We start from the raw sequence: 44254 nt of genomic DNA, 5'->3' as shown, positions 1-44254 counted from the left end.
AAAAAGCCCGCTCAAGGCGGGCTTTTTCTTGATGTTCTGGCGGAGGAGGAGAGATTCGAACTCTCGAAGCCTTTCGACTTACTCGCTTTCCAGGCGAGCTCCTTCGACCACTCGGACACTCCTCCGCGATTTGTACGTTCTTCACGGTTTGGCAGGTGCCGTTTTCCGTGAGAACGGCGCGTATGATAACGGCTGACACGGTGAATGGCAAGAAGTTTTTGCCAGGCGCCCGTTTAGCTGTCTGCCGGGAGCACCACGTAGCGGCCGCTGGCTTCCAGGCAGCGGGTCTCGCCGCAGTGGAGGGTCTGATTCAGCGTAATCTGCCCCTTGCCGCGGGTATCCAGCGATGTTGCCAGCTGCCGGGTCGCGTCGTCGTCTGCCGGTGTGCAGGTCAGCCGGTAATCACCGGTCACGGGTGCGGTAAAACGCTGGCTGGATTCGGCGACGACAACGCTACGCACCAGTCCCCGGCGACGCAGCCAGAGCGTCAGCCAGCACCAGCCAGCCAGCGTCGTCTGGGCGGCCAGCGCCCCGCCGAACCCGGTGCCCTTGTCATTCAGGCTCGGCGCCAGCGCTAACGCCCATTCCAGCTGCTCATCCTGGTGGTGCATCGCCTTGATACCCAGCTCCCCGGCCATTGGGATCGCCTCTTCCAGCCAGGTTTGAAAGGCAGTCAGATCGTCGTCACCACCCGGTTCGGGCAGTGGCGGCGGCGGATAGGCGATGCCCGGCATGCGTTCCGCCATGCTTACCTCCAGCGCTCGACAAAGTCGTCGGTATCGTGGCGTGCCACCGGCTTGTTTCGCCCGCCCGGTGTGCCCAGGTAGAGAAAGCCGATCAGCTCGTCGTCGTCTTTCAGGCCCAGACCTTTATGCACTACCGGGTCGAAAGCGTATTTGCCGCTGCGCCACATGGCGCCAAAGCCCTGGGCATGCGCCGCGAGCAGAATACCGTGCCCGGCGCAGCCGGCGGAAAGCACCTGTTCCAGCCTGGGCACTCCAGGCACATCCGGCGTGACGCGGGCAATGACGGCGATGATCATCGGCGCGCGCAGAGGCTTTTTGCGCACGCTGGCAAGCACGGTGTCGCTGACGTCGGGGTCGGCCTGAAATTCGGCCTCGGCGTAGAGTTCGCCCAGACGTTCGCGGCCTTCGCCGGTGAACTCAACAAAGCGCCAGGGGCGCAGCTCCTTGTGATCGGGCGCGCGCAATGCCGCCTGGTAAATCGCCTCAAGCGACTCCCCGGCGGGGGCCGGCGCACCCAGCTTGCCCATTGAGCTGCGCTGGTGGAGAAGCGTCAATGCATCCATGAAAAGCTCCGTTGATACAGATCAGGGGATGATCTTGATACACATCAGAACATGACCTTGGCACAGCCTCTATTGCCGTGCCAGCCGCAGCGGCATGGGCGGTTTCAGCCCCGGGGTAGCGCGCCAGGGGCTGATATCCAGCCCGCCCCGGCGCACGTAGCGAGCCATGACCAGCAGCGCCTCGGCGCCGGTGGCGGCCATGATATCGGTAAATATCTGCTCGACGCAGTGCTCATGAAAGCCCTGGTGCTGACGAAAGCCCACGAGATAGCGCAGCAGCCCCTCGCGGTCGAGCACCGGCCCCTTGTAGCGCACCATCACGCTGCCCCAGTCGGGCTGGCCGGTAACCGGGCAGTTGGACTTCAACAGGTGCGAATGCAGGGTTTCCTCGACGATTCTGCCGCCTGAATTGCTTGCCACCTGCAAATGTTCGGCGCTGGGCGTGTAATCGTCGATGGCGATATCCAGGTCGTCGATGCACTCGCCGGGGAGGCGACGCGGGATCAGCGCCGGATCATCCACGCCCAGCAGCTCCACGTCGACACGCCCGCCGACGATGGCCGACAGGTCTCGTTCCAGGGTGGTGGCCACCTCATCATGGCCCTGAAAGCACGTCTGGTTGAAGCTGTTGAGATACAGCTTGAACGACTTGGATTCGACCAGGTTGGGTGCATCCGCCGGCAGGCGAAAGCGCCCTACCGCCACGACCGGCTTGCCCCGGGCGTTGAGCCAGGACAGCTCGTAGGCGTGCCATTCGTCCTCGCCGACAAACGGCAGCGCCGCGCCGTCGGCCAGGCCCAGGGCCACGCGGTTTTCCGCTCGATCGAGGGGGAACAGCAGCGTGGCGTCGTACTCGCCGGAGTACCGGGCGCTGCGCCCCAGCGGCGAATGGTCAAGACTCGCGGGCGTTTCGTTCATCAGCAGGTTCCTTGTTCGGGGAGCGGCATTATTGCGCTACGAATACCGTTAGCTACGAATGCCGTAGCCGCGTTCCAGCATGATCAGCGCAATGGTATACAGCACGGTGATAAACGCCAGCGAGGCCGTCAGCGCCCAGACGGCGGGAATATCCGACACGCCGAGAATACCGAAGCGGAAAGCGTTGACCATGTAGAGAATGGGGTTGAGCATCGACACGCCCTGCCAGAAGTCCGGCAGCAGCGAGATCGAGTAGAACACCCCGCCCAGGTAGGTCAGCGGCGTGAGCACGAACGTCGGCACGATGGAAACGTCATCAAACTTATTGGCCAGCAGCGCGTTGATAAAACCGCCCACGGAAAACAGCGCCGAGGTCAGGATGACCACCAGCAGCGTCAGCAGCGGATGCGCCACGGTAAGCTGGGTAAAGAACAGCGACACCACGGTGACAATCGCGCCCACGCCCAGCCCGCGGGCCATGCCGCCGAGCACAAAGCCGGAAAGAATCACCCAGCTGGGCATCGGCGAGACCATCATCTCTTCCACGCTGCGCTGGAACTTGTTGGAGAAAAAGCTCGACGCCACGTTGGAATAGCTGTTGGTGATCACCGCCATCATGATCAGCCCGGGGACGATAAAATCCATATAGCTGAAGTCGTCCATGGTGCCGATGCGCGAGCCGATCAGGTTGCCGAAGATGATGAAGTACATCGCCATGGTGATCGACGGCGGCAGCAGCGTCTGCGGCCAGATACGCGTAAAACGCTTGATTTCCTTGATCACCAGCGTCCACAGCGCGACCAGGGTTTGCGTAGCATTCATGCGCTTTCCTCCTGCTGGCGGCCCTGGGTCGGCGGGTCGTTGACCATGGAGACAAACATTTCTTCCAGCCGGTTGGCGCGGTTGCGCATCGACGTGACCTCGATGCCCTGCCGGCTCAGCGCCTCAAAGATGCTGTTGAGCCGCTGCCCCCGGCGGATGACCACCGCCAGCTGGGCCGGCTCGCTCTGATAGACCTCAAAGCCGTCGATGTGCGGTACGGCATCCAGCGGGCGCGTCAGGTCGAGCAGGAAGGTCTCCGCATCCAGCTCGGCCAGCAGGCTGCGCACGCTGGTATTACGGATAATATCGCCATGATTGATAATGGCGATGTTGCGGCACAGGCTTTCGGCTTCTTCCAGGTAGTGGGTGGTCAGAATAATGGTGGTGCCTTCCTCGCGGTTGATGCGGCGCATGTACTCCCACATGCTGCGCCTGAGCTCGATATCCACGCCGGCGGTGGGCTCGTCGAGAATCAGCAGTTTGGGCCGGTGCATCAGCGCCCGAGCGATCATCAGCCGGCGCTTCATGCCGCCGGAGAGCTTGCGCGCGCTGCCATAGCGCTTTTCCCAGAGGCCCAGATCGCTCAAAAGCTTCTCGGCCCGGGGCAGCGCTTCGCGCCTGGGCATGCCGTAATAGCCCGCCTGGGCGATAACGATATCGATGACTCGTTCGAACTGGTTGAAGTTGAACTCCTGAGGCACGACACCCAGCTGGTACTTGGCCCGGGCAAAATCGCGGTCGATATCGATACCGAACAGCGATACTTGCCCGGCGGTTTTCTGCACCAGCGAGCACACCACGCCCAGGGTGGTGGACTTGCCCGCGCCGTTGGGGCCGAGCAACGCAAAAAAGTCGCCCTGCTCGACGTCCAGGTCGACGCCCTTGAGGGCATGAAAGCCGTTGCCATACACCTTGGTCAGGCCACGGATCGAAAGTGCCGGTGAAGATTCCGGTGAAGGTGCCGGTTCGGCCATGAAACTGTCCTGTTGAATCAATGAACGCAGAAATGAAGCGGATAGCGGCAGCGTGAATAACCCTTGAACATTAGGGCATTCGCCGCGCTTTCAAGGCGCTGATAGGCGTGCAGACACGCAGAAATCGACGGCCGGCAGAACCCGTGGCGTCGTGATAAAAGCAGTCTGGAGATGTTTCACGATCACGGCAGGATCGTGGGAGGCGCCTGGAGCGGGAAAGGAGATTCGAACTCCCGACCCTCGCCTTGGCAAGGCGATGCTCTACCGCTGAGCTATTCCCGCAGCGCTGGATGTGACACGACGCGGCTGACGACGTGTAGCGAGATGGCGTCCCATAGGGGGTTCGAACCCCTGTTACCGCCGTGAAAGGGCGGTGTCCTGGGCCACTAGACGAATGGGACAGGCACTGGCCGACTGACTGGAGCGGGAAAGGAGATTCGAACTCCCGACCCTCGCCTTGGCAAGGCGATGCTCTACCGCTGAGCTATTCCCGCATTGTAGCCTGTTGTCAGACAGGTATCTCGCTGATCGGTTGGCGTCCCATAGGGGGTTCGAACCCCTGTTACCGCCGTGAAAGGGCGGTGTCCTGGACCACTAGACGAATGGGACGTTATTTAATCACCGGATTCAAGAACCCGTTGATAACAACCGATCTGGAGCGGGAAAGGAGATTCGAACTCCCGACCCTCGCCTTGGCAAGGCGATGCTCTACCGCTGAGCTATTCCCGCTAACCGATAACCCGACAGGTGGCGTCCCATAGGGGGTTCGAACCCCTGTTACCGCCGTGAAAGGGCGGTGTCCTGGACCACTAGACGAATGGGACACTGAGCCGCCTCGTCGAGGTGGCGCGTATAATACTCAGCGACCCAAAATCTGTCAAGACTTTATCCCGACCGGCCGAAGCGTCCAGGATATCCATTCAGGCACCCGACCCGGGAACCCCGACGTCGCGGCGGCGTCTCAGGCATAAACCACCTACAATCCAGTTAAAATCCCGGCATCACCACCGCCGTGAGAGCAACAACCCAGAGAACAGTCAGGAGGCACCCATGGCCAAACGGGACATCACGCCCGAGCAGTGGCGCGAAAAACTCACCGCCGAGCAGTACCGGGTAACCCGGGAGAAAGGCACCGAACGCCCTTTCACCAGCGACTGCGGCGTGGATGACAGCCAGGGCATCTATCACTGCATCTGCTGCGGGGCACCGCTGTTTGAAAACGAGCACAAGTTCGACGCCGGCTGCGGCTGGCCCAGCTTTGACCGTCCGCTCGGCCGGCAAAGCGTGGAAGAACACAGCGACACCAGCCACGGCATGACGCGCACCGAAGTGGTCTGCACCCAGTGCGATGCGCATCTGGGCCACGTTTTCCCCGACGGTCCGCCGGACACCACCGGCCAGCGCTACTGCATCAACGGCGTCGCGCTGGACTACCATCCCGACGAATAACAGCGCCCCTTGCCGACCAGTCGACGGCTCGCCCGAGTGAAAGGCTCACGCCAATCGCCATCACGCCAGCGAGGGCGCCTTCTGTTAGACTGGGCGCCCCTTTTTTGCCGCGCCGCCGGGCGGCGCCCAAAGCTGTCAGGAGAATGCCATGCTGGGCTGGTTTCCCGGTCACATGAACAAGGCGCGCCGCCAGATCAGCGAGGCGCTGCCCGAAATCGACGTGGTCATCGAAGTGCTCGATGCCCGCCTGCCCTATTCCAGCGCCAACCCCATGCTGGCCGAACTTACCCGCCACAAGCCGTCATTGAAGGTGCTGTCCCGGGCCGACCTGGCCGACCCCGACCTTACCCGGGAATGGGTTGCGGATTTCGAGTCTCGCGCCGATACGCGAGCGCTCGCCATCACCACAACCAACCCGCGGGAGCTCAAGCAGATTCCCGGGCTTTGCCACCACCTGGCTGGCCATGTGCGCGCCGACCGCGACGTTCGAGTGATGGTCATGGGAATTCCCAACGTGGGAAAATCCACCCTGATCAACGGCCTGGCCGGACGCAAAATCGCCGGCACCGGCAACGAGCCGGCGGTCACCAAACGCCAGCAAAAAGTACCCATCGGCGGGCGCGTCGCCTTGACCGATACCCCCGGGGTGCTCTGGCCGCGCATCGAGGACCAGGCCAGCGCCTACCGGCTGGCCGCCTCCGGCGCCATCCGCGACACGGCGATCGATTACACGGATGTAGCCATTGTCACCTGCGCCGAGCTGGCACGGCGCTACCCCGAGGCGCTGCGCGGCCGTTTCAAGCTCAAGGCATTGCCCGCGCTGGAAGCCGTGGCACACGCCGAGGTGGATAGCGACGGCCCCGAGATCCCGGATTTTCTGGCGCGCGCCGGCTTTGACGGCCACGCCATCCTGTCAGACATCGCGCGCAAACGCGGCGGCCTGCGTGCCGGCGGCGTGGTTGACCTGCACCGCGGCGCGGAAGTGCTGCTTCACGAACTGCGCGACGGCAAGCTGGGGCGGCTGACGCTGGAAACCCCGGCCGATATTCCCGCCGCTGACGAGGCGGCCGCCGACGCAACACCCAAGGCCTGACCCCGGCGTCTGCACCCCGAGAACCGTCGGGCCCGATGCGCCCGATCCCGACGCCCACGACCCTGTTTCTGGATACACATCATGGATACCCCCAAGCCCACCGAACCGCTTCCGCTGCACAAGTCGCACAAGCTGAGCAACGTCTGCTACGACATTCGCGGCCCCGTCATGGAAGATGCCCGGCGCCTGGAAGACGAAGGCCACCGCATCCTCAAGCTCAACATCGGCAACCCCGCGCCGTTCGGCTTCGAGGCGCCGGAAGAAATCCTCCAGGACGTCATGCGCAACCTGCCCACCGCCCAGGGCTATTGCGACTCGAAGGGGCTCTACTCGGCGCGCAAGGCAATCATGCAGGACTGCCAGCGCAAGGAAATTCCCGGCGTCGGCGTCGAGGATATCTACATCGGCAACGGCGTCTCCGAGCTCGTGACCATCGCCCTCCAGGCGCTGGTCAACGACGGTGACGAGGTGCTGATTCCCGCGCCGGACTACCCCCTCTGGACCGCCGCCACCCACCTGTCGGGCGGCCGTGCGGTGCATTACCTGTGCGACGAGCAGGCCGACTGGGCGCCGGACATGGACGATATCCGCCGCAAGGTCACCGCGCATACCCGGGCCATCGTGCTGATCAACCCCAACAACCCCACCGGCGCGGTGTATCCGCCCGAGGTGGTCCGCGAGCTGCTGGCTATTGCCCGGGAAAACGATCTGGTGGTCTTTTCCGACGAGATCTACGACCGGATTCTCTACGACGACGCCACCCACACCGCCACCGGCGCGCTGGCCGACGACGACCAGCTGGTGATCACCATGAACGGCCTGTCGAAAAGTTACCGCTGCGCCGGCTTCCGCTCGGGCTGGATGACGCTGTCCGGCACCCGGGCCAAGCAGCGCGCCGAGGATTTCATCCAGGGGCTGACCATGCTGGCCTCGATGCGCCTGTGCGCCAACGTGCCCGCCCAGCATGCGATTCAGACGGCGCTGGGCGGGTACCAGTCGATCAATGACCTGGTGCTGCCCGGCGGCCGGCTGCGGGCCCAGCGCGATATTACCCATGAAAAGCTCAACGCCATTCCCGGCGTCAGCTGCGTCAAACCCCGGGGCGCGCTCTACGCCTTCCCGCGTCTGGACCCCGACGTTTTCAACATCCGCGACGATGAACGCATGGTGCAGGATTTGCTGCGCCAGGAAAAAATCCTGCTGGTGCAGGGCACGGCGTTCAACTGGCCGGACCCGGACCATGTGCGCATTGTCACCCTGCCCTGGGCCGACCAGCTGGGCGACGCCCTGGATCGCTTCGCCAACTTTCTGTCGCGCTACCGGCAGTGACAAGGCGCTATGGGTAGCGCCCGGCGTCCCGCTCAGTCGCCCGGCGGGACGCTGACCCGGAACCCGGCTGCACGCAGGGGCGCGGCCAGGGTCTGCGCCTTGCTTTCCAGGCGAACGGTCAACGTGGCGAACTCGCGCCGCTGCGGGTAGTTTGCCCGGCAGGCATCAAAGCCCTGCGCCATGCCCTGGGCTGCGGCCCGACGGATTAGCGCCCCATGGTCCCGCCGAGGATCATACAGGGCACGGGCGCAGAGCCGCAGCGCCTCTTCCACCGGCAATGCCTGGCCCAGCGTCAGCCCCGCGACCGCCGGCGGCGGGCAGATAGCGTCCAGCTCAAGCGTGCTGTTGGAATCCAGCTGGCCGGCCAGCGCGCGACGGATCATCAGGCTGCCGCGCAGCTTGCCGTCCAGGCTATAGCCGGCAATATGCGGTGTGGCCAGCGCGGCCCGGGCGTGGAGCGCGGTATCGATGCCCGGCTCGTGCTCCCAGACGTCCAGCAGCGCGGTGATATCGTCCTGCCGGGCAAGCCGCCGGTACAGCGCGTCGCCGTCCAGGCAGTCGCCGCGGCCGGCGTTAAGCACCCAGGTACCCGGCCGGAGCGCGGCGATGCGGCGGGCGTCGAGCAGGTGGCGGGTGGCGTGCTCGCCCTCGCGGACCAGCGGCGTGTGCAGGCAGAGAACATCGCAACGCTCGATAAGCGCATCCAGGGAAACAAAGCCTGCGCTGCCTTCACGAGCGGCGCGGGGCGGGTCGCATACCGCGACGTCCATTCCCAGACCTTCCAGGCGCGCCTGTACCCGGCTGCCCACGTTGCCGGCCCCCACAATGCCGATGCGGCGTTCGAGCAGTGGCCGGCCTTCGCGTTCCGCCTGGTTCAGCAGGCCCGCAAGCACGTAGTCGGCCACGGCCTCGGCGTTGCAGCCCGGCGCGCTGGCGAAGCCGATGTCGTGCGCGGCGAGGTAGTCGCGGTCAATATGGTCCGTGCCGATGGTGCAGGTGCCGACGAAGCGCACCGGCGTATCCGCCAGCAGCGCCTCGTTAACCCGGGTGACCGAACGTACGATCAGGGCGTCGGCATCGCTCAGGTGGGCACGACGCAGTTCGCGCCCGGGCACCCGGGTCACCCGGCCGAAGGCGCCAAAACAGGCGTCCGCCGCAGGAATATTGGCATCCACAATCAGGTGCATGGCGTTTTTTATCCCGATCCTTACAATACGCGCGGTGGCGGCCGGATAAAGCACCGACGCGCCGCTGGCGTGATGAAAACAGGCGCAGCCCAAGGCCGCGCCCCACCGCAAGCGTCAACACCAAAAGCGTCAACCATGAGGATAGTTCGTGATAGTACGCTGGGAGACCGAGCATGACTATGTGCTGATTCATATCCATCAGGATATGTTCGGCGACTGGATTTTCAGCCGCGCCTGGGGGCAGATCGGCACCCAGTTCGGCGGGCTGGAGCATCGCCTGGCGGATACCCGCCCCCAGGCGCAGATGTGGCTGGACGATGAAGCCACCATCCAGCACTCGCGCGGCTTCCACAAGGTCCTTGACGTCGACGCCGACACCCCCGAAGGCCAGCAGGCCATGCGCCAGCTGTCGCTATTGGATACGCTTTAACGCTCTTTAACGCCCCTTCACGCGCGCCGATGCCGGGCCGAATACGCCTCGGGCCGGCAAAACCTGCACAATATCAAGGCGAGGATCGCAAAGTACGGCTAGCGTGTAGGATGAAGGGAGCCAAACAGGGTTTGGCTCCGGCTGTTCTTCCCGTTTTGATCTTTTCAGAGGCTGTCTTCATGCAAGCTGCAGATGTCATGACCCCCAGCGTCATCACCGTTCATCCCGATGACGACGTCAGCGAAATTGCCAATCTTCTGTTGACCCACGATATCAGCGCCGTACCGGTGGTCGACGCCAACGATGCCGTCGTCGGCATTGTCAGCGAAGCCGATCTGATGCGGCGTATCAAAAGCGAAGCCGCACCCAAACGCTCCTGGTGGCTGAACCTGCTGGGCAGCAGCGGTAACGCGGCGGACTACGTCAAGAGCCACGGCCACAAGGCCGGCGACGTCATGACCCGGCGCCCGATAACCGTGAGCGAAAATGAACCGCTCCACCGCATTGCCCGGCTGCTGGAAACCCACCACATCAAGCTGGTACCGGTGGTCAAAAACGGACGACTGACCGGCATCGTCAGCCGCGCCAACCTGCTGCGCGGCTTCTCGGCGCACCGTGTCGAAGCCGGTAGCGGCGGCGATCGCGAGATCCGCGATGCGATTCTCAAGGAGATCAAGAAAAGTGCCGGCATGATGGTCTATCGCCCCAACGTCATCGTCACCGACGGCAACGTCCAGCTCTGGGGGCTGGTCAGAAGCCAGGCCCAGCGTCAGGCCGCTCAGGTCGCCACGGAAAGCGTGAACGGGGTGCGCAAAATCGAGAACAACCTCGGCCTGATCCCCCAGGGCATGGGCGGCTAGCCGCGATGCTTCGGCCAATGGTGTAGGGCCGGCCGGCACTTGTCGGTCGGTCATCCAGAGGCCGGATGCCCGAAACCGGGCCAATGACATCCCGCCGCCCGCTATCCCAGGTAGCGGCGTCCGTTATGCTGCCGCGCGGCGGTAGCAGTCGGCGGCGTCGGCGCCTCGCCGAGACGCGCCAGGGCCGCCTCGTCCAGCCAGTGCCGGCGGCGTAGCCATTCGCCCAGGCGCTCCGGCTCCATGCCTCGATCCAGCTCATTGCCGTCAGCATCGACCAGCACCGGAATACGCACGCCGTAACGCTCGACGAGCGCATCGTCGTCGCCGATGTCGATGCGCTCCAGAACCACCCGATCGTTCGCCAGGGCGTGCAGCAGCTCCTCCAGCTGAGCGCAAAGGTGGCACCCCAGGGTGGTGTAGAGCCGCAGCTGGATCATGCCCCTTGCTCCCTGCCGCCCATCGCCTGGCTGTCTGCCGCCTGGCCGTCGCGTGTATCGCCGCCCGGTGCATGGCACAAACGATAGACGTGGTGCAGCCCCGGGCTGCGCTTGAAATCCGGGTCAAAGGTTGTCGCCGAGATATCTTCCACCGCGTAGCGTTCGGCGACCGCCTCGTCCAGCTTGAAGCGGCGCTGGTTGTTGGAAAATACCAGGGTGCCGCCGGGGGCCAGCCGGGCCATGGCCTGGTCGATAAGCCGGGCGTGGTCGCGCTGGACATCAAAGGTCGCGCGCATCTTTTTCGAGTTGGAAAACGTCGGCGGGTCCATGAAGATCAGGTCGAACTGGGTGCCTGCGGTCGCCAGCCATTCCAGGCAGTCGTCGCGCATGACGCGATGGCGTGTCGTATCCAGGCCGTTCAACGCCAGGTTGTCCCGCGCCCAATCCACGTAGGTGTTGGACATATCCACGCTGACGCTTTCACGCGCACCGCCCAGCGCCGCGTGCACCGTGGCGCTGCCGGTATAGCAGAACAGGTTCAGAAAGCGCGCGCCGTCGGCCTTCTCACCCAGCATCCGGCGTACCGGGCGATGGTCCAGAAACAGCCCGGTATCAAGGTAATCGCGCAGATTGACCCAGAGGCGCGCCTGCCCTTCCGTGACCTCGAAGCGTTCGCCGCTGGCGGCGCGCTTTTCATACTGGGCCTTGCCGGCCTGGCGCTCCCGACGCTTGACGTAGATATGCGCCGGGGTTACTTCCAGCACCCGTGGCAGGACTTCCAGCGCATCAAACAGGCGTTTCTGCGCCTGGGCCGCATTGACCGTGCGCGGCGCCGCATACTCCTGGACGTGAACCCGCTCACCGTAGATATCCACGGCCAGGGCGTATTCGGGCATATCGGCGTCGTACAGGCGATAGCAGCGCTCGCCGCTTTTCTTCAGCCACTTTTTCAGCCGTTTGCGGTTTTTCAGCAGCCGGTTGGCAAACATCTGCGCGTTTTCATTCACGACCGGGGCTTTTTCCGGGGCGTTTTTCACCTCGTCTGCCGGCGCCTTGCCGGATGCCTGGTCCGATGTTGTGGCCGGCGCGGCGTCGCTGTTCCCGGCAGTTCGATCCCTGGCCGCGCCGATATCCATCAGCAACAGTCTGGCGTCCAGCGGGCCGTTTTTCAGCGCGTACTGCTTGTGCGCGCGCATGCCCAGCCGGTGTCCGAGATCCGGATTGCCGGTAAACAGCGCCAGCGTCCAGCCGGGGAACAGCGCCTTGGCCTGCTCGCCGATGGTGGCATAAAGGGTCACCAGCTCAGGCAGCTCGCCCAGCCGTTCGCCGTAGGGCGGGTTGGTGATGATCAGGCCCGGGCCTTGCGCGGCCACGCTATCCTCGGTCAGCGCGGCCACGCCCTCTCCTTGCAGCTGGAGCAGGGCCGGAATACCCGCGCGCATGGCGTTGGCCTGGGCGGCTGCCAGTGCTGCTGGGCTTTGATCAAAACCGTAGAAGGCATTTTTGCAGCGCTTGCGACCGATCGAGGCGCGCGCTTTAGCCTCGCGCACCAGCTCCTGCCAGACCGCCGGCACAAACTGTGCCCAGCCGTGAAAACCAAAGCGCTGGCGATGCAGCCCCGGCGCCTGGTCGGCGGCCATCAGGGCGGCTTCAATCAGCAGGGTGCCGGCGCCGCACAGCGGGTCCACCAGCGGTTCGCCGGCCCTGGCGCGTTCGAGCCAGCCGGCGCGTATCAGCAGCGCAGCGGCCAGGTTTTCCTTGAGCGGCGCGTGGCCCACGTCCCGGCGATAACCTCGGCGATGCAGGCTTTCCCCGGCCAGATCAACGCCCAGCGTCAGCGTCTGGCGGTGCAGGTGGGCGTAGATAGAGACGTCCGGCGCCTTGTTGTCCACCGTCGGGCGCGGCTGACCGGCGCGGGCGAGCGTGGCAACCACGCCGTCCTTGACCGTCTGGGCACCAAACCGCGTGTGGCGTATATGCTCGCTTGTGCCGTGAAAATCCACCGCCAGGGTGGCGCCGGGGGCAAGGTGCTGCACCCAGCGTACCCGCGACGCCGCATCGCGAATCTGCTCGGGTGTCCTGATCAGGGTATCGCGCGAGAGCCGGACGATGACGCGGTTGGCCAGCCGTGACCAGAGGCACAGCCGGTAGGCGCCGGCGTGATCGGCCGTGGCCAGCACGGCGGCTACCGTGGTTTTTACCGGGTGTGCCCCCAGGCGCTGGATTTCATCGGCGAGCAGGGGCTCCAGGCCCTTGGGGCAGGTAACCAACAAGTCCAGCTCGCCGTTATCGGAGGCGTCGGAAAAATCGGAGGTATGGCGTGGCTCGGTCATGGTTATCGGGCGCCTTCAGCGCGGCATTCGGGTCAATGAGAGACGGATGAAAAATACAAGGCGAAGAAAAAGCAAACACACAGCGAAAAAAAGCAAAAACGGAGCAGAAAAGCGGCAAAACACCGGATACCGAATAAATCCTGCCCGTTGGCTCGACAGGCTCGATCTTCTGGGCTAATGGTTAAAGTGTCGTGACGCGGAAGGCTTTCACAGCGACTGCTTTCATCCCCACGGCTTTTCATCCCAAAGGGCTTTAATCGAAACAGCTTTGGTTAACACGGCTGTAGTTAAGATAGCTTTGATCAAGACAGCTTTCACCACCAAGAGGTAGCCAATGAAACGACAGAAGCGTGATCCCTTTCAGCGAGCTTATGTCCGCGGCTACAAGGCCGGCGTCAACGGTCGTTCCCGCGATGAGTGTCCCAGCGATAATGTCAACGTACGCGAATACTGGATGAGCGGCTGGCGAGAGGGCCGCGGCGACCAGTGGGATGGCATGACCGGCATTTCCGGTATCCATTGCAATCCCACGGTAACCGCCTGAGCGCCATGTAACCGATGTCGGCGGCTAAGGCCGGCCGACGCTTCATTGATGCCATAGCCTCTGAGTCCACAGGGCCCGTCTCACCGGCGGGCCTCTTGTGTGTCCGGTGACGGCGCATCTGCCGCCAGTGCGCGGGCACACTCGCCCACCAGCCCCGGGCCCTGAAACACCAGCCCCGAGTACAGCTGTATCAGATCCGCGCCGGCGGCGATTTTTTCTCGGGCGGCGGCAGCGCTGTCGATACCGCCCACGCCGATGATCACCATATCGGGCAGATGCCGGCGCAGTTCGCGGATGACACGGTTGGACGGCTCGAAGGCCGGCCGGCCGGACAGTCCGCCGGCTTCTTCGGCGTGCGCCGCGCCCTTGACCGCCTCGCGTGAAATCGTGGTATTGGTGGCGATCACGCCGTCAACGGCGTTGCGCTGGAGGCTGTTGGCCACCAGCTCGATTTCTGCCGGCTCCATGTCCGGCGCGATCTTCACCACCAGGGGCACACGCCGGCCGTGTTCGCGGTCGAGGCGGTGCGAACGCTCGCGCAGCGGCGCCAGCAGCGCATCCAGCTGTTCGCCGAACTGCAGGGTGCGCAGCCCCGGCGTATTGGGCGAGGAAACGTTCACGGTGATGTAGTCGGCGTGGGGATGCACCGCCTCCAGACAGGTCAGGTAATCGTCCAGGGCATGCTCCACATCGGTGGTCAGATTCTTGCCGATATTGATACCCAGCACGCCGGCAAAACGGCGCTTGCCGACCTGCTCGACCAGGTGCGCGACCCCGTGATTGTTGAACCCGAAGCGGTTGATGAGGGCACCGTGATCCGCCAGGCGAAACATCCTCGGCTTCGGGTTGCCCGGCTGCGCTTTCGGCGTCACCGTGCCAACCTCGACAAAACCGAAGCCCAGCGCCCCCAGCGCATCGATATGGTCGGCGTTCTTGTCCAGCCCCGCAGCCAGCCCCACGCGGTTGGGAAAGCGCAGCCCCAGCAGTTCCACCGGGTCTTCCACCCGCCGGCCGACCAGCCGGGTCACGCCGCCGGCGCCGTGCAGCCAGTCCAGCGATGTAAGCGTCACGTTGTGCGCCCTTTCGGGGTCCAGGCGGAAAAGCAGCGGGCGAACAAGGCGATACATGGCATCTCCGGGCGTCTGGGGCTACCGGCGCGCCAGACGCGGCAACGGCGCCCCCTGAAAGGCGGAAGCGAACAGTACAACGGCGGCGAGTATAGCGCAAAGCATCCCAGGACAAAAAAGCGCCCCGAACGGCGCTGTGCGTCATTCGGGGCGCTTGATGGTGCGCAGCTGTACCTCGGGGTTATGCGCTGCCGCTCTCGGCCAGGCCTACCAGCGCACGAACCGCCACGGCAAAGAGGGCAAAGCCGCTTTCGCTGCCGCTACGCACCTCGTCGATGAGGTGGCACCAGCGCGTGTGCAGCTCGACGTTTTGCTCCAGCCACTGGGCAACCTTGTCCTCGGCACTGCCGTCGCCGGCTTCCAGCGTCAGCACGCTGATGGTCAGCGCCAGCTGCTGGCGGTCGATGTCGTCGCGGAAGGTTTCCCGCGCCTGGGCCTGCCAGGCGTCCCGGGCTTCCAGACGGTTCACCTGTTGAATCATCCACGGCAGTTCCAGCTGGCCACCGATCTCATAGAACACCTCGGCTACGCGCTGGGGCGTCTCGTCGGTGTGGCGCGCCGCCTGGATAATGCCCAGGCCGGCGTACAGGCTCGGAGCTGCCGCGACCCGGTCGGCCAGGGTTTCCGGCACGCCGGCGTCGACCAGCTCGTCGCGGCGGGTCTGCCAGGCCTGGCGCTCTTCGCCGCTCAGCAGCTCGCCGATGTTGTCCTGCAGCGTTGCCAGGCGCGGGCCGAAGTAGTCGATGGTTTCCTCGATGGACAGCCCGGTATGCTGACGCAGGAACCAGCGTGTGGCGCGACGGATCATGCGCATCAGCTGCAGCATCATGGAATACTGCACCTGGCCGGATACCCGGTTGTCCAGCGCTTCGATGTCGTCCCACAGCGATGCCAGACCAAAGCTGTCACGCGCGACCACGTAGGCGCGGGCAATATCGGCCCCGCCCAGGCCGGTGGAGTCCATCAGCTGGCGGACAAAGACGATGCCCATGCGATCGACCAGATCGCTGGCCACCTGGGTTGCGACGATTTCACGCTTCAGGCGGTGGTCATACATCTCATCGCTGTAGCGCTCGACCAGCGGCTGCGGGAAGAGGCGCTCCAGGTGATGGCTGACGTAGTCATCGTCGGGCAGGCTGGAGCTGTTCAGATCGCCTTTCAGCGTACTCTTGGCATAGGAAATCAGCACCGAGAGCTCGGGCAGCAGCATGCTCTGAGCGTTGGCCGTGCGTTCCTTGAGTACATCGTCGGCGGGCAGGCATTCCAGCTCGCGGTCGATCTCGCCGGCGTCTTCCAGCTCGCTGATGAAGCGGCGATACGGCCCCATGCCCTGCCGGGAAATCAGCTCGGACAGGTCCAGCGCCTGGGTCTGGCGATAGTTGTCCTTGATGACCAGGTCGGCCACTTCATCGGTCATTTCCGCCAGCAGCGTATTACGCTGCTTCTCGGTCATGTCGCCGCGCTTGACCACTTCATTGATCAGGATCTTGATATTGACCTCGCGGTCGGAGCAGTTGACCCCGCCGGCGTTGTCAATAAAGTCGGCGTAAACGCGGATGCCCTCGGCCGCGGCTTCGGTCCGGCCCAGCTGGGTACAGCCCAGGTTGCCGCCCTCGCCGATCACGCGGCAGTTCAACTGATTGCCGTTGACGCGCAGCGCATCGTTGGCCTTGTCCCCCACCTCGGCGTGGGTTTCCTGCGAACCCTTGATGTAGGTGCCGATGCCGCCGTTCCAGACCAGATCGACCCGGGCGGTGAGCATGGCATGAATCAGCTCGTTGGGCGCCAGATGATCGGCGCTGATGTTGAACGCCTCCTGCATCTGCGGGGTGATGGCCACGGATTTGGCGCTGCGGCTGAAGATACCGCCGCCCTCGGATATCAGCGAGCGGTCGAAATCCTCCCAGGTCGAGCGCGGCATCTCGAAAAGCCGCTGGCGCTCGGCATAGGTGGTATCGGCGTCCGGCGTGGGGTCGACGAAGATATGCAGGTGGTTGAACGCGCCCTTGAGCTCGATCCGGTCGGACAGCAGCATGCCGTTGCCGAAGACGTCGCCGCCCATGTCGCCGACGCCAACGACGCTGAAGGTGTCGCGCTGGGTGTCCACGTCGAGCCCGCGGAAGTGGCGCTTGACCGACTCCCAGGCGCCGCGCGCGGTAATCGCCATGCCCTTGTGGTCATAGCCGTTGGCGCCGCCGGAGGCAAAGGCATCGCCCAGCCAGTGGCCGTATTCCAGCGAGATATCGTTGGCAATATTGGAGAAGGTGGCCGTGCCCTTGTCGGCCGCTACCACCATGTAGGCGTCGTCATCGTCGTGGCGCACCACGTCGACCGGCGGGATAACGTCGTTGCCGTCGCGGTTGTCGGTGACGTCGAGCAGCGCGCGGATAAACGTCTGATAGCAGGCGATACCCTCGTTCTGGCGGGTTTCGCGGTCGGGGTTATCCGGCATCTGCTTGCAGACAAAACCGCCCTTGGCGCCGACCGGGACAATTACCGCGTTTTTCACCTGCTGGGTCTTGACCAGCCCCAGCACCTCGGTGCGGAAATCTTCCAGGCGATCGGACCAGCGCAGCCCCCCGCGGGCGACCTTGCCGCCGCGCAGATGAACGCCTTCCACCCGCGGCGAGCAGATGAAAATTTCGTAGGCGGGGCGCGGCCGGGGCATACCGGTAACCTGCGACGGCGCCAGCTTGTAGGCAATATAATCCTTGTGCCTGCCCTGGGTATCGCGCTGGTAATAGTTGGTCCGTAGCGTGGCCTGAATCAGCTCCATGAACCGGCGCAGCAGCTGGTCATCGTTGAGGCTTGCGACGTCTGCCAGGTGTTCGTCGATTCGCGCCTGGGTCGCGTCGGCGTCCCGGGAGGTCAGCGTCGGGTCAAAGCGCTGCCGGAACAGCTCCACCAGCTCGCGGGTGATGGTCGCGTAGTGGTTGAGTGTTGTGGCGATATAGTCCTGCGACATGCTGAAGCGGATCTGCTTGAGATAGCGGGCATAGCCGCGCAGCATCGCCACTTCGCGCCAGTCAAGCCCGGCATTGATAATCAGCCGGTTGAACGGATCGTTGTCAGCCTCACCGGCCCAGATGCGCTTGAACGCCTGGCTGAAGTCGTCGCGCATGTCACTCGGGCTGACCTCGCGGCCGGTGTGCTCCAGGGTGAAGTCGTGGATCCAGTAGTGCTGCTCCGGCGCATGGATCTCGTAGGGCCGCTCGCTGACCACGCGCAGCCCGAGGTTTTCCATGATCGGCAGGACGTCGGACAGCGGGATCGGGGTTTCCTGGTGATACAACTTGAGCTTGATCCCGCCGTTGCGCTCTTCCAGCGGGCGATAATGCGACAGCGCCAGGGCGTCGTCGCTATTCAGATCCAGCAGGTGCTGCACGTCGTGGACCGCCGTGCGCGCGCTGAAGTCCTCCCGATAGCTGGCGGAAAAGGCCTCGTGAAAACGGTCCATCAGGTGATTGGCGTGCTCTTCGCCAAAGCCTTCGACCATCGCCGACTTCAGCTCGTCGCGCCAGCTGCGCGCCAGCCGGGCTACCTTCTGTTCCAGCCGCGCCAGGTCGAACTGGCCGGGGCGCTCGCCGTTGAAACGCATGATCAGCTGGATGCGCGCCAGCACCGACTCCGACAGGTAGGTATTGAAGTCACCGAAGTGGGCGTCCATTTCCTCGCACAGCAGCTGCTGGATATTTTCCCGCAGCCAGGTGGAAAACACGTCACGGGGCACAAAAATCAGGCACGAGTAGAATTTGCCGCTGAGATCCTCGCGGACAAACAGGCGAACCTGGCGACGCTCGCGGATGTTGAGAATGCCCTGCGCCGTGCTTGCCAGCGCCTCGGTGTCGATGTGGAAGAGGTCATCGCGCGGGTACACTTCGAGTACCTGCAGCAGCTGCTTGGCGTTGTGGCCGTTGGCGCCGAAGCCGGTCATGTCCATGACCGCCTGCAGCTTGCGGCGCAGCAGCGGAATGTTGCGCGGCGACTCGTTGTATACGGTGGCGGTAAAGAGGCCGAAAAAGCGCCGCTCGCCGATGACGTTGCCGTCGTCGTCGTAGCGGTCAACGGTAATATAGTCGGGATAGGTCGGCCGGTGAACACGCGAGTGGTGCGCGCTTTTGGCAAACGACAGCAGCTGGGGCACCAGCACGTAGCGGTTCTGGTCGTTGACTCCCTCGGCGGTGCGGATACGCTCGCCGTAGCGCGGCTTGTCGAGGCGGAAGACCCCTTCCAGACTGTCCGGATCGCGTTCCAGCCTGCCGTCTTCGAGCCGGTATTCGTCGTAGCCGAGGAAGGTGAAGTTGTCCTTGAGCAGCCACTCCAGAAAGGCGATGGCCTCTTCGTGATCGTCGGGATCGATCTGCGGCGGGCAGTTTTTCTCCAGCTCCTGAATGGCGTCGCGGATACGCTGGCAGATGTGATCGTAATCGTTCACCGCGGTGCGCACGTCCAGCAGCACGTCGTGGAGCTCGTGTTCAATGGCGGCCAGGGCATCCGGGTCGCTGTGGCGATCCACCTCGATGACAATCAGCGATTCAAGCTCTCCGGTGGCCGCCTCGTCCCCGGCGGACATCACGCTTTGCAGCGCGTGGTCGGCGTTGCGCCGGACGGCCAGCACGGCGTTCTGGATCGCATGGACGGTCAGCCCGCGGCGATTGAGTGCGATACGCACCGAGTCCACCAGAAACGGCATGTCGCGGTGAAGAACGGCGACAAACGTATGGGTCGACTGCCAGCCATGCTCTTCAAACTCGGGGTTGAACACCTCGACTCTGGGATTGGCCGGGTCGTGGTGCTGAAGCAACTGCCAGATGGACAACGTAGCCCCGTAGAAATCGTCTACCCGGCGGTCGACCAGGTCCTCCACCGGCGCCGTGGCGTAAAACTGCCGCGCAAAGGCATCAATGGCCGCCGCGCGCCGGGGCTCCAGTCGCGCCTTCAGGCGCTCCCCAAGCTGCTTGAGCAGGTCCTGCCGGCTTTCCTCAATCGCAACGTAATGCATCCATCACCTCGACTGCCAAGACCGCTATCCGGCCATAAAATGAAAAAGGACAGGCGGTTATCCTGTCTGTCCTTCAGCTTACGCCAGCCGGACAGGTGACCCAACCCCCCGAATAACAGGCTCATGGCACATACGGATTGCGCATGGGCCGGGCACTTAGCGTCTGGTCAGCCACACCCCGGATTCGACGTGCGGGGTAAACGGGAACTGGTCAAACAGCGCACAGCGCTCGATGCGATGGGTCGTCGTCAGCTGCGCCAGGTTGTCCGCCAGGGTTTCGGGATTGCAGGAAATGTACAGAATACGGTCATAGCCGCTGATCTGCGCGCAGCTGGCAGCGTCCAGTCCGGCCCGGGGCGGGTCCACCAGCACGGTGGAAAAATCGTGGTGTTCCAGGGCCATGTCAGCCACTCGGCGGCCGCCCTTTTCGCCTTTCAGCGCCAGCGCGAAGTCCTCGGCGGACATCCGCGCCACGTGGACGTTGTCCACGCCGTTGGCGTCCAGATTGACCCGGGCGCTGGCCACCGAGGTGCGGGAAATCTCGGTGGCCAGCACGCGGCGGAAATTCTCCGCCAGGGCGACGGTAAAGTTGCCGTTGCCGCAATAGAGCTCGACCAGATCCCGGGCCTGGCTGCCCGCGGTCACGTCCCGGGCCCAGGCGAGCATGGCCTCGCAGATTCGGGCGTTGGGCTGGGTAAAGCTGTTTTCTACCTGCTGGTAGATCAACGACCTGCCGTCAACGTCCAGCCGCTCCCAAACGTGATCCCGCGTCAGCACCAGGCGCTGCTTGCGCGAGCGGCCGATAATCATGATACCCAGCGCCTGCTCCAGCGCCCGGGCCTCGGCTTCCCAGGCCTCGTCCAGCGGACGGTGATACACCAGCGTAACCAGCGCCTCGCCGGACAGCGTGGTCAGGAATTCGATCTGAAAGAGCCTGTCGCGCAGCCTGTTGCTGGCCAGAAAGGCGTCGCGCAGCCGGGGCATCAGCGCGTTGATCGTGTCGCTGGCCACCGCATACTGATCCAGCCGCACCGTCGTCTTGTGCTTGTTGCCGTCAGCGTCGTGTTCGACTTCGAACATGGCGTAGTAGATATCGTCGCCGTCGTGCCAGAGGCGGAACTCGCAGCGCTGGCGGTAGTGGCTCGGCGGTGACGGGTAGACCTCCAGCGCCGGGGGATCAAAATCGGCCAGCAGCCGGCAGACGGTATCGCGTTTGGCCGCAAGCTGGGCATCGTAGCGCTGCGGCTCGACCCGGGGAATCGCCAAGGGCATCTCCTGTTATTGGTCAGGTCTGTCTGTTCGTCAGATCTGTGGGCTCGTCAGGTCTAGTGTTCATCGGACGCGGGAAGACGCCCCCGGGCCGGCTTGTCACGCCGGCCCCGCAGTGGATTTACGGGGCGGCAGCCGCGTCGGCGGCGGGCATCAGCGGTAACGGCGGCGGCATTCCGTAGGCCGCCAGCGCGCGCGTCAGCAGCGGTCCCGGCGCCGTGGCAAAGGTCTGATCACCAGCACGACAGCGGCTTGATTCGGGCCCCAGCAGCTGGCCCACGCGGCGGGCAATAGCCTCGCCGGAGTCCACCCAGGTCAACGGCACCGGCGCCAGCGCGGCAAGGCTCGGCGTCAGCAGCGGAAAGTGCGTGCAGCCCAGCACCACGGTATCCAGCGCCGGCTCTTCTTTTGTGGCTTGCCACAGCGGCGCCAGCGCCGCATCCAGGCGGGCGGCATCGGGGTCGGCGCCCCCCAGCCGGGCTTCCGCCTCGTGCACCAGCGCATCGGCGGCAATACCCGTCACCCGGCAGCCGGCGGCGAACCGCTCGATCAGGCGCTGGGTATAGGGCCGGCGCAGAGTGGCCGTGGTCGCCAGCAGGCCCAGGTGGCGCGTTCGGCTTAGCGCTGCGGCCGGCTTGATCGCCGGAACCGTGCCCACAACCGGAATCGCCAGCGTCCGGCGCAGCGGTTCCAGCGCCAGGGTGCTGGCCGTATTGCACGCCACCACCAGCACGGCCGGGCGAAAAGCGGCGACCGCTGCCTGGCACACCGCCACGATACGCCGGGTCAGCGACGCATCCGGGCGCAGGCCGTACGGCAGCCAGGCATTATCGCAGACGTACCCCAGCCCGATACCGGGAGCGTGCCGACGCAGCGCGGCTGCCACGGACAGCCCGCCAACGCCGGAATCAAAAATCAGCACGGGGCCGGTCATGGCAGAAACGCAAGCTCCTCGACGCGATGGCGCATAGCGCCGGCCAATGCGGCGCCCGCCAACCCGGTGTGGGAATGAAAAACGGGGCGGCTATCATAGCACGCCCCGGCGGCAGGATTGGTACGCTCGTTGGCCGTTATTCCAGCGGCGGTACGTCGGCCTCTTCCAGCTCGGCGCACAGCTCGGGGTAGGCTTCCTGCAGGCGCTCCACTACCTTGTCGGCGTTGTCCGGCATGGCCTGGGCAAACGCCTCGGTGTCCTTTTCGTCAAAGCGCTGTTCCAGCAGCGGGAAAAGCTCCCGACGCTCCTGCTGGAGATAACGGCGGTGCTCTTCGAGATACTCCTTGAGGTCGGCCGCAAAGCGATCCATGGGCAGCACGTTATCCATCAACACCCGGTCGATGTCATCGGACAGGTCTTCCAGCCGGGGCCGCAGCTTGCGGTAATCGGCGAGCATCTGGTCGGCCATGTCGGCCTGCTCGGGCAGGTACGTCTTGAGCCGCTCGACAAAGCCCTGCTCAAGGGACACGGCAAACTCTTCCATGTAGGCAAGAATGTAGTCCACTACCTCGCGCATCAGGTGGAAGTTGGGACGCTCGCCCTGCTGGAGAATCCGGTACTTCAGGTCCAGGACGTGAAGCATCCGCGCCATATTGGCGTGATCCAGGCTGAGTTGTTTAAGCATGATGCCGCCTCCTTACTTTCCGCACTTGTCGCGCATACCCAAAGGCTGCACGCCTGTCAGACTACGTGATAGCCGGCCGGTGCGTCAGCCCGCAGGCCGGAACAGCCGGTGCCCGGCACCCCGACCGGAGCGAGCGGGGACCTCGACTCGCCTGGCGCCGGCTGAAACAATTACGCCTTACCCTAGCTTGGCGACGAGCGGAATGCCACCGCCGCAGGCGCCGCCGGCCCGGCCATCCAGGCAGCCGGCAGGCGAGTATTGTTCAACGGAGTTTACATGGATCTTTTTTCTTCTTCGTCCGGCCAGGCACCGCTGGCATACCGCATGCGCCCTCGCCGGCTGGCCGACTATATCGGCCAGGCAGCGCTGGTGGGCGAAGGCAAGCCGCTCAGGCAAATGGCCGACACCGCGACGGTGCGCTCGATGATTCTCTGGGGACCGCCCGGCGTGGGCAAAACCACCCTGGCGGAACTGCTGGCGCATGCGTCGGGCGCCGAGCTGGCCTCGTTAAGCGCGGTGATGGCCGGGGTCAAGGATATACGCGCCGCGGTCGAGCGTGCCCGGGCGCTGGCGCCCACGCCGCTGGTCATGTTTCTGGATGAAATCCACCGCCTGAACAAGAGCCAGCAGGACGCCCTGCTGCCCCATGTGGAATCCGGGCTGGTCACACTGATCGGCGCAACCACGGAAAACCCGTCGTTTGAAGTCAACTCGGCGCTGCTGTCCCGGGCTCGGGTCTACGTCCTGACATTGCTCACCCATGAGCAGCTGGTAGCGGTCATGCAGCAGGCGCTCGCCGATACCCGGGACGGCCTGGGCGACCGCCACATCAGCGTGGCAGACGGCGTTCTCGACGCCCTGGCCCGGGCCAGCGGGGGCGATGCGCGACGCGCGCTGGGGCTGCTGGAAACCGCCTGCGACTTTACCACCGCCACGGCGGACGGCGGCGAACGCCTGACGCGGGACGTTCTCGATGACGTGATCGGCCATCAGGCCAGCGCGATGGACAAACAGGGGGACGGCTATTACGACCTGCTTTCGGCGATCCACAAGTCAATTCGCTCTTCACGCCCGGACGCCGCACTGCTCTACATCGCGCGTTTCACCCAGGGCGGCGGCGACCCGCTGGACGTGATTCGCCGGCTTACGGCGATTGCCTCGGAAGACGTGGGCAACGCCGACCCGCGGGGCCTGCCGCTGGCCATCGCCGCCTGGGACGCCTACCTGCGCCTGGGCGACCACGAGGGCCAGCGGGCCATGGCCCACGCCGCCATCCACCTGGCCGTGGCGCCCAAGAGCAACCGCATCGACCGCGCCTGGAAGGCCGCGCAGCAGTACGTGCGCGAACAGCCGCCGGTCGAGGTGCCGACCTACCTGCGCAACGCCCCGACACAGCTGATGCAGGAGCTGGGCCACGGCGAGGGCTACCGCTACGCCCATCACGAGCCCGACGGCTATCCGGCCGGCAGCGCGCACGATTGCTGGCCGGAAGCCCTGCCCCGGGCGCGTTTTTACCAGCCGCTCGAACAGGGGCACGAAAAGCGCTTTGCCGCCATCATGGCCTGGCGCGATGCGCGCGATGCCGAGGCTGACGGGGAGCAGTGACGCCGTGGTCAGGGCGCCTGTTCGCGGATGACGTCAACGCCATCGGGGATTGCGAAATCAAAGCGCGCGTCGTCGATTGGCGCATTCTGCCGAATGTCGGAAAAACTGATCGCGGTCCGCTGGCCGGTGCTGTCGGTCATCCACAGCTCGGTGAGGGTATCGTCGTCAAAGGTCATGCTCAGCGTTTCAAATAGCGTATCCGGCGAGTCGGGAATCAGGGTAAACACGTCGTCGCCGTTCTGCCGCTCGCTGGATACCTCGAAGTTGTCGGTCAGCTGGCCGGCGCTGCCGGACAGCAGCAGCGCCGGCGTATAGGTCACACGGCGGTCCAGCGACTGCACCGTGACCTGCTCCAGGTCCGGATCGAAGAGGTAGACGTCGTCGCCGTCGGACACCACCGTCTGGCTGTAAGGTGCCTCCACTTCCCAGCGCAGCAGGCCCGGGCGTGACAGCCACATCTCGCCCTGCGCCTGCTGCAGCCGCTCGCCGCTACTGTCGAGAATCTGCTGCTCAAAGCCGGCCTCGTAGGTTTCCAGCGGTTCAAGCCGCTCGGTCAGGCGCTCGGCCGCTTCATTGGCGAGCGCCTGGGGGGCCACTACCAGGCCCAGCGCGCTGGCCGCCAGCGCGAGGGAAAACGACCGCTGCGTGTCGAGTTGACGCATCTGTGTCTCCTTGAAACCTTGTTCATCCACACCCGAGAGGATTTTACCCCGAGGCGATACCTGTGACGCAAAAAACGCCGGCGGGTTTCCCTCGACCGGCGTTTTCCCGTTTTTTTACATGATTTTTCGCGCCCCGTTGTCCAAAGGCTTCGCCATCAATCGCTGACCGGCGGCGGCGCGAGGACTTCCCGAGCGCCGTTATTGCCCATGGGGCTGACCACGCCGGCGCTTTCCAGGGTGTCTACCAGCCGGGCGGCGCGGTTATAGCCGATCTTGAATTTGCGCTGCACCGACGAAATCGACGCTTTTTGTGTCTCGGTCACAAACTGCACCACCTCGTCGTAGAGTTCATCCTGCTCGGCATCGCCATCGCCGCCTTCGGCTTCCAGACCGGACAGCGCATCGGCCGACACGCCGCCGGTGAGAATTTCCTCGATATAGTCCGGCTCGCCCCGGCGGCGCAGGTCCTCCACCACGCGGTGCACTTCATCATCGTCGACAAAGGCGCCGTGCACACGGTTGGGCGGGCCGGAACCGGCGGGCAGGTAAAGCATATCGCCGTGTCCCAGCAGGCTTTCCGCGCCGCCCTGGTCGAGTATGGTGCGCGAGTCGATGCGCGACGACACCTGAAACGCCATCCTTGAGGGGATGTTGGCCTTGATCAGCCCGGTCACCACGTCCACCGACGGGCGCTGGGTCGCCAGAATCAGGTGGATACCGGCCGCCCGGGCTTTCTGCGCCAGCCGAGCAATCAGCTCCTCGACCTTTTTGCCCACGATCATGAACATATCGGCAAATTCGTCGATCACCACCACGATATAGGGCAGTTTTTCCAGCACCGGCGGGGTCTGGTGCATTTCCCAGGGCTGCGGTTCCCACAGCGGGTCGGCTACCCGGGCACCGGCGCGCTCGGCCTCGTCCAGCCGGTCGTTGAAACCGGCGATATTGCGCACGCCCATGGCCGCCATCAGCTTGTAGCGGCGTTCCATTTCCGCCACGCACCAGCGCAGGGCGTTGGCGGCCTCTTTCATATCGGTGACCACCGGCGCCAGCAGGTGCGGAATACCGTCGTAGACCGACAGCTCCAGCATCTTGGGGTCGACCATGATCATCTTGAGCTCGTCGGGCCGAGCCTTGAGCAGCATGGAAATCAGCATGGCGTTGACCCCCACCGACTTGCCCGAACCGGTGGTGCCGGCCACCAGCAGATGGGGCATCTTGCCCAGGTTGGCGACCACCGGGCCGCCGCCGATGTCCTGGCCCAGCGCCATGGTCAGCGGCGATTCCTTGTCCTGGTAGACGTCGGAGTCGATCACCTCGCGCAGGCGAATCATCGCCCGGCGCGGGTTGGGAATCTCGATGCCCACGGTGGGCCGGCCGGGAATCACCTCGACCACGCGCACGCTTTTGACCATGAGCGAACGCGCCAGATCCTTCGACAGATTGGTGATCTTGGACGCCTTGACCCCCGCCGCCGGGCGAATTTCAAAGCGCGTGATCACCGGCCCCGGCCAGGTTTCCACCACCTCGGCCTTGACACCGTATTCGCGCAGGCGCACCTCCAGCAGCTCGGCCATGTTGGCCAGCTCTTCGCTGGAATAGTTGGGCTGGTACGGCGCCGGCTGACTCAACAGGCGATAGCTGGGCAGATCGCCTTCGGGCTCGGGCATATCGTCGAGCACCGGGCGCTGATTTTGCAGATGCTCCACCGTCCACAGCGCCGGCGAATCCGTCGGCGCCGCTGTGTCCCTGCTGGCCGACGGCTCTTCCGGTTGGCTGTCCGGCTCAGGTGGACGCGGGACCGCGGGTGCGGGAGCGACCGGCTCCGGTACGTCTTCGTCCTCTTCCCATACCGGTTCGGGCACCACTTCAGGGCCGCGCGGCGGCGCATCGGGCGTTCGATCCGTTGCCGGCTGCGGTGCGGGCTCGGGAGCGGGCTCGGCCGGCGTGGCGTCCCGGTGTTCCGACTCGAGTTGAGGCTCGGAGTCGTCTTGAAAATCCGATTCGGGCTGAGGTTCCGGATCGCCCCGGGATTCCAGGTCGCTCCGAGAGTCAGGTGCAAAACGGAGCTCCGCAGCAGAGTCGCTGAAGGCGCTGGCCTCCGGCGCTTCTTCCGTTTCCGCCATGACCGTCTCGGATCGCGCATCCGGGATTTTGTCATCCTGCGGCTTGGGGGGCGGATCGCTTTCGGGCACCGGTGCCGGCTCGGGCTCGGGCTCCTGCGTTGGCTCCGTTGCCGGCGCCTTGGCGTCTGACGGCCACTCCAGAGTCGGCTCAAGACGCGTCGTGGCGACGTCATCGTCTTCCCGGGGCGGCGTCGGGGTATTCAGCTGGGGCTCGGCATCCCGGCGGGGCGATACCGCTTCCGGCTCGGCGTGGCGAGGCTGACCGGCCGCCGTTTTACCCGTGAAATACGCCGCGGCATCCCAGGGAATATCGGTGCTGTCGTCGCTTGCCGGCGAAGTCTCCGGTACGGGCGTGGCGGAAGGTTCTGCTTTGGACGCTTCAGCCGGCTCCGGCGCCGGCCTGGTCGAGCATTCGGGCGCCGTGGCCGCCCGGCGACGCCCACGCTGCATCACTCCACGGCCCAGGCGGCAGACGCGATGGCCGGTTTCATCGGCAATCTGCAGCCAGGACAGGCCGCTGAACAACGGGAAGCCGCCCAGCATCAGCGCGGCGGCTATCAGCCCGGTGCCGGCGCTGCCCACCAGCGGGCGCAGCACGGCGGTCAGGCCTTCCCCCAGAATCCCGCCGGAACCGTAGGGCAGAACGCTGTCGGGATGATAAAAGTGCAGCGCGCCGAGAACGGTCGTACCCAGCAGCAGCAACAGCAGCCCCCCGGCATGCACGGCCAGGGCAACCGGGTCCAGCACAAAGCGTACCTGGCGCGAGCGCATCAGCCACCAGGCGGCAAAGCCGCAGATACCCGGCCACCACAGCGCGCCGATGCCCAGCAGCGAATAGAGCACGTCGGACAGCCAGGCGCCGATCGCGCCCATCCAGTTGGCCACGTCGCTTTCCGGGCCCCGATACGACCAGCCCGGGTCGCCCGGCTGGTAACTCAACAGCGCCAGCAGCAGAAACACGCACAGCGCTAACAGCACGACGACCACGCTTTCACGCACCGCGCCCTGCAGGCGTACGCCCATGCGCCGCGCCTTCCGGGTGGCGGCGCTTGTGGCAGACCTGACACGTCCCCGGGATCCGGTGCCCGGCGCATCCGACTTTCGCTTGTCTACCGCTTTGTTGACTTTCAAGCGACTCCCCTTACACCTGAACCAAACATTGCCCCGCACTCCCCGACACGGCCGCAACCGGCGGTACCATTCCAGCAGGGGCTGCCAGCTGGCATCATACCGGGCATCCCGCTACCGTCACAGGGTTTACCCCCGGGTTTCACGTTTTCCCCCGGCGCGAGCCGAGCGTCACCGGCCGCCGTAACTGGAGCGCCCCATGCTGCCCTGGCTATCATCGCCAACGCCCGAGTTTCCGCCGACCACAGCGGCGCTGGAGGCCCCCAACGGGCTGCTGGCGGCCGGCGGCCGACTCACGCCCCACTGGCTGGTCCAGGCCTACCGCCATGGCATTTTCCCGTGGTACAGCGACGACGACCCGATTCTCTGGTGGAGCCCGACGCCGCGCATGATTCTCGCGCCCGAGGCTTTCCGGCAGCGCCGAAGCCTGACCAAGCGGCTGCGCCACGGTGGCTTTCGGGTGACTCTGGATGTCGATTTTCCCGGCGTGATACGCGCCTGCGCCGCGCCCCGGGCCAGCGATGACGGCACCTGGATTACCGCCGGCATGCATGCCGCCTACTGCCGGCTGCACCGGCTGGGCATTGCCCACAGCCTGGAGGTCTATCAGCACGAACACCTGGTCGGCGGCCTCTACGGCCTGGCGATGGGGCCGGTGTTTTTTGGCGAGTCGATGTTTTCACGCCGGCCGGACGCCTCCAAGATAGCGCTGGCCTACCTGGCCGCCGCCATGCGTCAAAACGGCGGCAGGCTCATTGACTGCCAGATGCACACGCCGCACCTGGCCCAACTGGGCGCCGTGGATATCAGCCGTGCCGACTTTATCGAACACCTGAATACCCTGCTGCCCGCTGAAAACTTCGGCGGCCTCGGCAACACCACGGCAACGCCGCGCGTACCCGCCGCCGAATGGCTGGACGCTCTCGCCGATACGGACAACCACGCCCTGGTCACCTGACCGCACGCGTGCCGTACGCATTGCTTGCCGATAATACCCCAGCACGACGTATTACCAACGATTTTTGCCTTGACGCCTGCCATGCGGCACAATATAGCGCGACTTTACCGTCCGCGCGGCCATTGGCCGAGCGGCACTCCCCTGACGGGAGACTTTATGATGACTGATTATTCAACCCAGCGAGGAACGGCCTGATATGGCACGAGAAGATCATATTGAAATGGAAGGCGTGATCGTTGACACCCTTCCCAACACCATGTTCCGCGTCGAGCTGGAAAACGGCCACGTGGTTACCGCCCATATCTCGGGCAAAATGCGCAAGAACTATATCCGTATCCTGACCGGCGACAAGGTCAAGGTTGAGCTGACGCCTTACGATCTCTCCAAGGGCCGCATTGTTTACCGCTCGCGTTAACGCCGGCTCCCTGCCCCTCTAGCGCCTGCAGAGCCTGCCTGCTTCGGGGCCTGTACGCCACGCCCGATTTGTGCCGCTCGCTGCGCCTGCCCGATGGCCCTCTTTCGGGTCACTGATACGACAGCCGAGACGAAAACGGGGCGCCCCGTTCAACCGGGCGCCCCGTTCGTGGTTCAGGCCCATCGGCCCCGATGCTTGATCGCCTCAGGGGGCATCGGCCATTTCGGCTTCGGTGGAAAGTTGCAGCTCGCCGTCGTCCAGGCCGACATATACCGTGCCGCCCTGCTCGGCCAGCTTGCCGAAGAGGATCATCTCGGCCAGCGGCTTTTTCAGCTTTTCCTGAATCAGCCGCGCCATGGGCCGTGCGCCCATGTCCGGGTCGTAGCCCTGCTCGGCCAGCCAATCCCGGGCCTCGTCGTCCACTTCCAGCTGTACGCGCTTTTCATCCAGCTGCGCCTGTAGCTCGATGAGGAACTTGTCGACCACGTTGCGCACGATATCGGTCGGCAGCGAGCTGAACTGGATGATGCCGTCCAGGCGGTTGCGAAACTCCGGCGAGAACGTCTTGTTAAGCTCCTCCATCGCATCGGTGGAGTGATCCTGGGTCTGAAAGCCGATAGAGCGACGCGTCGCCAGCTCTGCCCCGGCGTTGGACGTCATGATCACGATGACATGGCGGAAGTCTGCTTCGCGGCCGTTGTTGTCGGTCAGCCGCCCGTGATCCATCACCTGCAGCAGCAGGTTGAAGACTTCGGGGTGGGCCTTTTCGATCTCGTCCAGCAGCAGCACGCAGTGGGGCTGTTTGGTGATCGCCTCGGTCAGCAGCCCGCCCTGTTCGTAGCCCACATAGCCCGGCGGCGCACCGATGAGCCGCGAGACGGTATGGCGCTCCATGTATTCGGACATGTCAAAGCGCACCAGCTCGATGCCCATGACGTGCGACAGCTGCCGCGCAACCTCGGTCTTGCCAACGCCGGTGGGGCCGGCAAAGAGAAAGCTGCCCACGGGCTTGTCCGGTGACTTGAGCCCCGCGCGGGAAAGCTTGATTGCCGCCGAGAGGCTGTCGATGGCATCGTCCTGCCCGAATACCAGCATTTTCAGGTCGCGATCCAGGTTGGCCAGCAGCTTGCGGTCGGAGCTGGAAACGCTCTTGGGCGGAATACGCGCCATGGAAGCGACAACCGCTTCGACCTGATCCACGTCGATGGTTTCCAGGCGTACTTCCGGGGGCAGCAGCCGCTGGTGGGCACCGGCCTCGTCGATGACGTCAATCGCCTTGTCGGGCAGATAGCGGTCGTTGATGTAGCGGTCGGCCAGCCGCGCGGCGGTTTCCACCGCGGCATCGGTATACTGCAGCTCGTGGTGCTCTTCAAACCGCGAGCGCAACCCCTTGAGAATGCGGATGGTATCGTCCACCGACGGCGCCAGCACGTCGACTTTCTGGAAGCGCCGTGCCAGGGCGCGGTCCTTTTCAAAGATGCCGCGAAATTCCTGAAAGGTCGTGGAGCCGATGCAGCGCAGCTCGCCCGATGAGAGCAGCGGCTTGAGCAGGTTGGAAGCGTCCATGACCCCGCCGGACGCCGCGCCGGCGCCGATGACGGTGTGGATTTCGTCGATGAAGAGAACGGCGTTGGCCTGCTTTTTCAGCTCGGCCAGCAGCGCCTTGAGGCGCTTCTCGAAGTCGCCGCGGTACTTGGTACCGGCCAGCAGCGCGCCCATGTCCAGCGCGTAAACCACGGCATCGTCGATCACGTCGGGGACGTCTTCTTCCACCACGCGCCGCGCCAGCCCTTCGGCGACCGCCGTCTTGCCCACGCCGGCTTCGCCGACCAATAGCGGATTGTTCTTGTGGCGGCGTGCAAGAATCTGCACCACCCGTTCGAGCTCGTGGTCACGGCCGATCAGCGGGTCAATCCGGCCCAGCCGCGCCTGCTCGTTGAGGTTGGTGGCGTAGTCGGTCAGCGGCTGCGCCGCGGCCTCGCCGGACGCCTCCTCGGTGTCTTCGCTTTCCTGCTGAGACGGCGATGACGAAGTGCCGTGGCCGGAGATGCGGGAAATACCGTGGGCAATGTAGTTGACCGCATCCACCCGAGCCACGCTCTGCTGCTTGAGGAAGTAAACCGCCTGGCTCTCCTGCTCGGAGAAAATCGCCACCAGCACGTTGGCACCGGTCACTTCGGCCTTGCCCGAGGACTGTACGTGAAAGACAGCACGCTGCAGGACACGCTGGAACCCCAGCGTCGGCTGGGTTTCGCGCTCGCCCTGCCCTTCGGGAATCAGCGGCGTGGTGGAGTTGATAAAGTCCTGAAGATCGGACCGCAGCTTGTCCATATCCGCCCCGCACGCCTTGAGCACGTCCACAGCAGCGGCGTTGTCCAGCAGCGCCAGCAGCAGGTGCTCAACGGTCATGAACTCGTGGCGCTTGGAACGTGCCACGGTAAAGGCCGTGTTCAGGGTCATTTCAAGTTCTTTGCTCAGCATGGCAGTCCCCTATTTTGCGACTTTTACCCTTTGCGACGTCTATCCTTCGCAACTTTTACCCTTTGCGACGTCCAGCCTTCGCAGTTTTTTACCCAGGGCGACTCAGGGTGTATCGCCATTTGACCTACCCAGGCGCTGATCCGGAACGCCCCGAAATATCTTTCGGGATCGATCTTCAGGCGCCCGGGGCTGGGCATGGGATCAGTTTGATTGACCGGCCCTCTCAACATCGGGCACAACACCCGCTCTTGCAAGCCTTGCCGCGAGGTTTTTCTCAATTCGGCCGCCGCTTGGCGGCATGGATCGGAAGATAGCGGGTCGGTCATCCGGATTCATGACACCGGGGCGTTATCCCGGGTCGTTGATATTTGCCAGCCGCACCGGTCGGCAATACCGATCAGCGGCATCAATCGGCCACATCGATATCGCACATCAGCGGGTGCTCGCATTCGCGGGCGTGGTCGTTGACCTGATAGCTCCGGGTTTCGGCAATATCGCGGGGATAAACGCCGCAGGTTGCCTTGCCGTGGTGGTGCACCGCCAACATGACTTCAATGGCCGCCTCGCTATCAAGGTGAAAAAACGTCTGTAGCACTTCCACCACAAAATCCATCGGCGTGTAATCATCGTTGTGCAAAACCACCTTGTACATGGGCGGCCGGGCCGTCTCGGGGTCGGCCGGGGCGACCGCCGGCTCGTCGGCAGTATCCGGCGATGCCGGTCGTGTCATGCCCGCGCGGGGTGAATCGATCATATCGGGATGGAACATGGCAAAAAGTGATGTCGGTGAGGTGAAACCGGCGCTACCACCTGCCGCTGACGGGCAGGTGCCGGAGGCCCGCCGGGTCTGCAGGAATGAAAAATCCGGGAATGAAACGCCGATAGTGAAACGCTGGATAGTAAAACATTGGATAGTGAAACGCCGATAGTGAAACGCCGAATAGTGACGATTCGACAGATCGGCGTCGGTGTCGTTCGCTGACGGTCAAAATACCACAGCGCCCGCAGACGCCAACAGGCCGTCGCAAAGACAGTCGCAAAGACAGGCCAGCGCAAAGACCATCGCAAACACAGTCCGGCGCAAAACCCTCCAGCGCAAAAAAGCCCCGCCCGCAGCCATGCGGACGGGGCCTGTCAGGCAGAGCGCTTACATGTTGTCAGCGACGGCCTGGCCGAACTCGGAGCACTTGAGCAGTACGGCGTTATCCATCTGGCGATGGAAATCGTAGGTCACTTCGCCCTTGGCAATGGCCTTTTCCATGCCCTTGAGCACCAGGTCGGCGGCGTCGGTCCAGCCCATGTGGCGCAGCATCATCTCGGCGGAGAGAATCAGCGAGCCGGGGTTGACCTTGTCCTGGCCGGCGTACTTGGGCGCGGTACCGTGGGTTGCCTCGAACATGGCGACCGCATCGGAAATGTTGGCGCCGGGGGCGATGCCGATGCCGCCGACTTCGGCTGCCAGCGCATCGGAAATATAGTCGCCGTTGAGGTTCAGCGTGGCAATAACATCGTACTCGGCCGGGCGCAGCAGAATCTGCTGCAGCATGGCATCGGCAATCACGTCCTTGATGACGATTTCCTTGCCGGTTTTGGGGTTTTTCATGGTTTTCCAGGGCCCGCCGTCCAGCGGCTCGGCACCGAATTCCTCGGCGGCCAGCTCGTAACCCCAGTCCTTGAAGGCGCCCTCGGTGAACTTCATGATGTTGCCCTTGTGCACCAGCGTCAGCGAGTCGCGGTCGTTGTCGATGGTGTACTGAATGGCCTGGCGCACCAGCCGCTTGGTGCCTTCCTCGGATACCGGCTTGACGCCGATACCACACTGCTCGGGGAAGCGGATATTGGCCACGCCCATTTCCTCGCGCAGGAACTTGATGACCTTGTCGGCTTCCGGCGAGCCGGCCTGCCATTCCACCCCGGCGTAGATATCTTCGGAATTCTCGCGGAAAATGACCGTATCTACATCGGCGGGCTTTTTCACCGGGCTGGGCACGCCTTCAAACCAGCGTACCGGACGCTGGCAGACGTAGAGGTCCAGCTTCTGGCGCAGCGCCACGTTGAGCGAGCGGATGCCGCCACCCACGGGCGTGGTCAAGGGTCCCTTGATCGACACGACGTAGTCTTCAACGGCCTTGAGCGTTTCTTCGGGTAGCCAGGTATCGGCGTCATAAACGCGAGTGGCCTTTTCGCCCGCATAGACTTCCATCCAGTTGATGTGGCGCTCGCCGCCGTAAGCCCTGGCGACCGCCGCATCGATGGCGATCTTCATCGCCGGGGTGACGTCCGCCCCAATGCCGTCGCCTTCGATGAACGGAATAACCGGGTCGTGGGGCACATTCAGCGTATAGTCATCGTTCACGGTAATTTTGCTACCGTTTTCGGGCAGGACGATATGCTGATAATCCGCGTTGGTAGAACCCATGGAGAACTCCCTGGTCTGGTCTTCTCGGTGGAGCGAACAAGTCTGTTCGATGAGGTGTCCAGTGTAGCATCGTCTTTCTGGAGCCGAGTAGCCTTGACCCACGGAACCTTCCTAAAGTCGAGTACGCTGTTGTCCGGCTTTCACTGCCGCGACGTTTTGATCACCCCGGACGATACCCCAAGCCATGAGCCAGATTTACCTGTTACACAAGCCGTATCGCGTTCTCAGCCAGTTTCGCGATGACCAGGGGCGCGCCACGCTTGCCGACCATATCAGCGTCAAGGGCGTCTACCCGGCGGGCCGGCTGGACTACGATTCCGAAGGCCTGCTGCTGCTGTCCGGCGACGGTGCGCTGATTCACCGTATCGCCCACCCGCGCCACAAACAGCCCAAAACCTACTGGGCCCAGGTGGAAGGCAACATCGACGACGCCGCGCTTGCCGCCCTGCGACAGGGCGTGACGCTGAAGGACGGCCCCACCCGGCCGGCGAAGGCACGGCGTATCGACGCGCCCGACGTCGCCGAGCGCTCAGCGCCGATAGACCCCGCCCGTCACCCGCACACCAGCTGGATCGAGCTCACCCTTAGCGAAGGCCGCAACCGCCAGGTACGCCGCATGACGGCCCACGCAGGCTTTCCCACCCTGCGCCTGATACGCGCCGCCATTGGCCCCTGGCAGCTGGGCCGGCTGGCGCCGGGTGAATGGCGAACGGAAACCCTCCACGCCCCGCGCTCGGCTCAACGCTCGGGCCGCAAGCCGGGACGACACCGCAGGAGAAACGCCCCATGACGCCACCGGCCCATCCCGATTCGCCGCTGGCTGGCACCGCTGCGTCCGGCACGGAAAGACGCCCACGCCCGGAGATACGCGCCACCGTGGCCTGCGTGATTCAGCGCGGCGGACGCTTTCTCATGGTGGAAGAAGACCGCGGCGGCCCCTGTACCGTCTTCAATCAGCCGGCGGGCCACATCGAAGCCGGAGAAGGACCGCTGGCCGCCGTGCGCCGGGAAGTCGCCGAAGAAACTGCCTGGGAGGTGACGCTTGACGGCTATCTGGGGCTTTACGTATTCGAGCTCAACGGCCTGACGTTTCACAGCCACGGTTTTATCGCCTCGCCGGCGCGCTTTCTGGACACCCCGCTCGACGACGACATTCACGCCGCCCACTGGCTGACGCCTGACGCGCTCAAGGCTCTGGATGCCGCCGGACGCCTGCGCAGCCCTCGGGTACTGCCGCGGATGGAAGATGCCCGCAGCGGGCGGCTGTTCCCGCTCGACGTTATTCACGAAGGCTAGCCGGCCAACCCCCCGACTCGAAGCCCGAGGGGCGCTTGGTGTATACTCGTTCGTCTATTTAATGCTTTTTCAATCGAGGATGCCCATGACATCCACCCAAGGCAAAGTCATCGTCGGCATGTCCGGCGGCGTCGACTCTTCCGTCTCTGCCCTGCTGCTGCTGGAGCAGGGCTACCACGTCGAAGGCCTGTTCATGAAGAACTGGGACGAAGACGACGGCACCGAATACTGCACCGCGAAGGAAGACCTGGCGGACGCTGAAGCGGTGTGCGACAAACTCGGCATCGTGCTGCACACGGCCAACTTTGCCGCCGAATACTGGGACAACGTCTTCGAGCATTTTCTCGCCGAATATCAGGCCGGGCGCACGCCCAACCCGGATATTCTTTGCAACCGCGAGATCAAGTTCAAGGTCTTTCTCGACTATGCCGAAATGCTCGGCGCGGACAAGATCGCCACCGGGCACTACGTGCGCACGGCAAGCGTCTCCCGGGGCGAGGACGCGGCACGCCCAAGGCTGCTGAAAGGCCTGGATGCCAACAAGGATCAAAGCTACTTCCTGCACGCCGTGCCCGAGGCGGCCATCGCCCGCACGCTCTTCCCGGTAGGCGAGCTGGAAAAGCCCGCGGTGCGCGAACTCGCCGAAAGGCACGGTCTGGCCACTGCGCGCAAAAAGGACTCCACGGGCATCTGCTTTATCGGCGAGCGGCGTTTCAGCGACTTTCTCAAGCAGTACCTGCCCGCCCAGCCCGGCCGCATCGAAACCCCGGACGGCGACGTCATCGGCGACCACCAGGGGCTGATGTACTACACCCTGGGCCAGCGCCAGGGGCTGGGTATCGGTGGGCTGGCCGACTACTCAGAAGATCCCTGGTACGTGGCGCAGAAGGACCTCGATCGCAATGTGCTGGTCGCCGTACAGGGCAAGCATCACCCGCTTCTGTACACCGATACCCTGGCGACCGAGCCGGTGGAATGGATTGCCGGCCATCCGCCCGCCGCCGAAGGGCGTTTTCGCGCCAAGACACGCTATCGTCAGGAGGACCAGCCGTGCTCGCTGACTCTCCTCGCCGACGGCGGCACCGAAGTGCACTTTGATACGCCCCAGCGCGCGGTCACCCCGGGGCAATCGCTGGTGGTCTACGACGGCGATATCTGCCTGGGCGGCGGCGTGATTCGCACGACCTGGCAGGCGCGGGAGGCGGCGGCATGAATAACGCCACGCCGATTCACCGCGCACCGGATGATCCGGCCAGCCGCCAGGCGCTGGCGCTGGCCGGCGTATTTCAGGCAGCCAGCGTGGTTGACGAGCTGGCACGCAACGGCCATGCCGACCAGCGTGCCTGGGAAACGCTGATCAAGGCCACCGTGGATACCAACCCGGAAAGCTTTGAAGCGGTTTACGGCGGCCATCCCAACAACCTGCGTCAGGGACTGGAAGTCCTCGAAGCCCTGACCGGGCGCAAGCAGGCCAGCCCGGTGGTCATGCGCTACGGCTTCTCGATGATTCTGCTGATGAGCAAACTGCGCAACAACAGCGATATGCTGGATGAGCTGGGCGAATCCCTGGACCGTGTTCAGCACCAGGCAGCGCACTTTGGCGCCACCCACGAAAACGTGGTCTCCAACCTCGGCGAGACCTATCAGCAGACACTGTCGACCTTCAAACACCGCATCGTGGTACAGGGCGACCCCACCATGCTGCAAAGCCCCATGATGCCCGAACGCGTGCGCGCCACGCTGCTCGCCGGGGTGCGCTTCGCCCTGCTCTGGCACCAGCAGGGCGGGCGCCGCTGGAAGCTGATTATCCAGCGCCGCGCCCTGCGCCGTGCGCTGGACAACCTGCCCTGACCCGGCGCCTCACGCCATCACGACCATCGACCGACTGACCAGGAACACGACCATGCAACTTTCTGCCCTGACCGCCCTTTCCCCCGTTGATGGCCGCTACGGTGGCAAAACCGCCGCGCTGCGCGAGCATTTCAGCGAATTCGGCCTGATCCGCGCCCGCGTCACCGTCGAGGTACGCTGGCTTCAGCGCCTGGCCGGCCAGGGGCAGATTCTCGAGGTGCCGCCGCTCTCCGCCGACGCCGCCGCCTTTCTCGATGCGCTGATCCGCGACTTTAGCGAAGCCGATGCGCAGCGCATCAAGGACATCGAACGCACCACCAATCACGACGTCAAGGCGGTGGAATACTTCCTCAAGGAGCGGATCGCCGACCATGCCGAGCTCAACGCGGTCAGCGAGTTCATTCACTTCGCCTGCACGTCCGAAGACATCAACAACCTCGCCTACGGTGTCATGCTGGCCGACGGCCTCGATGCCCTGCGCCCCAGGCTGCACGAAATCGTCGACGGCATCGCCCGGCTGGCCGACGAACACGCCGCCCAGCCGATGCTCGCGCGCACCCACGGCCAGACCGCCACGCCCACGACCCTGGGCAAGGAAATGGCCAACGTTGCCTATCGCCTGAAGCGCCAGCTGGTGCAGGTGGAAAGGGTTGAAATTCTCGGCAAGATCAACGGCGCGGTGGGCAACTACAACGCGCACCTCACCACCTACCCCGAGGTCGACTGGCAGGCCAACGCGCGTACCTTCGTGGAAGGTCTGGGGCTGACGTTCAACCCCTACAGCACCCAGATTGAACCCCACGACTACATCGCCGAGCTGTTCGATGCGCTGGCCCGTTTCAACACCGTGCTGCTCGACTTCAACCGCGATGTCTGGGGGTATATTTCGCTGGGCTATTTCAAGCAGAAAACCGTCGCCGGAGAGATCGGCTCCTCGACCATGCCGCACAAGGTCAATCCCATCGACTTCGAGAATTCCGAAGGCAATCTCGGGCTGGCCAACGCCGTGCTGGGCCACCTGGCACAGAAGCTGCCGATCTCGCGCTGGCAGCGCGATCTCACCGACTCCACCGTGCTGCGCAACCTGGGCGTGGGGCTGGGCTACGCGGTGATTGCCTACCAGGCATCGCTCAAGGGCCTCGGCAAGCTGGAAGCCAACCCCGAACGGCTGAACACCGACCTGGACGCCAGCTGGGAAGTGCTCGCCGAGCCGATTCAAACCGTGATGCGACGCTACAGCATCGAGAAGCCCTACGAAAAACTCAAGGAGCTGACCCGGGGCAAGCGCATCGACCAGGCGGGTTTTGCCGCTTTCATTGACACCCTGGCGCTGCCCGACGATGTTAAACAGGAGCTGAAAGCGCTGACGCCGGCGCACTATATCGGCAATGCCGAAGCCCAGGCCCGGGCACTGACCGAACAGTTGAACAGGCTATAGGCACCCGGCTGCCAGGGCCGCCGACTCAACACGTTAGATACTTTCTAGATACTTTCTAGATACTCTCTATATTCTCTATACCCTACTCTCTTGAACACCACCAGCTGCATCGCCAAGGATACCGCCATGAGCCATCGTGATACCCCGCTGACCCTGCTGGGGGACCTGACCCCGGCCGAGTTTATGGCCGAATACTGGCAGCAAAAGCCCCTGCTGATTCGCGGCGCCATGCCCGACTTTCTATGCCCGATCGAGGCCGACGAGCTGGCCGGCCTGGCCTGCGAGGAAGGCGTGGAAGCGCGCCTGGTGGAGGAAAACGGCCCCGACGGCCCCTGGCAGGTATCCCACGGCCCCTTTGACGAGGCTACCTTCGAGCGCCTGCCCGAGCGCGACTGGACGCTGCTGGTGCAGGCCGTGGATCATTACGTGCCCTCGGTCGCGGCCCTGCTCGACGAGTTTGATTTTGTCCCCCGCTGGCGGCTGGACGACATCATGATCAGCTATGCGCCCCCGGGCGGGAGTGTCGGCCCCCACGTCGACCAGTACGATGTGTTCCTGCTACAGGCCGCCGGGCAACGCCGCTGGCAGCTGGGCGGAGAGACGCCCGAAGACGCCCCCATCATTGACGGCATCGACCTGAAAATTCTCGAAACCTTCGAGGTCGAGGCCGATTCGGACTGGGTGCTGGAACCCGGCGACATGCTCTACCTGCCACCCGGCTGGGCGCATCACGGCGTCAGCGAAACCGACGAATGCATGACGATTTCCGTGGGCTTTCGCGCGCCCTCCGCCGACGAGGCGGTCACGTCGTATGCCGACTACCTGGGCGAACAGCTGCCGTCTTCGCTGCGCTACAGCGATGCCGCCATGACGCCGGCGGACGCGCCGGGCGAAATCGACGACGATGCCCTGGCGCGCATGCGCCAGCTGATCATCGACACCCTGGATAACCCGGCGCAGCTAAGCCAGTGGTTTGGCCGGGTGATGACCCAGCCCAAATACGTGGATCAGCTGATTCCCTTTGATCCGCCGCTGGATGAAGCCAGCCTCGCCCAAAAGCTCGAGCAGACGCCATTGCATCCGGCGCCCGGCTCGCGCTTTGCCTGGCGGCGCGACGGCGACACGACCACCCTGTTCGCCGACGGCGAGGGCTATGCGTGCTCCGCCGAGCTGGCCCAGCGGCTGTGTAACAGCCGGCTGATCCACGCCGACCTGCTCGAGGATTTTCCCGACGCAAAGGCGCTGCTTACGCACCTGGTCAACGCGGGGAGCCTGAACTTCCCGCTGGACGACGAGGCCGACTGAGCCCCGGCGCCGATGGCCGGGTACCCCTGGGTGCCCGGCTCTGCCTGCCGTGCCGGCGCCGCCCGGCGGCGAATGGTTTTCCGCCACTTGCGGCGAAACGCCGCTACACCACCGCCCTCCCCGCCACGATCATGTAGTCAAGCTACAACCCTGCCTGCCCCCAAGTGTCAATTGCCGTCGGCCTCCATGTTGGCGATAGTAGCGCCATACATTCAGGACACGCCCGGCGCTGCCGACAACCGTTTTCCGTGAATCGTAAGCGGCTACAGCCAACATTTTTCGATAACAGACCTTCGATAACAAACGACCTTTGATGACAAACGACCTTCGATGACAAGGAGTTATTGCATGACCGGACTGCTCGACGATATCAAGGCACTGAAAGCCAAGCGTGACGCCCAGGGCGGCAAGTGGGACAACATCAACCCCGATCACGCCGCGCGCATGCGTCGTCAAAACCGTTTTCACACCGGGCTGGACATCGCCCGCTACACCGCCGGCATCATGCGCGAAGACATGGCCAACTACGATGCCGACCATGCCCAATACACTCAGTCGCTGGGCTGCTGGCACGGCTTTATCGGCCAGCAGAAGATGATTTCCATCAAGAAGCACTTCAACACCACCAAGCGCAGCTACCTCTACCTGTCCGGCTGGATGGTCGCGGCCATGCGCTCGGAATTCGGTCCGCTGCCCGACCAGTCGATGCACGAGAAAACCTCGGTGCCGTCGCTGATCGAAGAGCTCTACACCTTCCTGCAGCAGGCCGATGCCTGGGATCTCAACCATTTGTTCCGTGATCTCGACGATGCCCGCGACGCGGGTAACGACGCCGAGGTCAAATCGCTGATTCAACAGATCGACGACTTCGAGACCCACGTCGTACCGATCATCGCCGATATCGACGCCGGTTTTGGCAACGCCGAAGCGACCTACCTGCTGGCGAAAAAGTTCATCGAAGCCGGCGCCTGCTGCATCCAGCTGGAAAACCAGGTATCCGATGAAAAGCAGTGCGGTCACCAGGACGGCAAGGTCACCGTGCCCCACGAAGACTTTATCGCCAAGATCAACGCCGTGCGCTATGCCTTCATCGAGCTGGGCGTGGACGACGGCGTCATCGTCGCCCGCACCGACTCGCTGGGCGCCGGCCTGACACAGAAAATCGCTGTCACCCAGGAGCCCGGCGATCTCGGCGACCAGTACAACAGCTACCTCGATGCCGACCCCGTGGCGTCGGCCGACGATGTCGCCAACGGCGATGTGGTCATCAAGCAGAACGGCAAGCTGGTCAAGCCCAAGCGTCTGGCTTCCAACCTCTACCAGTTCAAGCCCGGCACCGGTGAAGACCGCGTGGTTCTCGACTGCATCACCAGCCTGCAAAACGGCGCCGACCTGCTGTGGATCGAAACCGAGAAGCCCCACGTCGGCCAGATTGCCGGCATGGTCAACCGCATCCGCGAGGTCTGCCCGGACGCCAAGCTGGTGTACAACAACTCGCCGTCGTTCAACTGGACGCTGAGCTTCCGCCAGCAGGTATTCGACGCCTGGCAGGAAGAAGGCAAGGACGTATCGGGCTACGAGCGCGACGCGCTGATGGACGAAAAATACGACGCCACCGAGCTGGGCAAGCTGGCCGACGAGTGGACCGCCAACTTCCAGCGCGATGCAGCGCGCGAGGCGGGTATTTTCCATCACCTGATCACGCTGCCGACCTACCACACCGCGGCCCTTTCCACCGACAACCTGGCCAAGGGCTACTTCGGCAAGGACGGCATGCTGGCCTACGTGGCAGGCGTTCAGCGTGAAGAAATCCGCCAGGGCATCGCTACGGTGAAGCACCAGGACATGGCCGGCTCCAACATCGGCGATGACCACAAGGAGTTCTTCCACGGCGATTCAGCCCTGAAAGCCGGCGGCAAGGACAACACCATGAACCAGTTCGGCTAAACGCCGGACTCATGCCCGGCACCGGCGCCGGGCATCATGGCCATACCCGGGGAGGCTTGATGCCTCCCTTTTTTTTGCATGTTTGTCTGGTTTAATGCCCGCCTGCGCCCCTTTTACGCCCCTGTCGTGCCATGTCTCGACGTGCCAAAAGCGCGCCTGTCGAGGCCCGGCCGGCATGAATATGCTAATCTGACGGGGCACAGCCCAACATTTGTCCGGAGATCCAGTATGAAACATCTGCTTCCCATTGCGGCCATGAGCCTGCTGACGCTTGCCGGCTGTACCAATACCTCACCCTATTCCGGTGATGTTTACAGCGACCAGCAAACCAAGTCCGCGCAGAACGTCACTTATGGCACCCTCGTATCCGTACGCCCCACCAAAATTCAGGCCGACAGCCGCACCGGCGGGCTGCTGGGCGGCGGCACCGGCGCGCTGATCGGCGGCGTACTGGGTAACCAGGTCGGCGGCGGCAGCGGCAGGAAAATTGCCACCGCGGCGGGCGCCATCGGCGGCGCCATGGCGGGCACGAAAGTTGAAGACAACGCCAACCTGATCGACGCCGTCGAGCTGGAAGTGCGTACCGAAAACGGCAAGGACCTGGTAGTCGTGCAAAAAGCCGACCGCCGCTTTCAGGCCGGCGACCGGGTTCGTCTGATCGGCACCGGCTCCAACGTCAGCGTCGCGCCCTACTGAGGGCGGCAACAAAAAAACAGCCCGATACCAAAACACCGGCCATGAAAGGCCGGTGTTTTATATCGGGCACTTGCAACGGTGGACGCGCCAGACGGCGCGTCGTCAGGGATATCGCGCTTACGACATCCAGCTGCCGGCCAGGCTGGCGGCCTTGATCACGATCAGCGCGATAATCGCCAGCAACAGCACGACGAAGAGCACATCAACCGGGCGTACCAGCGCCGTTGCGCCCAGCACGGCAATCGCTGCCACCCAGATATAGCGGTTGTTGCCGTGGCTTTTGAGCATCGCCGTGAGCATCTTGTCGATGCCCTGGCTGACCCCCTTGTTCCAGCGCTTGTTGGACAGATAGAAAATCACCGCAAAGGCGATAACCCAGATCACAAAAGTCGTCATGGACAGGCTCCAGAAGATAGTCGGTCGATTGTCAAAAAGGCCGGCGCCGACCACGGGCCGAGCGTGGCACGACGGCCAGGAAAATCATCATGCGCCAGCGATACAACACCATGCCGAAACCGGGTTGCTGTCGCCTGACGAAAACTCACGTTAATGCCCCACGGGAGCACCCGCAGCAGCCATGAATGGAGTGGCGCTAGGGTAGCTTTGGTCCACCGGTGGCGCAATAGCGCCATGGTATTGAGACATGATTCAGGGCAAGGAAAATGCCCGCCACCCCTGACATCCGCCCCGATCCCGGGTTACCATCCGCTGTCACGATTCGACTTAATGCACTCACCGAAAGGTTCCTCCATGCAAATTGCGCAAAACTCGGTCGTCGCGTTTCACTACACCCTGACCAACGATTCAGGTGAAGTGCTGGACAGCTCCGAAGGCCGCGAGCCGCTTACCTATCTGCACGGTGGCGGTAATATCATCCCCGGGCTGGAAAAAGAGCTTGAGGGCCGTTCGGCGGGTGACAAGCTCAACGTCAACGTATCGCCGGAAGACGGCTACGGTGAGGTTCAGGAACAGCTCATGCAGGAAGTTCCGCGCGACGCCTTCCAGGGCGTTGAAAGCGTGGAGCCGGGCATGCAGTTCCAGGCGCAGACCGAAGGCGGCCCGCTGATGGTCACGGTCAAGAAGGTCGAGGGGGATACCGTGGTTGTTGACGGCAACCATCCGCTGGCCGGCCAGCAGCTGACCTTTGACGTGGAAATCGCCGAAGTCCGCGAAGCCAGCGCCGAAGAGATCGAGCACGGCCACGTTCACGACGGCAGCGAAGACG

General features: G+C 64.0%; 37 protein-coding genes and 7 tRNA genes (1 of these 44 cut by a window edge). 18 read left to right on the top strand and 26 right to left on the bottom strand.

The window, feature by feature from the left end; translation table 11 throughout:
• Nucleotides 1–37: 37 nt before the first annotated feature.
• The 12 genes from C793_RS0105325 to C793_RS0105270 all read right to left on the bottom strand — a co-directional run bounded on the left by C793_RS0105325 (nucleotide 38) and on the right by C793_RS0105270 (nucleotide 4847).
• Nucleotides 38–125: transfer RNA gene (locus C793_RS0105325), tRNA-Ser, on the bottom strand.
• A 108-nt stretch (nucleotides 126–233) separates the two neighbouring features.
• Entirely contained in the window at nucleotides 234–746 is a 513-nt protein-coding gene (locus C793_RS0105320; RefSeq protein ID WP_017429911.1) for a YiiD C-terminal domain-containing protein, read from the bottom strand.
• 2 nt (nucleotides 747–748) lie between these two features.
• On the bottom strand, nucleotides 749–1309 hold the full coding sequence (locus C793_RS0105315; protein ID WP_017429910.1) for an NAD(P)H nitroreductase: 561 nt from the start codon (nucleotides 1307–1309) through the stop codon (nucleotides 749–751).
• Nucleotides 1310–1378: 69 nt separating this feature from the next.
• Nucleotides 1379–2227: an NADPH-dependent 7-cyano-7-deazaguanine reductase QueF gene (gene queF, locus C793_RS0105310; RefSeq protein WP_017429909.1), complete on the bottom strand. Its 849-nt coding sequence runs from the start codon at nucleotides 2225–2227 to the stop codon at nucleotides 1379–1381.
• Nucleotides 2228–2275: 48 nt separating this feature from the next.
• Nucleotides 2276–3049, bottom strand: coding sequence for an ABC transporter permease (locus C793_RS0105305; protein WP_017429908.1), 774 nt, complete (start codon nucleotides 3047–3049; stop codon nucleotides 2276–2278).
• On the bottom strand, nucleotides 3046–4023 hold the full coding sequence (locus C793_RS0105300; protein ID WP_017429907.1) for an ABC transporter ATP-binding protein: 978 nt from the start codon (nucleotides 4021–4023) through the stop codon (nucleotides 3046–3048). Before C793_RS0105300 ends, C793_RS0105305 begins: the two co-directional genes overlap by 4 nt.
• Before the next feature lie 207 nt (nucleotides 4024–4230).
• Nucleotides 4231–4305, bottom strand: a tRNA-Gly gene (locus C793_RS0105295).
• A gap of 43 nt (nucleotides 4306–4348) precedes the next feature.
• Nucleotides 4349–4424: transfer RNA gene (locus tag C793_RS0105290), tRNA-Glu, on the bottom strand.
• 18 nt (nucleotides 4425–4442) lie between these two features.
• Nucleotides 4443–4517, bottom strand: a tRNA-Gly gene (locus tag C793_RS0105285).
• Between the two features lie 39 nt (nucleotides 4518–4556).
• Nucleotides 4557–4632: transfer RNA gene (locus C793_RS0105280), tRNA-Glu, on the bottom strand.
• 45 nt (nucleotides 4633–4677) lie between these two features.
• A tRNA-Gly gene (locus C793_RS0105275) sits at nucleotides 4678–4752 on the bottom strand.
• A gap of 19 nt (nucleotides 4753–4771) precedes the next feature.
• Nucleotides 4772–4847: transfer RNA gene (locus tag C793_RS0105270), tRNA-Glu, on the bottom strand.
• A gap of 226 nt (nucleotides 4848–5073) precedes the next feature.
• Here C793_RS0105270 and msrB point away from each other — a divergent pair.
• From msrB to C793_RS0105255, 3 genes are all read left to right on the top strand, one after another.
• Nucleotides 5074–5472, top strand: coding sequence for a peptide-methionine (R)-S-oxide reductase MsrB (msrB, locus tag C793_RS0105265; RefSeq protein ID WP_017429906.1), 399 nt, complete (start codon nucleotides 5074–5076; stop codon nucleotides 5470–5472).
• Between the two features lie 148 nt (nucleotides 5473–5620).
• Nucleotides 5621–6565 (top strand): ribosome biogenesis GTPase YlqF, encoded by a 945-nt coding sequence (ylqF, locus tag C793_RS0105260; RefSeq protein WP_017429905.1) that lies wholly within the window; start codon nucleotides 5621–5623, stop codon nucleotides 6563–6565.
• Nucleotides 6566–6646: 81 nt separating this feature from the next.
• A complete protein-coding gene (locus C793_RS0105255) occupies nucleotides 6647–7894 on the top strand; it encodes a pyridoxal phosphate-dependent aminotransferase (protein ID WP_017429904.1) in 1248 nt (415 codons plus the stop codon).
• 32 nt (nucleotides 7895–7926) lie between these two features.
• On the opposite strand, the gene pdxB is transcribed toward C793_RS0105255, so the two are convergent.
• Nucleotides 7927–9081, bottom strand: a complete 1155-nt coding sequence (gene pdxB / locus C793_RS0105250; RefSeq protein ID WP_017429903.1) for a 4-phosphoerythronate dehydrogenase PdxB — start codon at nucleotides 9079–9081, stop codon at nucleotides 7927–7929.
• A gap of 148 nt (nucleotides 9082–9229) precedes the next feature.
• Here pdxB and C793_RS0105245 point away from each other — a divergent pair, with 148 nt between their 5' ends.
• Nucleotides 9230–9511: a hypothetical protein gene (locus tag C793_RS0105245; RefSeq protein ID WP_017429902.1), complete on the top strand. Its 282-nt coding sequence runs from the start codon at nucleotides 9230–9232 to the stop codon at nucleotides 9509–9511.
• A 179-nt stretch (nucleotides 9512–9690) separates the two neighbouring features.
• Nucleotides 9691–10371: a CBS domain-containing protein gene (locus tag C793_RS0105240; RefSeq protein ID WP_017429901.1), complete on the top strand. Its 681-nt coding sequence runs from the start codon at nucleotides 9691–9693 to the stop codon at nucleotides 10369–10371.
• Between the two features lie 101 nt (nucleotides 10372–10472).
• Here C793_RS0105240 and C793_RS0105235 read toward each other — a convergent pair whose 3' ends face one another.
• The gene (locus C793_RS0105235) at nucleotides 10473–10808 is read right to left on the bottom strand and encodes a glutaredoxin family protein (RefSeq protein WP_017429900.1); all 336 of its coding nucleotides are present in this window, start codon (nucleotides 10806–10808) and stop codon (nucleotides 10473–10475) included.
• The gene (rlmKL, locus tag C793_RS0105230; RefSeq protein WP_017429899.1) at nucleotides 10805–13141 is read right to left on the bottom strand and encodes a bifunctional 23S rRNA (guanine(2069)-N(7))-methyltransferase RlmK/23S rRNA (guanine(2445)-N(2))-methyltransferase RlmL; all 2337 of its coding nucleotides are present in this window, start codon (nucleotides 13139–13141) and stop codon (nucleotides 10805–10807) included. Before rlmKL ends, C793_RS0105235 begins: the two co-directional genes overlap by 4 nt.
• Nucleotides 13142–13475: 334 nt before the next feature.
• Here rlmKL and rmf point away from each other — a divergent pair, with 334 nt between their 5' ends.
• Entirely contained in the window at nucleotides 13476–13685 is a 210-nt protein-coding gene (rmf, locus tag C793_RS0105225; protein ID WP_017429898.1) for a ribosome modulation factor, read from the top strand.
• An 80-nt stretch (nucleotides 13686–13765) separates the two neighbouring features.
• On the opposite strand, the gene C793_RS13550 is transcribed toward rmf, so the two are convergent.
• The 5 genes from C793_RS13550 to C793_RS0105200 form a co-directional block, all read right to left on the bottom strand.
• Nucleotides 13766–14812 (bottom strand): quinone-dependent dihydroorotate dehydrogenase, encoded by a 1047-nt coding sequence (locus tag C793_RS13550; protein WP_017429897.1) that lies wholly within the window; start codon nucleotides 14810–14812, stop codon nucleotides 13766–13768.
• Between the two features lie 181 nt (nucleotides 14813–14993).
• Nucleotides 14994–19814, bottom strand: a complete 4821-nt coding sequence (locus C793_RS0105215; RefSeq protein ID WP_017429896.1) for an NAD-glutamate dehydrogenase — start codon at nucleotides 19812–19814, stop codon at nucleotides 14994–14996.
• Nucleotides 19815–19970: 156 nt separating this feature from the next.
• Nucleotides 19971–21080 (bottom strand): tRNA (uridine(54)-C5)-methyltransferase TrmA, encoded by a 1110-nt coding sequence (gene trmA, locus C793_RS0105210; RefSeq protein WP_017429895.1) that lies wholly within the window; start codon nucleotides 21078–21080, stop codon nucleotides 19971–19973.
• Nucleotides 21081–21204: 124 nt separating this feature from the next.
• Complete coding sequence (murI, locus tag C793_RS0105205) at nucleotides 21205–22017, bottom strand: glutamate racemase (RefSeq protein WP_017429894.1); 813 nt, start codon at nucleotides 22015–22017, stop codon at nucleotides 21205–21207.
• Nucleotides 22018–22153: 136 nt separating this feature from the next.
• Nucleotides 22154–22702 (bottom strand): hemerythrin domain-containing protein, encoded by a 549-nt coding sequence (locus tag C793_RS0105200; protein ID WP_017429893.1) that lies wholly within the window; start codon nucleotides 22700–22702, stop codon nucleotides 22154–22156.
• Between the two features lie 276 nt (nucleotides 22703–22978).
• Between C793_RS0105200 and C793_RS0105195 the strand changes: the two genes are divergently transcribed.
• Nucleotides 22979–24307 (top strand): replication-associated recombination protein A, encoded by a 1329-nt coding sequence (locus C793_RS0105195; RefSeq protein ID WP_017429892.1) that lies wholly within the window; start codon nucleotides 22979–22981, stop codon nucleotides 24305–24307.
• 8 nt (nucleotides 24308–24315) lie between these two features.
• Here C793_RS0105195 and lolA read toward each other — a convergent pair whose 3' ends face one another.
• Nucleotides 24316–24969, bottom strand: a complete 654-nt coding sequence (gene lolA / locus C793_RS0105190; protein WP_017429891.1) for an outer membrane lipoprotein periplasmic chaperone LolA — start codon at nucleotides 24967–24969, stop codon at nucleotides 24316–24318.
• A gap of 155 nt (nucleotides 24970–25124) precedes the next feature.
• Entirely contained in the window at nucleotides 25125–28118 is a 2994-nt protein-coding gene (locus C793_RS0105185; protein ID WP_017429890.1) for a DNA translocase FtsK, read from the bottom strand.
• Between the two features lie 304 nt (nucleotides 28119–28422).
• Between C793_RS0105185 and aat the strand changes: the two genes are divergently transcribed.
• Together aat and infA are read left to right on the top strand one after the other, a co-directional pair.
• On the top strand, nucleotides 28423–29181 hold the full coding sequence (gene aat / locus C793_RS0105180; RefSeq protein ID WP_017429889.1) for a leucyl/phenylalanyl-tRNA--protein transferase: 759 nt from the start codon (nucleotides 28423–28425) through the stop codon (nucleotides 29179–29181).
• Nucleotides 29182–29377: 196 nt separating this feature from the next.
• The gene (infA, locus tag C793_RS0105175) at nucleotides 29378–29596 is read left to right on the top strand and encodes a translation initiation factor IF-1 (protein ID WP_007111068.1); all 219 of its coding nucleotides are present in this window, start codon (nucleotides 29378–29380) and stop codon (nucleotides 29594–29596) included.
• 204 nt (nucleotides 29597–29800) lie between these two features.
• Here infA and clpA read toward each other — a convergent pair whose 3' ends face one another.
• The 3 genes from clpA to icd all read right to left on the bottom strand — a co-directional run bounded on the left by clpA (nucleotide 29801) and on the right by icd (nucleotide 34496).
• Entirely contained in the window at nucleotides 29801–32077 is a 2277-nt protein-coding gene (gene clpA, locus C793_RS0105170; RefSeq protein WP_026106124.1) for an ATP-dependent Clp protease ATP-binding subunit ClpA, read from the bottom strand.
• A 406-nt stretch (nucleotides 32078–32483) separates the two neighbouring features.
• Nucleotides 32484–32831: an ATP-dependent Clp protease adapter ClpS gene (gene clpS / locus C793_RS0105165; protein WP_156804899.1), complete on the bottom strand. Its 348-nt coding sequence runs from the start codon at nucleotides 32829–32831 to the stop codon at nucleotides 32484–32486.
• 393 nt (nucleotides 32832–33224) lie between these two features.
• Complete coding sequence (icd, locus tag C793_RS0105160) at nucleotides 33225–34496, bottom strand: NADP-dependent isocitrate dehydrogenase (protein WP_017429886.1); 1272 nt, start codon at nucleotides 34494–34496, stop codon at nucleotides 33225–33227.
• A 184-nt stretch (nucleotides 34497–34680) separates the two neighbouring features.
• Between icd and C793_RS0105155 the strand changes: the two genes are divergently transcribed.
• The 8 genes from C793_RS0105155 (at nucleotide 34681) to C793_RS0105120 (ending at nucleotide 43029) form a co-directional block, all read left to right on the top strand.
• Entirely contained in the window at nucleotides 34681–35286 is a 606-nt protein-coding gene (locus C793_RS0105155; protein ID WP_017429885.1) for a pseudouridine synthase, read from the top strand.
• Nucleotides 35283–35792 (top strand): NUDIX domain-containing protein, encoded by a 510-nt coding sequence (locus C793_RS0105150; RefSeq protein WP_017429884.1) that lies wholly within the window; start codon nucleotides 35283–35285, stop codon nucleotides 35790–35792. Before C793_RS0105155 ends, C793_RS0105150 begins: the two co-directional genes overlap by 4 nt.
• Nucleotides 35793–35877: 85 nt before the next feature.
• The gene (mnmA, locus tag C793_RS0105145; RefSeq protein ID WP_017429883.1) at nucleotides 35878–37005 is read left to right on the top strand and encodes a tRNA 2-thiouridine(34) synthase MnmA; all 1128 of its coding nucleotides are present in this window, start codon (nucleotides 35878–35880) and stop codon (nucleotides 37003–37005) included.
• Nucleotides 37002–37643, top strand: a complete 642-nt coding sequence (gene hflD / locus C793_RS0105140) for a high frequency lysogenization protein HflD (RefSeq protein WP_017429882.1) — start codon at nucleotides 37002–37004, stop codon at nucleotides 37641–37643. Before mnmA ends, hflD begins: the two co-directional genes overlap by 4 nt.
• A 52-nt stretch (nucleotides 37644–37695) precedes the next feature.
• On the top strand, nucleotides 37696–39081 hold the full coding sequence (gene purB, locus C793_RS0105135; protein WP_017429881.1) for an adenylosuccinate lyase: 1386 nt from the start codon (nucleotides 37696–37698) through the stop codon (nucleotides 39079–39081).
• A gap of 126 nt (nucleotides 39082–39207) precedes the next feature.
• Complete coding sequence (locus tag C793_RS0105130) at nucleotides 39208–40386, top strand: cupin domain-containing protein (RefSeq protein ID WP_017429880.1); 1179 nt, start codon at nucleotides 39208–39210, stop codon at nucleotides 40384–40386.
• Between the two features lie 348 nt (nucleotides 40387–40734).
• Entirely contained in the window at nucleotides 40735–42333 is a 1599-nt protein-coding gene (locus C793_RS0105125; RefSeq protein ID WP_017429879.1) for an isocitrate lyase, read from the top strand.
• 228 nt (nucleotides 42334–42561) lie between these two features.
• Nucleotides 42562–43029: an outer membrane lipoprotein gene (locus tag C793_RS0105120; RefSeq protein WP_017429878.1), complete on the top strand. Its 468-nt coding sequence runs from the start codon at nucleotides 42562–42564 to the stop codon at nucleotides 43027–43029.
• A 117-nt stretch (nucleotides 43030–43146) separates the two neighbouring features.
• Here C793_RS0105120 and C793_RS0105115 read toward each other — a convergent pair whose 3' ends face one another.
• Nucleotides 43147–43425: a DUF3566 domain-containing protein gene (locus C793_RS0105115; protein ID WP_017429877.1), complete on the bottom strand. Its 279-nt coding sequence runs from the start codon at nucleotides 43423–43425 to the stop codon at nucleotides 43147–43149.
• Between the two features lie 354 nt (nucleotides 43426–43779).
• Between C793_RS0105115 and C793_RS0105110 the strand changes: the two genes are divergently transcribed.
• Nucleotides 43780–44254, top strand: the 5' portion of a protein-coding gene (locus C793_RS0105110) for an FKBP-type peptidyl-prolyl cis-trans isomerase (protein WP_017429876.1). The gene runs 20 nt beyond the window's last position; the window shows 475 of its 495 coding nt (coding positions 1–475); it begins with the start codon at nucleotides 43780–43782; the stop codon falls past the right edge of the window.

This window comes from Vreelandella jeotgali Hwa, assembly GCF_000334215.1.
Classification (GTDB): domain Bacteria; phylum Pseudomonadota; class Gammaproteobacteria; order Pseudomonadales; family Halomonadaceae; genus Vreelandella; species Vreelandella jeotgali.
This window is presented reverse-complemented; position numbering and strand designations above follow the sequence as displayed.

Bases quoted from the DNA above. Each gene is read 5' to 3' on its own strand.
- C793_RS0105320 (WP_017429911.1), bottom strand. From the start codon at position 746: ATGGCGGAACGCATGCCGGGCATCGCCTATCCGCCGCCGCCACTGCCC.
- C793_RS0105315 (WP_017429910.1), bottom strand. From the start codon at position 1,309: ATGGATGCATTGACGCTTCTCCACCAGCGCAGCTCAATGGGCAAGCTG.
- queF (WP_017429909.1), bottom strand. From the start codon at position 2,227: ATGAACGAAACGCCCGCGAGTCTTGACCATTCGCCGCTGGGGCGCAGC.
- C793_RS0105305 (WP_017429908.1), bottom strand. From the start codon at position 3,049: ATGAATGCTACGCAAACCCTGGTCGCGCTGTGGACGCTGGTGATCAAG.
- C793_RS0105300 (WP_017429907.1), bottom strand. From the start codon at position 4,023: ATGGCCGAACCGGCACCTTCACCGGAATCTTCACCGGCACTTTCGATC.
- msrB (WP_017429906.1), top strand. From the start codon at position 5,074: ATGGCCAAACGGGACATCACGCCCGAGCAGTGGCGCGAAAAACTCACC.
- ylqF (WP_017429905.1), top strand. From the start codon at position 5,621: ATGCTGGGCTGGTTTCCCGGTCACATGAACAAGGCGCGCCGCCAGATC.
- C793_RS0105255 (WP_017429904.1), top strand. From the start codon at position 6,647: ATGGATACCCCCAAGCCCACCGAACCGCTTCCGCTGCACAAGTCGCAC.
- pdxB (WP_017429903.1), bottom strand. From the start codon at position 9,081: ATGCACCTGATTGTGGATGCCAATATTCCTGCGGCGGACGCCTGTTTT.
- C793_RS0105240 (WP_017429901.1), top strand. From the start codon at position 9,691: ATGCAAGCTGCAGATGTCATGACCCCCAGCGTCATCACCGTTCATCCC.
- C793_RS0105235 (WP_017429900.1), bottom strand. From the start codon at position 10,808: ATGATCCAGCTGCGGCTCTACACCACCCTGGGGTGCCACCTTTGCGCT.
- rlmKL (WP_017429899.1), bottom strand. From the start codon at position 13,141: ATGACCGAGCCACGCCATACCTCCGATTTTTCCGACGCCTCCGATAAC.
- rmf (WP_017429898.1), top strand. From the start codon at position 13,476: ATGAAACGACAGAAGCGTGATCCCTTTCAGCGAGCTTATGTCCGCGGC.
- C793_RS13550 (WP_017429897.1), bottom strand. From the start codon at position 14,812: ATGTATCGCCTTGTTCGCCCGCTGCTTTTCCGCCTGGACCCCGAAAGG.
- C793_RS0105215 (WP_017429896.1), bottom strand. From the start codon at position 19,814: ATGCATTACGTTGCGATTGAGGAAAGCCGGCAGGACCTGCTCAAGCAG.
- murI (WP_017429894.1), bottom strand. From the start codon at position 22,017: ATGACCGGCCCCGTGCTGATTTTTGATTCCGGCGTTGGCGGGCTGTCC.
- C793_RS0105200 (WP_017429893.1), bottom strand. From the start codon at position 22,702: ATGCTTAAACAACTCAGCCTGGATCACGCCAATATGGCGCGGATGCTT.
- C793_RS0105195 (WP_017429892.1), top strand. From the start codon at position 22,979: ATGGATCTTTTTTCTTCTTCGTCCGGCCAGGCACCGCTGGCATACCGC.
- lolA (WP_017429891.1), bottom strand. From the start codon at position 24,969: ATGCGTCAACTCGACACGCAGCGGTCGTTTTCCCTCGCGCTGGCGGCC.
- C793_RS0105185 (WP_017429890.1), bottom strand. From the start codon at position 28,118: ATGGGCGTACGCCTGCAGGGCGCGGTGCGTGAAAGCGTGGTCGTCGTG.
- aat (WP_017429889.1), top strand. From the start codon at position 28,423: ATGCTGCCCTGGCTATCATCGCCAACGCCCGAGTTTCCGCCGACCACA.
- infA (WP_007111068.1), top strand. From the start codon at position 29,378: ATGGCACGAGAAGATCATATTGAAATGGAAGGCGTGATCGTTGACACC.
- clpA (WP_026106124.1), bottom strand. From the start codon at position 32,077: ATGCTGAGCAAAGAACTTGAAATGACCCTGAACACGGCCTTTACCGTG.
- clpS (WP_156804899.1), bottom strand. From the start codon at position 32,831: ATGATCGATTCACCCCGCGCGGGCATGACACGACCGGCATCGCCGGAT.
- icd (WP_017429886.1), bottom strand. From the start codon at position 34,496: ATGGGTTCTACCAACGCGGATTATCAGCATATCGTCCTGCCCGAAAAC.
- C793_RS0105155 (WP_017429885.1), top strand. From the start codon at position 34,681: ATGAGCCAGATTTACCTGTTACACAAGCCGTATCGCGTTCTCAGCCAG.
- C793_RS0105150 (WP_017429884.1), top strand. From the start codon at position 35,283: ATGACGCCACCGGCCCATCCCGATTCGCCGCTGGCTGGCACCGCTGCG.
- mnmA (WP_017429883.1), top strand. From the start codon at position 35,878: ATGACATCCACCCAAGGCAAAGTCATCGTCGGCATGTCCGGCGGCGTC.
- hflD (WP_017429882.1), top strand. From the start codon at position 37,002: ATGAATAACGCCACGCCGATTCACCGCGCACCGGATGATCCGGCCAGC.
- purB (WP_017429881.1), top strand. From the start codon at position 37,696: ATGCAACTTTCTGCCCTGACCGCCCTTTCCCCCGTTGATGGCCGCTAC.
- C793_RS0105130 (WP_017429880.1), top strand. From the start codon at position 39,208: ATGAGCCATCGTGATACCCCGCTGACCCTGCTGGGGGACCTGACCCCG.
- C793_RS0105125 (WP_017429879.1), top strand. From the start codon at position 40,735: ATGACCGGACTGCTCGACGATATCAAGGCACTGAAAGCCAAGCGTGAC.
- C793_RS0105120 (WP_017429878.1), top strand. From the start codon at position 42,562: ATGAAACATCTGCTTCCCATTGCGGCCATGAGCCTGCTGACGCTTGCC.
- C793_RS0105115 (WP_017429877.1), bottom strand. From the start codon at position 43,425: ATGACGACTTTTGTGATCTGGGTTATCGCCTTTGCGGTGATTTTCTAT.